General features: G+C 54.8%; 51 protein-coding genes (1 of these 51 running past the window's edge). 34 read left to right on the forward strand and 17 right to left on the reverse strand.

Going from position 1 to position 57,671, the window contains the following annotated elements; translation table 11 throughout:
• From leuO to mutT, 23 genes are all read left to right on the forward strand, one after another.
• Positions 1-649, forward strand: a 649-nt coding sequence (gene leuO / locus ACOTXR_RS13420; protein WP_421767042.1) for a transcriptional regulator LeuO, incomplete at its 5' end; no start/stop codon positions are given.
• Positions 650-1,028: 379 nt separating this feature from the next.
• Entirely contained in the window at positions 1,029-2,753 is a 1,725-nt protein-coding gene (gene ilvI, locus ACOTXR_RS13425; protein ID WP_045269087.1) for an acetolactate synthase 3 large subunit, read from the forward strand.
• Between the two features lies 1 nt (position 2,754).
• Positions 2,755-3,246 (forward strand): acetolactate synthase small subunit, encoded by a 492-nt coding sequence (ilvN, locus tag ACOTXR_RS13430; protein ID WP_014882536.1) that lies wholly within the window; start codon positions 2,755-2,757, stop codon positions 3,244-3,246.
• A 179-nt stretch (positions 3,247-3,425) separates the two neighbouring features.
• Positions 3,426-4,433 carry a catabolite repressor/activator gene (cra, locus tag ACOTXR_RS13435; RefSeq protein ID WP_014168621.1) on the forward strand — a complete coding sequence of 336 codons (1,008 nt, stop codon included), beginning with the start codon at positions 3,426-3,428 and terminating at the stop codon, positions 4,431-4,433.
• A gap of 598 nt (positions 4,434-5,031) precedes the next feature.
• Positions 5,032-5,490 (forward strand): division/cell wall cluster transcriptional repressor MraZ, encoded by a 459-nt coding sequence (gene mraZ / locus ACOTXR_RS13440; RefSeq protein WP_014882537.1) that lies wholly within the window; start codon positions 5,032-5,034, stop codon positions 5,488-5,490.
• A 2-nt stretch (positions 5,491-5,492) separates the two neighbouring features.
• Positions 5,493-6,434, forward strand: a complete 942-nt coding sequence (gene rsmH, locus ACOTXR_RS13445) for a 16S rRNA (cytosine(1402)-N(4))-methyltransferase RsmH (protein ID WP_014882538.1) — start codon at positions 5,493-5,495, stop codon at positions 6,432-6,434.
• Positions 6,431-6,796, forward strand: a complete 366-nt coding sequence (gene ftsL / locus ACOTXR_RS13450) for a cell division protein FtsL (protein ID WP_014068894.1) — start codon at positions 6,431-6,433, stop codon at positions 6,794-6,796. Before rsmH ends, ftsL begins: the two co-directional genes overlap by 4 nt.
• Positions 6,797-6,811: 15 nt before the next feature.
• Positions 6,812-8,578, forward strand: coding sequence for a peptidoglycan glycosyltransferase FtsI (locus ACOTXR_RS13455; RefSeq protein WP_014882539.1), 1,767 nt, complete (start codon positions 6,812-6,814; stop codon positions 8,576-8,578).
• The gene (murE, locus tag ACOTXR_RS13460) at positions 8,565-10,052 is read left to right on the forward strand and encodes a UDP-N-acetylmuramoyl-L-alanyl-D-glutamate--2,6-diaminopimelate ligase (protein ID WP_014882540.1); all 1,488 of its coding nucleotides are present in this window, start codon (positions 8,565-8,567) and stop codon (positions 10,050-10,052) included. Before ACOTXR_RS13455 ends, murE begins: the two co-directional genes overlap by 14 nt.
• Positions 10,049-11,407: a UDP-N-acetylmuramoyl-tripeptide--D-alanyl-D-alanine ligase gene (gene murF, locus ACOTXR_RS13465; protein WP_045134570.1), complete on the forward strand. Its 1,359-nt coding sequence runs from the start codon at positions 10,049-10,051 to the stop codon at positions 11,405-11,407. The genes murE and murF overlap by 4 nt, the downstream gene beginning before the upstream one ends.
• Positions 11,401-12,483 carry a phospho-N-acetylmuramoyl-pentapeptide-transferase gene (gene mraY, locus ACOTXR_RS13470; protein ID WP_008501985.1) on the forward strand — a complete coding sequence of 361 codons (1,083 nt, stop codon included), beginning with the start codon at positions 11,401-11,403 and terminating at the stop codon, positions 12,481-12,483. The genes murF and mraY overlap by 7 nt, the downstream gene beginning before the upstream one ends.
• Positions 12,484-12,485: 2 nt before the next feature.
• Positions 12,486-13,802, forward strand: a complete 1,317-nt coding sequence (murD, locus tag ACOTXR_RS13475) for a UDP-N-acetylmuramoyl-L-alanine--D-glutamate ligase (RefSeq protein WP_047344026.1) — start codon at positions 12,486-12,488, stop codon at positions 13,800-13,802.
• A complete protein-coding gene (ftsW, locus tag ACOTXR_RS13480; protein WP_014882543.1) occupies positions 13,802-15,046 on the forward strand; it encodes a cell division protein FtsW in 1,245 nt (414 codons plus the stop codon). The genes murD and ftsW overlap by 1 nt, the downstream gene beginning before the upstream one ends.
• A complete protein-coding gene (gene murG / locus ACOTXR_RS13485; protein ID WP_047625532.1) occupies positions 15,043-16,107 on the forward strand; it encodes an undecaprenyldiphospho-muramoylpentapeptide beta-N-acetylglucosaminyltransferase in 1,065 nt (354 codons plus the stop codon). The genes ftsW and murG overlap by 4 nt, the downstream gene beginning before the upstream one ends.
• Before the next feature lie 56 nt (positions 16,108-16,163).
• On the forward strand, positions 16,164-17,639 hold the full coding sequence (gene murC / locus ACOTXR_RS13490; RefSeq protein ID WP_014882545.1) for a UDP-N-acetylmuramate--L-alanine ligase: 1,476 nt from the start codon (positions 16,164-16,166) through the stop codon (positions 17,637-17,639).
• Positions 17,632-18,552: a D-alanine--D-alanine ligase gene (locus tag ACOTXR_RS13495; RefSeq protein WP_058690726.1), complete on the forward strand. Its 921-nt coding sequence runs from the start codon at positions 17,632-17,634 to the stop codon at positions 18,550-18,552. Before murC ends, ACOTXR_RS13495 begins: the two co-directional genes overlap by 8 nt.
• Before the next feature lies 1 nt (position 18,553).
• A complete protein-coding gene (ftsQ, locus tag ACOTXR_RS13500) occupies positions 18,554-19,396 on the forward strand; it encodes a cell division protein FtsQ (RefSeq protein WP_014882547.1) in 843 nt (280 codons plus the stop codon).
• Positions 19,393-20,649, forward strand: a complete 1,257-nt coding sequence (gene ftsA / locus ACOTXR_RS13505) for a cell division protein FtsA (protein WP_006173845.1) — start codon at positions 19,393-19,395, stop codon at positions 20,647-20,649. The genes ftsQ and ftsA overlap by 4 nt, the downstream gene beginning before the upstream one ends.
• Before the next feature lie 63 nt (positions 20,650-20,712).
• Positions 20,713-21,864 carry a cell division protein FtsZ gene (ftsZ, locus tag ACOTXR_RS13510; RefSeq protein ID WP_008501978.1) on the forward strand — a complete coding sequence of 384 codons (1,152 nt, stop codon included), beginning with the start codon at positions 20,713-20,715 and terminating at the stop codon, positions 21,862-21,864.
• Between the two features lie 101 nt (positions 21,865-21,965).
• On the forward strand, positions 21,966-22,883 hold the full coding sequence (gene lpxC / locus ACOTXR_RS13515; RefSeq protein WP_014882548.1) for a UDP-3-O-acyl-N-acetylglucosamine deacetylase: 918 nt from the start codon (positions 21,966-21,968) through the stop codon (positions 22,881-22,883).
• Positions 22,884-23,162: 279 nt separating this feature from the next.
• The gene (secM, locus tag ACOTXR_RS13520) at positions 23,163-23,666 is read left to right on the forward strand and encodes a secA translation cis-regulator SecM (protein WP_072205379.1); all 504 of its coding nucleotides are present in this window, start codon (positions 23,163-23,165) and stop codon (positions 23,664-23,666) included.
• 58 nt (positions 23,667-23,724) lie between these two features.
• Positions 23,725-26,430, forward strand: a complete 2,706-nt coding sequence (gene secA, locus ACOTXR_RS13525) for a preprotein translocase subunit SecA (RefSeq protein WP_014882550.1) — start codon at positions 23,725-23,727, stop codon at positions 26,428-26,430.
• 57 nt (positions 26,431-26,487) lie between these two features.
• Positions 26,488-26,880 carry an 8-oxo-dGTP diphosphatase MutT gene (gene mutT, locus ACOTXR_RS13530; RefSeq protein WP_014882551.1) on the forward strand — a complete coding sequence of 131 codons (393 nt, stop codon included), beginning with the start codon at positions 26,488-26,490 and terminating at the stop codon, positions 26,878-26,880.
• Between the two features lie 33 nt (positions 26,881-26,913).
• On the opposite strand, the gene yacG is transcribed toward mutT, so the two are convergent.
• From yacG to coaE, 3 genes are read right to left on the reverse strand one after another with little or no spacing between them, the layout of a single operon-like run.
• The gene (yacG, locus tag ACOTXR_RS13535) at positions 26,914-27,108 is read right to left on the reverse strand and encodes a DNA gyrase inhibitor YacG (protein WP_014882552.1); all 195 of its coding nucleotides are present in this window, start codon (positions 27,106-27,108) and stop codon (positions 26,914-26,916) included.
• 9 nt (positions 27,109-27,117) lie between these two features.
• The gene (gene zapD / locus ACOTXR_RS13540; RefSeq protein ID WP_058690727.1) at positions 27,118-27,861 is read right to left on the reverse strand and encodes a cell division protein ZapD; all 744 of its coding nucleotides are present in this window, start codon (positions 27,859-27,861) and stop codon (positions 27,118-27,120) included.
• Entirely contained in the window at positions 27,861-28,481 is a 621-nt protein-coding gene (coaE, locus tag ACOTXR_RS13545; protein ID WP_058690728.1) for a dephospho-CoA kinase, read from the reverse strand. Before coaE ends, zapD begins: the two co-directional genes overlap by 1 nt.
• A 228-nt stretch (positions 28,482-28,709) precedes the next feature.
• Between coaE and ACOTXR_RS13550 the strand changes: the two genes are divergently transcribed.
• Entirely contained in the window at positions 28,710-29,753 is a 1,044-nt protein-coding gene (locus tag ACOTXR_RS13550) for a GMP reductase (protein WP_014882555.1), read from the forward strand.
• Positions 29,754-29,791: 38 nt separating this feature from the next.
• Here the strand turns inward: ACOTXR_RS13550 and hofC are convergent, their stop codons facing one another.
• From hofC to nadC, 4 genes are all read right to left on the reverse strand, one after another.
• The gene (hofC, locus tag ACOTXR_RS13555; protein WP_058690730.1) at positions 29,792-30,976 is read right to left on the reverse strand and encodes a protein transport protein HofC; all 1,185 of its coding nucleotides are present in this window, start codon (positions 30,974-30,976) and stop codon (positions 29,792-29,794) included.
• Positions 30,966-32,348 (reverse strand): type II secretion system protein GspE, encoded by a 1,383-nt coding sequence (gene gspE / locus ACOTXR_RS13560; RefSeq protein WP_058690731.1) that lies wholly within the window; start codon positions 32,346-32,348, stop codon positions 30,966-30,968. Before gspE ends, hofC begins: the two co-directional genes overlap by 11 nt.
• Before the next feature lie 10 nt (positions 32,349-32,358).
• A complete protein-coding gene (gene ppdD, locus ACOTXR_RS13565) occupies positions 32,359-32,796 on the reverse strand; it encodes a prepilin peptidase-dependent pilin (RefSeq protein WP_058690732.1) in 438 nt (145 codons plus the stop codon).
• Between the two features lie 173 nt (positions 32,797-32,969).
• A complete protein-coding gene (gene nadC, locus ACOTXR_RS13570; protein ID WP_058690733.1) occupies positions 32,970-33,863 on the reverse strand; it encodes a carboxylating nicotinate-nucleotide diphosphorylase in 894 nt (297 codons plus the stop codon).
• A gap of 87 nt (positions 33,864-33,950) precedes the next feature.
• On the opposite strand from nadC, the gene ampD reads away from it, so the two are divergent.
• Positions 33,951-34,502: a 1,6-anhydro-N-acetylmuramyl-L-alanine amidase AmpD gene (gene ampD / locus ACOTXR_RS13575; RefSeq protein WP_023332089.1), complete on the forward strand. Its 552-nt coding sequence runs from the start codon at positions 33,951-33,953 to the stop codon at positions 34,500-34,502.
• A 9-nt stretch (positions 34,503-34,511) separates the two neighbouring features.
• A complete protein-coding gene (gene ampE / locus ACOTXR_RS13580; protein WP_023332090.1) occupies positions 34,512-35,366 on the forward strand; it encodes a beta-lactamase regulator AmpE in 855 nt (284 codons plus the stop codon).
• A gap of 18 nt (positions 35,367-35,384) precedes the next feature.
• On the opposite strand, the gene ACOTXR_RS13585 is transcribed toward ampE, so the two are convergent.
• From ACOTXR_RS13585 to ACOTXR_RS13600, 4 genes are all read right to left on the reverse strand, one after another.
• Positions 35,385-36,335, reverse strand: a complete 951-nt coding sequence (locus ACOTXR_RS13585; RefSeq protein WP_050862975.1) for a family 43 glycosylhydrolase — start codon at positions 36,333-36,335, stop codon at positions 35,385-35,387.
• Between the two features lie 10 nt (positions 36,336-36,345).
• Positions 36,346-37,743 carry a glycoside-pentoside-hexuronide (GPH):cation symporter gene (locus ACOTXR_RS13590; protein ID WP_014882563.1) on the reverse strand — a complete coding sequence of 466 codons (1,398 nt, stop codon included), beginning with the start codon at positions 37,741-37,743 and terminating at the stop codon, positions 36,346-36,348.
• Positions 37,744-37,906: 163 nt separating this feature from the next.
• Positions 37,907-39,277: an aromatic amino acid transporter AroP gene (gene aroP / locus ACOTXR_RS13595; RefSeq protein WP_032637496.1), complete on the reverse strand. Its 1,371-nt coding sequence runs from the start codon at positions 39,275-39,277 to the stop codon at positions 37,907-37,909.
• A 45-nt stretch (positions 39,278-39,322) separates the two neighbouring features.
• Positions 39,323-39,550: a hypothetical protein gene (locus ACOTXR_RS13600; protein WP_078309342.1), complete on the reverse strand. Its 228-nt coding sequence runs from the start codon at positions 39,548-39,550 to the stop codon at positions 39,323-39,325.
• A gap of 263 nt (positions 39,551-39,813) precedes the next feature.
• Here ACOTXR_RS13600 and pdhR point away from each other — a divergent pair, with 263 nt between their 5' ends.
• The 5 genes from pdhR to traT all read left to right on the forward strand — a co-directional run bounded on the left by pdhR (position 39,814) and on the right by traT (position 47,801).
• Entirely contained in the window at positions 39,814-40,578 is a 765-nt protein-coding gene (gene pdhR / locus ACOTXR_RS13605) for a pyruvate dehydrogenase complex transcriptional repressor PdhR (RefSeq protein ID WP_014882565.1), read from the forward strand.
• A 123-nt stretch (positions 40,579-40,701) separates the two neighbouring features.
• The gene (gene aceE, locus ACOTXR_RS13610) at positions 40,702-43,365 is read left to right on the forward strand and encodes a pyruvate dehydrogenase (acetyl-transferring), homodimeric type (protein WP_014882566.1); all 2,664 of its coding nucleotides are present in this window, start codon (positions 40,702-40,704) and stop codon (positions 43,363-43,365) included.
• A 14-nt stretch (positions 43,366-43,379) separates the two neighbouring features.
• A complete protein-coding gene (aceF, locus tag ACOTXR_RS13615; protein WP_058690734.1) occupies positions 43,380-45,275 on the forward strand; it encodes a pyruvate dehydrogenase complex dihydrolipoyllysine-residue acetyltransferase in 1,896 nt (631 codons plus the stop codon).
• Between the two features lie 175 nt (positions 45,276-45,450).
• The gene (gene lpdA / locus ACOTXR_RS13620; protein WP_023332094.1) at positions 45,451-46,875 is read left to right on the forward strand and encodes a dihydrolipoyl dehydrogenase; all 1,425 of its coding nucleotides are present in this window, start codon (positions 45,451-45,453) and stop codon (positions 46,873-46,875) included.
• A gap of 194 nt (positions 46,876-47,069) precedes the next feature.
• A complete protein-coding gene (gene traT / locus ACOTXR_RS13625) occupies positions 47,070-47,801 on the forward strand; it encodes a conjugal transfer complement resistance protein TraT (RefSeq protein ID WP_014882569.1) in 732 nt (243 codons plus the stop codon).
• A gap of 63 nt (positions 47,802-47,864) precedes the next feature.
• Here the strand turns inward: traT and ACOTXR_RS13630 are convergent, their stop codons facing one another.
• Complete coding sequence (locus tag ACOTXR_RS13630; RefSeq protein WP_058690735.1) at positions 47,865-48,656, reverse strand: DUF2950 family protein; 792 nt, start codon at positions 48,654-48,656, stop codon at positions 47,865-47,867.
• A 10-nt stretch (positions 48,657-48,666) separates the two neighbouring features.
• Positions 48,667-50,214 (reverse strand): DUF3300 domain-containing protein, encoded by a 1,548-nt coding sequence (locus ACOTXR_RS13635; protein ID WP_058690736.1) that lies wholly within the window; start codon positions 50,212-50,214, stop codon positions 48,667-48,669.
• Between the two features lie 430 nt (positions 50,215-50,644).
• On the opposite strand from ACOTXR_RS13635, the gene acnB reads away from it, so the two are divergent.
• A complete protein-coding gene (gene acnB, locus ACOTXR_RS13640; RefSeq protein ID WP_023332097.1) occupies positions 50,645-53,242 on the forward strand; it encodes a bifunctional aconitate hydratase 2/2-methylisocitrate dehydratase in 2,598 nt (865 codons plus the stop codon).
• 190 nt (positions 53,243-53,432) lie between these two features.
• Positions 53,433-53,795, forward strand: coding sequence for a protein YacL (gene yacL, locus ACOTXR_RS13645; RefSeq protein WP_014882574.1), 363 nt, complete (start codon positions 53,433-53,435; stop codon positions 53,793-53,795).
• A 47-nt stretch (positions 53,796-53,842) separates the two neighbouring features.
• Here the strand turns inward: yacL and ACOTXR_RS13650 are convergent, their stop codons facing one another.
• The 4 genes from ACOTXR_RS13650 to ACOTXR_RS13665 all read right to left on the reverse strand — a co-directional run bounded on the left by ACOTXR_RS13650 (position 53,843) and on the right by ACOTXR_RS13665 (position 56,745).
• Positions 53,843-54,814, reverse strand: a complete 972-nt coding sequence (locus tag ACOTXR_RS13650) for a hypothetical protein (RefSeq protein WP_058690737.1) — start codon at positions 54,812-54,814, stop codon at positions 53,843-53,845.
• 18 nt (positions 54,815-54,832) lie between these two features.
• Positions 54,833-55,282, reverse strand: coding sequence for a lysozyme (locus ACOTXR_RS13655; protein ID WP_023332099.1), 450 nt, complete (start codon positions 55,280-55,282; stop codon positions 54,833-54,835).
• Complete coding sequence (locus tag ACOTXR_RS13660) at positions 55,275-55,994, reverse strand: DUF2589 domain-containing protein (protein WP_058690738.1); 720 nt, start codon at positions 55,992-55,994, stop codon at positions 55,275-55,277. The genes ACOTXR_RS13655 and ACOTXR_RS13660 overlap by 8 nt, the downstream gene beginning before the upstream one ends.
• Before the next feature lie 79 nt (positions 55,995-56,073).
• Positions 56,074-56,745, reverse strand: a complete 672-nt coding sequence (locus ACOTXR_RS13665) for a DUF2589 domain-containing protein (protein WP_023332101.1) — start codon at positions 56,743-56,745, stop codon at positions 56,074-56,076.
• A 312-nt stretch (positions 56,746-57,057) separates the two neighbouring features.
• Between ACOTXR_RS13665 and ACOTXR_RS13670 the strand changes: the two genes are divergently transcribed.
• Positions 57,058-57,671 carry the 5' portion of a LuxR C-terminal-related transcriptional regulator gene (locus ACOTXR_RS13670; protein WP_014882579.1) on the forward strand. It continues 7 nt past the right edge of the window, so 614 of the gene's 621 nt are visible here — the first part of the coding sequence; it begins with the start codon at positions 57,058-57,060; its stop codon lies beyond the right edge, outside the window.

Below are 57,671 nucleotides of genomic sequence, written 5' to 3' on the forward strand. Positions count from 1 at the left end.
CCAGATCCGCGAAATTTTAATCAGCGAGTCAGCTTGGGAAGAAATGACCTGCTTATTCGCACCTTCCTTAGATAATTATCTGACATCTATTATTTATAATAAGGTTGAAGAGATTGCGCCGAATATTAATCTGGTGTTCAAATCATCCTTAAATCAAAACACAGAACACCAGTTACGTTACCAGGAAACCGAATTTGTTCTGGGATACGAAGAGTTCCGTCGCCCTGAATTTTCGTGCGTGCCGTTGTTTAAAGATGAAATGGTATTGGTTGCCAGTAAAAAACATCCACGATTGAATGCTCCGCTACGTGAAAGTGATGTTTATAGCGAACAACATGCCGTGGTTGCGCTCGACAGATATGCCTCATTTAGTCTGCCGTGGTACGACACAGCAGATAAACAGGCGAGCGTGGCATATCAAGGAATGGCAATGGTCAGCGTATTAAACGTCGTTTCCCAGACGCAGCTGGTGGCTATTGCACCGCGCTGGCTGGCGGAAGAGTTCTCTGACGCGTTAAATCTGCAAATTTTGCCTCTGCCGCTTAAGCTTAATAGCCGTACCTGTTATCTCTCCTGGCATGAAGCTGCAGGGCGGGATAAAGGGCATCAGTGGATGGAAGAATTACTTATCAGCATCTGCCGCCGTTAATCAGATCAGGATAAATTGCATCTTTGCATGTGGTTTATCCTGGTTTTGTTTTGTTAACTGCTATTTTATTCTGTTCTGAATCTTTTCTGGTGGTTGCCAGACCTGTAAAAATAGATGATTTCCTGAATCATCGCGCTTTTCAACGATGATTTATCATCTCCTCCTCTAATTACAGATGAATTAACCATATCCTCTGGCAATGTCTGTTTTTTCTGCTTTAACCGCCTCTTCGCTCTCCGGGTTTGCTAATTGCCTGCCTCATAACGAGCGGTTAAGGTAAGTATCACTCAGCTAATAGAAGACGGGTTCATCCCGATCGCAAGACGGTGCAGAAATGAATTCGGCGGTCCGTCTATAACAAAATGCCTGGAGGCAAAGCATGGAGATGTTGTCTGGCGCGGAAATGGTCGTCCGATCGCTTATCGATCAGGGCGTGAAACAAGTGTTCGGCTATCCTGGCGGCGCGGTCCTTGATATTTATGATGCACTGCATACGGTAGGCGGCATTGACCATATCCTTGTACGTCATGAACAGGCGGCGGTGCATATGGCTGATGGCCTGGCGCGTGCGACGGGGGAAGTGGGCGTGGTGTTAGTCACGTCGGGCCCCGGCGCGACAAACGCTATTACCGGCATTGCGACCGCGTACATGGACTCTATTCCGCTGGTGGTCCTCTCCGGGCAGGTGGCAACCTCACTGATTGGCTACGACGCATTTCAGGAGTGCGACATGGTCGGGATATCGCGTCCCGTTGTGAAGCACAGCTTCCTGGTCAAGCAAACCGAAGACATTCCTGGCGTGCTGAAAAAAGCATTCTGGCTGGCGGCAAGCGGACGTCCAGGACCGGTGGTGGTCGATCTGCCTAAAGATATCCTGAATCCGGCAAACAAGCTGCCTTATGTCTGGCCGGAATCGGTAAGCATGCGTTCTTACAACCCCACCACGCAGGGCCACAAAGGCCAGATCAAACGTGCGCTGCAGACGCTGCTGGCCGCTAAAAAACCGGTGGTCTATGTCGGCGGTGGGGCAATCAATTCTGCGTGTGAGCCACAGCTTCGTGAACTGATCGAAAAGCTCAATCTTCCTGTTGCGTCGTCGCTGATGGGACTCGGGGCGTTTCCCGCCACCCACCATCAGGCGCTGGGCATGCTGGGTATGCACGGTACCTATGAAGCCAACATGACGATGCATCATTCCGATGTGATCTTTGCCGTCGGCGTGCGCTTTGACGATCGTACGACCAACAATCTGGCGAAGTATTGCCCGAACGCCACGGTGCTGCACATTGATATCGACCCCACGTCGATTTCAAAAACGGTGTCGGCTGATGTGCCTATCGTCGGCGATGCCCGGCAGGTTCTGGAGCAAATGCTGGATCTGCTGACCCAGGAGAGCACGACTCAACCGCTGGATGAGATCCGCGACTGGTGGCTGCAAATTGAGCAGTGGCGCGCGCGCCAGTGTCTGAAATATGACACTCAAAGTGAGCATATTAAGCCTCAGGCCGTGATTGAAGCGGTCTGGCGACTGACGAAAGGCGACGCCTATGTCACTTCAGACGTGGGTCAGCATCAAATGTTCGCCGCCCTCTATTATCCCTTTGATAAACCGCGTCACTGGATCAATTCAGGGGGTTTAGGAACGATGGGCTTTGGTTTGCCTGCCGCGCTGGGCGTGAAGCTGGCACTGCCAAATGAAACCGTCGTCTGCGTGACCGGGGACGGCAGTATCCAGATGAACATTCAGGAACTTTCCACCGCGCTGCAATATGAGTTGCCGGTACTGGTGCTTAACCTCAACAACGGCTATCTCGGTATGGTGAAGCAGTGGCAGGATATGATCTACTCTGGCCGTCACTCTCAGTCATACATGCAGTCGCTGCCGGATTTTGTTCGTCTTGCTGAAGCTTATGGCCACGTGGGGATGCGGGTGACCGATCCCGCTTTGCTGGAATCGTCGCTCGCACAAGCGCTTGAGCAGGTTAAAAACAACCGCCTCGTCTTCATGGATGTCATCGTTGATGGGACCGAGCACGTTTATCCGATGCATATTCGCGGCGGTGGTATGGATGAAATGTGGTTAAGCAAAACGGAGAGAACCTGATATGCGCCGGATATTATCTGTATTGCTGGAAAACGAGTCTGGCGCACTGTCGCGCGTCATTGGGCTTTTCGCGCAGCGCGGCTATAACATAGAAAGCCTGACCGTTGCCCCCACGGACGACCCGACGCTGTCGCGTATGACGATTCAGACCGTTGGTGATGCCAAAGTGCTTGAGCAGATTGAGAAGCAACTGCATAAACTGGTTGATGTCCTGCGCGTGAGCGAGCTGGGGCAGGGGGCTTATGTTGAGCGTGAGGTCATGCTGGTAAAAATTCAGGCCAGCGGCTACGGGCGTGAAGAGGTCAAACGCAATGCGGATATTTTCCGCGGGCAGATCATTGACGTCACGCCTTCTCTTTATACGGTTCAACTGGTCGGGACCAGTGACAAGCTGGACGCTTTTCTGGCGTCCGTGCGGGATGTAGCAAAAATTGTTGAAGTGGCCAGATCGGGCGTTGTGGGTCTGTCACGCGGCGAGAAAATCATGCGTTAGTTGTCAAAAAGGTTCGCCTCTTTCTGCCCGGTCACCAAAGCCGGGCTTTTTTTTGCGTAATCAGCCAATAACGCAGATAAAAGCGGTTGCCGCGAAGGCTTTTCTGCGTTTAGATGTTAAAAGATTTAACCATAACCTTGACAGGGCCATGGACTCTTTTCTTTTTTTAAGGGGCAATTGTGAAACTGGATGAAATCGCCCGGCTAGCCGGCGTGTCACGAACAACGGCCAGCTATGTGATTAACGGTAAAGCAAAGCAGTACCGTGTCAGCGATAAAACCGTTGAAAAAGTTATGGCGGTGGTTCGTGAGCATAACTACCATCCGAATGCTGTCGCTGCCGGCCTGCGCGCCGGGCGCACCCGATCGATTGGTCTGGTGATCCCCGATCTGGAAAATACCAGCTATACCCGTATCGCCAACTATCTTGAGCGTCAGGCTCGCCAGCGCGGCTACCAGTTGCTGATTGCCTGTTCTGAAGATCAGCCGGACAACGAGATGCGCTGCATTGAACATCTGCTCCAGCGCCAGGTGGATGCCATCATTGTATCGACCTCCTTACCGCCAGAGCATCCATTCTACCAGCGCTGGGCGAACGATCCTTTCCCTATCGTTGCGCTGGATCGTGCGCTCGATCGCGAGCATTTCACCAGCGTAGTGGGTGCCGACCAGGATGATGCGGAAATGCTTGCCGCGGAGCTGAGAACCTTCCCTGCTGAAACGGTACTCTATCTTGGCGCATTGCCTGAACTTTCAGTGAGCTTCCTGCGTGAACAGGGGTTCCGAACCGCCTGGAAAGACGATCCGCGTGAAGTTCACTATCTCTACGCCAATAGCTATGAACGTGAAGCCGCTGCGCAGCTCTTTGAGAAATGGCTGGAAACGCACCCGATGCCCCAGGCGCTGTTCACGACATCCTTTGCACTCTTGCAGGGGGTGATGGATGTGACCCTGCGCCGTGAAGGTAAGCTTCCCTCCGACCTGGCTATTGCCACTTTCGGGGATAACGAGCTGCTCGACTTCCTGCAGTGTCCGGTGCTGGCCGTGGCACAGCGTCACCGTGATGTGGCTGAACGCGTACTGGAGATTGTTCTGGCGAGCCTGGATGAGCCGAGAAAACCGAAGCCGGGTCTGACACGTATCAAACGTAATCTCTATCATCGCGGAATTCTTAGCCGCCATAAATGAAATGACGGGGCGGTGAAAACGGCCCCTTATTGCGGGAATAATTCGCTGAGTTAATTCCCGCAATGAAATTAGGATAATTCCTGCAGGATCATAATCTCCTCATTTTCTTAATTCATTTTGGCTTTTAAACTGCCCTTTAAGGAGCCTGAAAGCGATTTTAAACCGCTATCTTTGTATTATTTTGTTACAAACCGGCTTCGGTCGATGAATATTCAGACGTTTTTCCTGGACCCTGACCAGCCAGCGTGGCAACGGCCGCCTTAACCACGCGTCTGAATGAATCTGGCGCTGTTATCCCCTGAGAATCTGTCATAAAATGCTGCCCGCGTCGCAAACTGACACTTTATATTTATCTGCGATGATATTGAGTGAGCTTTAACGCTAGTGTGCATATTCGGTTTTTTTCTTACAAATATTCATAACGTTAATTTTGCCTCGCCAGTTGTTCAGTTATTAGTCAGGTCTGTTTATCTCTGTAAATAGAGGGCTTTCGGGTCCTTATAGGGAGAGTCCTGGCTTGACAAGCTTTTCCCTCGCTCCGTAAACTCCTTTAGGTGGGAATTTGTGGGTTAAAGTGGTGAGGAGGGGTGAGACTGGCATGTTCCGTGGAGCTACGTTAGTCAATCTCGACAGCAAAGGGCGTTTATCGGTGCCAACCCGATACCGCGACCAGCTGATTGAGAACGCTTCGGGTCAAATGGTTTGCACCATTGACATCAACTCCCCCTGCCTGCTGCTTTACCCCTTACCCGAATGGGAAATTATTGAGCAAAAGCTGTCGCGACTGTCGAGCATGAACCCGCAAGAGCGCCGCGTACAGCGGCTGTTATTGGGACATGCCAGTGAGTGTCAGATGGATAGCGCCGGGCGATTACTGATTGCGCCTGTGCTGCGGCAACATGCCGGTCTGACTAAAGAAGTGATGCTGGTCGGGCAGTTCAACAAGTTTGAACTGTGGGATGAAACGACCTGGTATCAACAGGTCAAGGAAGATATCGACGCTGAGCAGTCCGATTCCGCAACTTTATCGGAACGGCTGCAGGACTTGTCTCTATAAATATGATGGAAAATTATAAACACAAAACGGTGTTACTGGATGAGGCCGTGAACGGCCTGAATATTCGTCCGGATGGCATCTACATTGATGGTACGTTTGGTCGCGGTGGTCACTCGCGTTTGATTCTCTCCCAGCTTGGAGAGGAAGGACGTCTGCTGGCAATTGATCGCGATCCGCAGGCGATTGCCGTTGCACAGACCATCAATGACCCTCGCTTTTCCATCGTGCATGGACCTTTCTCTGCGCTCGCGGATTATGTTGCCGAGCGCGGCCTGACGGGCAAGATCGACGGGATTCTTCTCGATCTTGGCGTCTCTTCACCACAGCTTGATGATGCTGAACGCGGTTTCTCCTTTATGCGCGATGGTCCGCTGGATATGCGTATGGACCCGACGCGCGGCCAGTCTGCTGCCGAATGGCTGCAGACCGCTGACGAAGCGGATATTGCATGGGTGATCAAAACCTTTGGCGAAGAACGTTTTGGCAAGCGCATTGCGCGCGCCATCGTTGAGCGCAACCGCGTTGAGCCCATGACCCGTACCAAAGAGCTGGCCGAAGTGATCGCGGCGGCGACGCCGGTGAAGGATAAGCACAAACATCCCGCGACCCGTACCTTCCAGGCGGTGCGCATCTGGGTAAACAGTGAACTGGAGGAAATAGAGCTGGCGCTAAAAAGCTCGCTCGACGTACTGGCCCCGGGTGGGCGGTTATCCATCATCAGCTTCCATTCGCTGGAAGACCGCATAGTGAAGCGCTTTATGCGTGAGCAAAGCCGCGGTCCTCAGGTTCCTGCGGGGTTGCCGATGACGGAAGAACAACTCAGGAAGCTGGGTGGTCGTCAGTTGCGAGCATTAGGCAAGTTGATGCCGGGCGAAGAAGAGGTGGCAGAGAATCCACGCGCCCGTAGTTCAGTGCTGCGAGTTGCAGAGAGGACGAACGCATGATCAGCAGAGTGACAGAAACCCTAAGCAAAGTTAAGGGATCGTTAGGAAGCAACGAGCGCCATGCCTTGCCTGGCGTGATCGGCGACGATCTTTTGCGGTTCGGGAAACTGCCACTCTGCCTGTTCATTTGCATCATTGTTACGGCAGTCACGGTGGTCACCACAGCCCACCATACACGTTTATTGACTGCGCAACGCGAGCAGATGGTACTGGAACGCGATGCGCTGGATATTGAATGGCGAAATCTGATCCTTGAAGAAAACGCGCTCGGCGATCACAGCCGGGTTGAACGGATCGCAACGGAAAAGCTGCAACTGCAGCATGTTGATCCTTCCCAGGAAAATATCGTAGTACAAAAATAAGGGAAAACGCGACGCATGAAAGCAGCGGCAAAAACGCTAAAACCAAAACGTCAGGAAGAACAGGCCAACTTTGTCAGTTGGCGTTTTGCGTTGCTTTGCGGCTGCATTTTACTGGCGCTGGGTTTCCTGCTGGGACGTGTGGCGTGGTTGCAAATCATCGCCCCTGACATGCTGGTACGTCAGGGGGATATGCGCTCTCTGCGTGTGCAGGAAGTGTCGACATCACGTGGGATGATCACTGACCGTTCTGGTCGCCCGCTGGCCGTGAGTGTGCCAGTAAAAGCGATTTGGGCCGACCCGAAAGAGCTGCACGACGCTGGTGGCATTACGCTGGACAACCGCTGGAAAGCGCTGTCAGATGCCCTGAAAATGCCGCTGGATCAGCTGGCTTCCCGCGTTAACGCCAACCCGAAAGGGCGTTTTATCTATCTGGCGCGTCAGGTTAACCCTGACATGGCGGACTACATTCGTAAACTGAAGCTGCCGGGCATACATCTGCGTGAGGAATCCCGTCGTTATTATCCGTCCGGCGAAGTAACCGCTCACCTCATCGGCTTCACTAACGTCGACAGCCAGGGGATTGAGGGCGTTGAAAAAAGCTTCGATAAGTGGCTCACCGGCCAGCCGGGCGAGCGCATTGTGCGTAAAGACCGCTATGGGCGCGTCATCGAAGATATTTCCTCTACGGACAGCCAGGCGGCACACAACCTGGCACTGAGTATCGACGAGCGCTTGCAGGCGCTGGTTTATCGCGAGCTGAACAACGCCGTAGCGTTCAACAAAGCGGAGTCTGGCAGTGCCGTGCTGGTTGATGTCAGCACCGGCGAAGTGCTGGCGATGGCTAACAGTCCGTCCTACAACCCGAATAACTTTACCGGTACCGCAAAAGATGCGATGCGTAACCGGGCAATTACCGACGTGTTCGAACCTGGCTCCACGGTGAAACCGATGGTGGTGATGACGGCGCTTCAGCGCGGCATCGTCAATGAAAACACGGTTCTGAACACGATCCCTTACCGTATCAACGGCCACGAGATTAAAGACGTGGCGCGCTACAGCGAATTGACCCTGACCGGGGTGTTACAGAAGTCGAGTAACGTCGGTGTTTCAAAGCTGGCGTTAGCGATGCCGTCCTCAGCGTTAGTAGAGACTTACTCACGTTTTGGACTGGGAAAGGCGACCAATTTGGGGTTGGTCGGAGAACGCAGTGGCTTATATCCTCAAAAACAACGGTGGTCTGACATAGAGAGGGCCACCTTCTCTTTCGGCTATGGGCTAATGGTAACGCCGTTACAGTTAGCGCGAGTCTACGCAACGATTGGCAGCTATGGCGTCTATCGCCCGCTGTCGATTACCAAAGTTGATCCACCGGTTCCGGGCGAGCGTATCTTCCCGGAATCCATCGTTCGTACCGTTGTGCACATGATGGAAAGCGTGGCGCTGCCCGGCGGCGGCGGCGTGAAGGCGGCGATCAAAGGCTATCGCATTGCCATTAAAACCGGTACAGCGAAAAAGGTGGGGCCAGACGGCCGCTACATCAACAAATACATTGCCTATACCGCAGGCGTAGCGCCTGCAAGCAATCCGCGTTTTGCGCTGGTGGTCGTCATAAACGATCCACAGGCGGGTAAATACTACGGCGGCGCCGTCTCCGCGCCTGTGTTCGGAGCTATCATGGGCGGCGTGTTACGTACCATGAATATTGAACCGGATGCGCTGGCGACGGGCGAAAAAAGTGAATTTGTAATTAATCAAGGCGAGGGTACAGGTGGCAGATCGTAATTTGCGCGACCTTCTCGCTCCGTGGGTGCCAAATGCACCGGAGCGAGCACTGCGAGAGATGGTACTGGACAGCCGCGTTGCGGCTTCTGGCGATCTTTTTGTGGCGGTGGTCGGTCATCAGGCGGACGGGCGTCGTTATATCCCGCAGGCGATTGCGCAAGGTGTTGCTGCCATTATTGCTGAGGCCAAAGATGAGGCAACCGACGGTGAGATCCGTGAAATGCACGGTGTGCCGGTTATCTATCTCAGCCAGTTGAATGAACGTCTCTCTGCTCTGGCAGGACGTTTTTATCACGAACCTTCCGACCAGCTGCGTCTGGTTGGCGTGACGGGCACGAACGGAAAAACCACCACCACGCAGCTGATGGCGCAATGGGCCCAGTTGCTGGGTGAAACCGGCGCGGTAATGGGCACCGTGGGTAACGGCCTGCTGGGCAAAGTTAGCCCAACGGAAAACACCACCGGCTCGGCAGTTGACGTACAGCATGTTCTTGCCGGTCTGGCAGGGCAGGGGGCAACCTTTGCTGCGATGGAAGTTTCTTCGCACGGTCTGGTACAGCATCGTGTTGCGGCGCTGAAGTTTGCCGCCTCTGTGTTTACCAACCTGAGTCGCGATCATCTTGATTATCATGGTGATATGGAGCATTACGAAGCCGCGAAATGGCTGCTGTTCTCGACTCACCATTACGGACAAGCCATCATCAACGCCGATGATGAAGTCGGTCGCCGCTGGCTTGCGAAGCTGCCAGACGCGGTTGCGGTGTCGATGGAAGACCATATCAATCCCAACTGCCACGGCCGCTGGCTGAAGGCCGTTGACGTTAACTATCACGACAGCGGGGCGACGATCCGCTTTGCCTCTTCATGGGGCGAAGGTGAAATTGAAAGTCGCCTGATGGGCGCATTTAACGTCAGCAATCTGCTGCTGGCGCTGGCGACGCTGCTGGCGCTGGGCTACCCAATGGCTGAATTGCTGAAGACCTCGGCACGTCTGCAGCCTGTTTGCGGTCGTATGGAAGTGTTTAGCGCGCCGGGCAAACCGACCGTGGTTGTCGATTATGCCCACACGCCGGATGCGCTGGAAAAAGCGCTGGAAGCGGCCCGCCTGCACTGTACCGGTAAACTGTGGTGCGTCTTTGGCTGCGGCGGCGATCGCGATAAAGGCAAACGTCCACTGATGGGCGCCATTGCGGAACAGTTCGCGGATATTCCGGTAGTAACCGATGACAACCCGCGTACGGAAGAGCCGCGCGCCATCATCAACGACATTCTGGCGGGCATGCTGGACGCCGGTCGCGCCCGCGTGGTGGAGGGCCGTGCGGAAGCCGTGACCAACACCATCATGCAGGCCAAAGAAAATGATGTGGTTCTGCTGGCAGGTAAAGGCCACGAAGATTATCAGATTGTTGGCAATCGTCGTCTGGACTACTCCGACCGCGTAACGGCAGCGCGTCTGCTGGGAGTCGTCGCATGATTAGCATCACCTTAAGCCGGGCCGCTGCGGTACTGCACGGCGAACTGTTGGGTCCAGATCTGACCATTGACGCGGTAACCACCGACACCCGCAAAGTGACCGCGGGTTGTCTGTTTGTGGCGCTGAAAGGCGAGCGTTTTGACGCGCATGATTTTGCCGGGCAGGCTAAAGAAAACGGCGCTGGCGCGCTGCTGGTCAGCCGTAAACTCGATATCGAACTGCCGCAAATTGTAGTGAAAGATACGCGTCTCGCCTTCGGTGAACTGGCCGCCTGGGTTCGTCAGCAGGTGCCAGCTCGCGTTGTCGCGCTAACCGGATCATCAGGCAAAACGTCAGTGAAAGAGATGACGGCGGCGATCCTCAGCCAGTGCGGCAATACACTTTATACCGCGGGCAACCTCAATAATGACATCGGCGTGCCGATGACATTACTTCGCCTGACCAACGAACATGAATTTGCGGTGATCGAGTTAGGAGCAAACCACCAGGGGGAAATCGCCTGGACCGTGAGCCTGACGCGCCCGGAAGCGGCGCTGGTGAATAACCTGGCGGCGGCACATCTGGAAGGCTTTGGCTCGCTGGAAGGCGTGGCGAAAGCGAAAGGCGAGATCTACACCGGTCTGCCCGCTGACGGTATTGCCATTCTCAATGCCGACAACAACGACTGGCTGAACTGGCAGAACATCATTGGCTCGCGTAAAACCTGGCGCTTCTCGCCGAATGCGGCCAACAGTGATTTTACCGCGACCAATATTCATGTGACGTCGCACGGTACAGAGTTCACGCTCACGACCCCAACGGGTGACGTAGACGTGCTGTTACCGCTGCCGGGTCGCCATAACATCGCCAATGCGCTTGCGGCTGCGGCGTTGTCGACGGCCGTGGGCGCGTCGCATGAGGCGATTAAAACCGGGCTGGCAACGTTAAAAGCCGTGCCGGGACGCCTGTTCCCGATCCCGCTTGCGGAAAACAAGCTGCTGCTGGATGACTCTTATAACGCGAACGTTGGCTCAATGACGGCGGCGGTGCAGGTGTTATCTGAAATGCCGGGCTACCGCGTCATGGTGGTCGGCGATATGGCCGAGCTGGGCGACGAAAGCGAAGCCTGTCATATCCAGGTCGGGGAAGCGGCGAAAGCGTCAGGGCTGGACTGTGTGCTGAGCGCAGGAAAACTGAGCGAGGCGATTAGCCGTGCCAGCGGCGTTGGCGAACATTTTGCCGATAAAGCTGCGTTGATTGAGCGCCTGAAGGCGTTGATTACAGAAAAACAAATTGTGACTGTGTTAGTGAAAGGTTCACGTAGTGCCGCCATGGAAGAGGTTGTGCACGCATTACAGGAGAACGGGACATGTTAGTTTGGCTGGCCGAACACTTGGTCAAATATTATTCAGGCTTTAACGTCTTTTCCTATCTGACGTTTCGTGCCATCGTCAGCCTGCTGACTGCGCTGTTCATCTCATTGTGGATGGGCCCGCGCATGATTGCCCGTCTGCAAAAACTCTCTTTCGGCCAGGTGGTGCGTAACGACGGTCCTGAGTCGCACTTCAGTAAACGCGGTACGCCGACCATGGGCGGGATTATGATCCTGACTGCAATCGTTGTCTCCGTGCTGCTGTGGGCGTATCCGTCTAACCCATACGTCTGGTGCGTGCTTACCGTGCTGGTGGGCTATGGGATCATTGGTTTTGTGGATGATTACCGCAAAGTCGTTCGCAAAGATACTAAAGGCCTGATTGCCCGCTGGAAGTACTTCTGGATGTCGGTGATCGCGCTTGGTGTGGCCTTCGCGCTCTATCTAGCAGGAAAAGACACGCCCGCGACCGAGCTGGTGGTGCCGTTCTTTAAAGACGTCATGCCGCAGTTGGGGCTGTTCTATATCCTGCTGGCCTACTTTGTGATCGTCGGAACCGGCAACGCCGTCAACCTGACCGATGGCCTGGATGGTCTGGCCATTATGCCAACCGTCTTTGTGGCGGCCGGTTTTGCACTGGTGGCGTGGGCGACCGGTAACATGAACTTTGCTAACTACCTGCACATCCCTTATCTGCGACACGCGGGTGAGCTGGTGATCGTCTGTACGGCGATTGTCGGCGCGGGGCTGGGCTTCCTGTGGTTCAACACCTATCCGGCGCAGGTCTTTATGGGCGACGTCGGTTCTCTGGCGCTGGGCGGCGCGCTGGGCATCATCGCCGTGCTGCTGCGTCAGGAGTTCCTGCTGGTGATCATGGGCGGTGTGTTTGTGGTCGAGACCCTGTCGGTGATTTTGCAGGTCGGCTCCTTTAAGCTGCGCGGTCAGCGCATCTTCCGTATGGCACCGATTCACCACCACTATGAACTGAAAGGCTGGCCGGAGCCGCGCGTGATTGTGCGCTTCTGGATTATTTCGCTGATGCTGGTGCTGATTGGCCTGGCAACGCTGAAGGTACGTTAATCATGGCAGATTACCAGGGCAAAAAAGTCGTTATCATCGGGTTGGGCCTTACCGGCCTTTCCTGCGTGGACTTTTTCCTTGCGCGTGGCGTGACGCCGCGCGTGATGGATACGCGTGTCTCTCCGCCGGGTCTGGACAAGCTGCCGGAACAGGTTGAGCGCCACCTTGGTGGTCTGAATGATGACTGGCTGCTGGCCGCCGATCTGATTGTCGCCAGCCCGGGGATGGCGCTGGCGCACCCTTCACTCAGCGCTGCGGCTGATGCGGGGGTGGAGATTGTCGGTGATATCGAGCTGTTCTGCCGTGAAGTGCAGGCGCCCGTTATTGCGATTACCGGTTCTAATGGTAAAAGCACCGTCACCACTCTGGTGGGCGAAATGGCGAAAGCCGCAGGTATGAACGTCGGCGTGGGCGGTAATATCGGTCTGCCCGCACTGATGCTGCTGGACAAAGGCTGCGAGCTGTATGTCCTTGAGCTTTCCAGCTTCCAGCTGGAAACCACCTCCAGCCTGCGCGCAGCTGCCGCGACGATCCTTAACGTGACCGAAGATCATATGGACAGGTATCCATTTGGTCTTCAGCAGTACCGCGCCGCCAAGCTGCGCGTGTATGAAAATGCCAAAGTCTGCGTGGTTAACGCCGATGATGCGCTGACCATGCCGGTGCGCGGCGCGGACGATCGCTGCATTAGCTTCGGTATCACCATGGGGGATTATCATCTGAACCGTCAGTTGGGTGAAACCTGGCTGCGCGTGAAAGGTGAGAAAGTGCTGAACGTGAAAGAGATGAAGCTCTCCGGCCAGCATAACTACACAAATGCTCTGGCAGCACTGGCGCTGGCGGATGCTGTTGGCCTGCCGCGCTCTTCCAGCCTGAAAGCGTTAACCACGTTTTCCGGTCTGGCGCACCGTTTCCAGCTGGCGCTGGAGCACAACGGCGTGCGCTGGATTAACGACTCCAAAGCCACCAACGTGGGAAGTACGGAGGCCGCGCTGAACGGTCTGCATGTTGACGGTACCCTGCATCTGCTGTTGGGCGGTGACGGCAAATCCGCTGATTTCTCCTCCCTGAAGCCGTACCTTTCAGGCGATAACATCCGCCTGTACTGTTTCGGTCGTGACGGCAGCGAGCTGGCTCAATTACGCCCGGAGATTGCCGAGCAAACTGAAACGATGGAACAGGCGATGCGGCTGATCGCCCCGCGCGTGAAGCCGGGGGATATGGTGCTGCTCTCTCCAGCGTGCGCGAGTCTCGATCAGTTTAAGAATTTCGAACAGCGTGGCGATATCTTTACTCGCCTGGCGAAGGAGTTAGGCTGATGCGTTTATCTCTCCCTCGCCTGAAAATGCCGCGCCTGCCAGGATTTGGAATTCTGGTGTGGCTGTTTGCGGCACTGAAAGGCTGGGTGATGGCTTCGCGGGAAAAAGACTCCGATAGCCTGATTATGTACGACCGCACCCTGTTCTGGCTTACGCTGGGGCTGGCGGCGATCGGCTTTATCATGGTGACCTCGGCCTCGATGCCCGTCGGACAGCGTCTGGCTAACGATCCTTTCCTGTTCGCCAAGCGTGACGGGCTGTACATCATTCTGGCGTTCTGTCTGGCGCTGGTGACGCTTCGTCTGCCGATGGCGTTCTGGCAGCGGCACAGTACGGCGATGCTGATTGCGTCAATTATCATGCTGCTGATCGTACTGGTTGTCGGGAGCTCCGTTAACGGGGCATCGCGCTGGATTGCGTTTGGCCCGCTGCGTATTCAGCCGGCCGAATTCACCAAGCTTTCGCTGTTCTGCTACCTGGCGAACTACCTGGTGCGTAAGGTCGACGAAGTGCGTAATAACCTTCGCGGCTTCTTAAAACCGATGGGCGTAATTCTGGTGCTCGCGATCCTGCTGCTGGCGCAGCCTGACCTCGGTACCGTGGTGGTGCTGTTTGTCACGACGCTGGCGATGCTTTTCCTGGCAGGGGCCAAGCTGTGGCAGTTCATCGCCATCATCGGAATGGGGATTTCAGCGGTAGTGCTGCTGATCCTCGCCGAGCCTTACCGTATCCGCCGTGTGACCTCGTTCTGGAACCCATGGGAAGATCCGTTCGGCAGTGGTTATCAGCTGACGCAGTCGCTGATGGCGTTTGGTCGCGGTGAGGTTTGGGGGCAAGGGCTGGGTAACTCGGTACAGAAACTGGAGTATTTACCGGAAGCGCACACTGACTTCATCTTCTCCATTATTGGGGAAGAACTGGGTTATATCGGTGTGGTATTGGCGCTATTAATGGTATTCTTCGTCGCTTTCCGCGCCATGTCGATTGGCCGAAAAGCGCTGGAGATCGATCACCGCTTCTCAGGTTTCTTAGCCTGTTCAATTGGTATCTGGTTTAGCTTCCAGGCACTGGTTAACGTCGGCGCCGCAGCGGGTATGCTGCCGACCAAAGGTCTGACGTTGCCGTTGATCAGTTATGGTGGTTCGAGCCTGTTGATCATGTCGACGGCCATTATGTTTTTGTTACGCATAGATTATGAGACGCGTCTGGAGAAAGCCCAGGCGTTTACACGAGGTTCACGATGAATCAACCGAAGCGGTTAATGGTGATGGCAGGCGGTACCGGCGGACATGTGTTCCCGGGGCTGGCGGTTGCGCACCATTTAATGGAGCAGGGCTGGCAGGTACGCTGGCTGGGAACCGCAGACCGCATGGAAGCCGATCTGGTACCGAAGCACGGTATTGAGATCGACTTTATTCGTATTTCCGGCCTTCGTGGCAAAGGTCTTAAGGCGCTGCTGCTGGCTCCGGTGCGTATTTTTAACGCCTGGCGTCAGGCACGCACCATCATGAAGCGTTTTAAGCCTGATGTGGTACTGGGCATGGGTGGCTACGTCTCTGGCCCAGGCGGGTTGGCTGCGTGGTCACTAGGTATTCCCGTCGTACTGCATGAGCAGAACGGTATTGCCGGTCTGACCAACAAGTGGCTGGCGAAAATCGCCACCAAAGTTATGCAGGCGTTTCCCGGTGCGTTCCCGAAAGCTGACGTGGTGGGTAACCCGGTGCGTGTGGATGTGCTGGCGCTGCCGCTGCCGGACACCCGCCTGACGGGGCGTGAAGGACCGGTACGCGTTCTGGTTGTGGGCGGCTCTCAAGGGGCGCGCATTTTAAACCAGACGATGCCGCAGGTGGCTGCAAAGCTGGGTGATGCCGTGACCATCTGGCATCAAAGCGGGAAAGGCGCGCAACAGACCGTTGAGCAGGCTTACGCCGCTGAAGGCCAGCCGCAGCACAAAGTGACCGAATTTATTGACGATATGGCTGCAGCCTATGCCTGGGCCGATGTCGTGGTTTGCCGCTCTGGCGCACTGACGGTAAGCGAAATCGCTGCCGCCGGTTTGCCCGCGGTGTTTGTCCCGTTCCAGCATAAAGACCGACAGCAGTACTGGAACGCGCTGCCGCTTGAGAAAGCCGGTGCGGCGAAGATATTTGAACAGCCACAATTTACCGCCGACGCGGTCGCCACTACCCTGGCGGGCTGGAACAGAGATGCATTGCTGGAGATGGCACAACGCGCGCGCGCGGTGGCAATCCCGGATGCGACAGAACGGGTGGCAAAAGAAGTGAGCCTGGCAGCCCAGGCTTAACCCTCGCAGCGCGTGTTGCGCTGCACGAATTTTAAGTAGTCGATGGCGTTTAGAGAATGAATACACAACAACTGGCAAAACTGCGTTCAATCGTGCCCGAGATGCGTCGCGTCCGGCACATTCACTTTGTTGGCATCGGTGGTGCTGGCATGGGCGGTATTGCCGAAGTGTTAGCTAACGAAGGTTATCAGATCAGCGGGTCTGACCTGGCGCCAAACCCTGTTACGCAGCAACTGGCGTCGCTTGGGGCGACTATCTATTTCAACCATCGCCCTGAAAACGTGCGCGATGCAAGCGTGGTGGTGGTATCGAGCGCTATCTCCTCTGACAACCCGGAAATCGTTGCCGCGCATGAAGCGCGCATTCCGGTGATCCGCCGTGCTGAAATGTTGGCGGAACTGATGCGTTTTCGTCACGGCATCGCGATTGCCGGGACCCACGGTAAAACCACGACGACTGCGATGGTTTCCAGTATTTATGCCGAAGCGGGTCTCGACCCGACGTTCGTCAATGGCGGTCTGGTCAAAGCCGCAGGCGTGCACGCGCGTCTGGGTCACAGCCGTTACCTGATTGCGGAAGCAGATGAGAGCGATGCGTCGTTCCTGCATCTGCAGCCGATGGTGGCGATTGTCACCAATATCGAAGCCGACCATATGGATACCTACCAGGGCGACTTTGAGAATTTAAAGCAGACCTTTATCAACTTCCTGCACAACCTGCCGTTTTATGGCCGCGCGGTGATGTGTGTGGATGACCCGGTCATCCGCGAACTGCTGCCGCGTGTGGGGCGTCAAATCACCACTTATGGCTTCAGTGAGGATGCTGACGTTCGCGTGGAAGAGTACAAACAGGTTGGTGCGCAGGGGCATTTCACGCTGGCGCGTCAGGACAAAGAGCTGCTGCACGTTACGCTGAATGCGCCAGGGCGTCATAACGCCCTCAACGCCGCAGCGGCGGTGGCGGTGGCGACAGAAGAAGGCATCGATGATGAAGCGATCCTGCGCGCCCTGGAAAGCTTCCAGGGCACTGGCCGTCGTTTCGATTTCCTCGGTGAATTCCCGCTGGAGGCAGTAAACGGTAAAGCCGGCACCGCTATGCTGGTGGATGACTACGGCCACCATCCAACCGAAGTGGACGCGACCATCAAAGCTGCACGCGCTGGCTGGCCTGAAAAAAATCTGGTCATGATCTTCCAGCCGCACCGCTATACGCGCACCCGCGATCTGTATGACGATTTCGCCAGCGTACTGTCGCAGGTGGATACGCTGCTGATGCTGGATGTTTATGCAGCGGGCGAAACTCCGATTCCGGGGGCTGACAGTCGTTCTTTGTGTCGCACGATTCGCGGACGCGGTAAAGTTGACCCTATTTTGGTTTCTGACCCGGTACAGGTGGCGGAAATTCTGGCACCGGTGCTGACCGGTAACGATCTGATTCTGATTCAGGGTGCGGGAAATATCGGCAAAATCGCCCGTACCTTAGCTGAAATCAAACTGAAGCCGCAAACTCAGGAGGATGAGCATCATGGCTGATAAGATTGCTGTCCTGTCTGGCGGCACGTCCGCCGAGCGCGAGGTTTCTCTGAATTCCGGCGCTGCCGTACTGGCTGGTCTGCGTGAAGGGGGCGTCAATGCGCACCTGGTCGATCCAAAAGAGGTCGACGTCACGCAGTTAAAAACAATGGGCTTCGATAAAGTCTTTATCGCATTACATGGCCGTGGCGGAGAAGACGGAACCCTGCAGGGGCTTCTGGAGTTGATCGGCATGCCGTACACCGGCAGCGGCGTGATGGCGTCTGCCATCTCTATGGATAAACTGCGCAGTAAGTTACTGTGGCAGGGCGCGGGGCTACCGGTTGCACCGTGGGTGGCGCTGACGCGTCGCGAATTTGAATTGGGCCTGTCGGACAGCGTTAATACACGCATTGCGGCACTGGGCTTACCGGTTATTGTAAAGCCGAGCCGGGAAGGGTCGAGCGTAGGAATGTCAAAAGTCGATAAAGCTGAAGATTTAGCGTCGGCTTTAGCATTGGCATTTCAACACGATGAAGAAGTTCTGATTGAAAAATGGCTCAGCGGGCCGGAATTTACCGTCGCGATGCTTGGCGAAGAAATTTTACCGTCAATTCGCATCCAACCCGCCGGAGTCTTCTATGATTATGAGGCGAAGTATCTCTCTGATGAGACGCAATATTTCTGCCCTTGTGGTCTGGAAGCTGAGCGTGAAGCGGATTTACAGTCCCTGGTGCTTAAAGCCTGGAATATTCTTGGGTGTCGCGGCTGGGGACGCATTGATGTGATGCAGGACAGTGACGGGCAATTTTACCTGCTGGAAGCCAATACCTCTCCGGGAATGACCAGCCATAGCCTTGTGCCGATGGCTGCGCGTCAGGCAGGAATGAGCTTCTCTCAGTTAGTCGTACGTATTCTGGACCAGGCGGGCTGATATGTCTCAGGCTGCATTGAACACGCGCAACCGCGATGACGAAGAAGAATATGCTTCTTCACGCCGGAGTAATGGAACGCGTCTTGCAGGGATTATTTTCTTGCTCGGGGTGCTGTGCACCGTGTTTATCAGCGGCTGGATGGTGCTGGGCTGGATGGAAGATGCGCAGCGGTTGCCGCTGTCAAAGCTGGTGGTGACCGGCGAGCGTCACTACACGCGTAACGATGATATTCGCCAGTCAATTCTGGCGCTGGGATCGCCCGGCACCTTTATGACTCAGGACGTCAATATTATTCAGAGTCAGATTGAACGTCTGCCCTGGATAAAACAGGCGAGTGTCAGAAAGCAATGGCCTGATGAATTGAAGATTCATCTGGTTGAATATGTGCCCATTGCGCGTTGGAATGATCAGCACATGGTTGACGTAGACGGAAATTCCTTCAGCGTCCCATCCGATCGTGTCAACAAGCAAAATTTACCGATGTTGTATGGCCCTGAAGGTAGCGAAAACGAAGTCTTGCAGGGTTTTCGTGAAATGGGTCAGGTGCTGGCGAAGGACAGGTTTACGTTAAAAGATGCTGCAATGACGGCGCGCCGCTCCTGGCAGCTTACGTTGACGAACGGCATTAAGCTCAACCTGGGGCGCGGCGACACAATGAAACGTCTGGCGCGTTTTGTAGAACTTTACCCGGTTTTACAGCAGCAGGCGCAGACGGACGGCAAACGGATAAGCTACGTTGATTTGCGCTATGACTCAGGCGCAGCAGTCGGTTGGGAGCCGGCTCCGGTCGAGGAACCTAATCAGCAACAGAATCAGGCACAGGTACAGGCAGAACAACAATGATCAAGGCGACGGACAGAAAACTGGTAGTTGGACTGGAGATTGGCACCGCTAAGGTTGCCGCTTTAGTAGGGGAAGTTCTGCCCGACGGTATGGTCAATATCATTGGCGTGGGCAGTTGCCCGTCCCGTGGTATGGATAAAGGTGGGGTAAATGACCTTGAGTCGGTGGTGAAATGCGTGCAGCGCGCCATCGATCAGGCTGAATTAATGGCGGATTGCCAGATTTCTTCTGTCTATCTGGCCCTTTCTGGCAAGCACATCAGCTGCCAGAACGAAATCGGTATGGTGCCGATTTCCGAAGAAGAAGTGACGCAGGAAGACGTTGAAAACGTGGTGCATACAGCGAAGTCCGTGCGCGTGCGCGATGAACATCGTGTACTGCACGTGATCCCGCAGGAATATGCGATCGACTATCAGGAAGGGATCAAAAACCCGGTCGGTCTGTCTGGCGTGCGTATGCAGGCAAAAGTGCACCTGATCACATGTCACAACGATATGGCGAAGAACATTGTAAAAGCCGTTGAACGTTGTGGCCTGAAAGTTGACCAACTTATTTTCGCCGGTCTGGCGGCAAGTTATTCCGTGCTGACCGAAGACGAACGTGAACTCGGTGTCTGTGTGGTCGATATTGGTGGTGGTACAATGGACATGGCTGTCTATACAGGCGGTGCGCTGCGCCACACCAAAGTGATCCCTTATGCCGGGAACGTTGTGACCAGCGATATCGCATACGCTTTTGGTACGCCACCGAGCGATGCAGAAGCGATTAAAGTGCGCCACGGCTGTGCGCTGGGTTCAATTGTTGGCAAAGATGAGAGCGTTGAAGTGCCGAGCGTGGGCGGTCGTCCGCCGCGCAGCCTGCAACGTCAGACGCTGGCAGAGGTGATTGAGCCGCGTTATACCGAGCTGCTCAACCTGGTCAACGAAGAGATTTTACAGTTACAGGAACAGCTTCGTCAGCAAGGTGTGAAACATCATCTCGCGGCGGGGATTGTATTAACCGGCGGGGCAGCGCAAATTGAAGGTCTTGCGGCCTGCGCTCAGCGCGTGTTCCATACGCAGGTGCGTATTGGTGCGCCGCTGAATATTACCGGTTTAACGGATTATGCTCAGGAGCCGTACTATTCGACGGCTGTGGGCCTGCTCCACTACGGGAAGGAATCTCATCTCAGTGGTGAAGCAGAAGTGGAAAAACGCGTTTCAGTGGGGTCGTGGGTCAAACGACTGAACAACTGGCTGCGAAAAGAGTTTTAATTTTTTTAAGAGACCGGAGAGAATTAGCGGTCTCGGGCGACAGGCACAACGGAGAGAGAAATTATGTTTGAACCTATGGAACTGACCAACGACGCGGTGATTAAAGTCATCGGCGTCGGTGGCGGCGGCGGTAACGCCGTAGAGCATATGGTGCGTGAACGCATTGAAGGTGTTGAATTCTTTGCAGTTAACACCGATGCGCAGGCACTGCGTAAAACAGCAGTTGGCCAGACTATCCAGATCGGCGGTGGCATCACCAAAGGGCTGGGCGCTGGGGCAAACCCGGAAGTCGGTCGCAACGCGGCTGAAGAAGATCGTGAAGCCCTGCGTGCTGCACTGGAAGGTGCGGACATGGTCTTCATCGCAGCAGGTATGGGCGGCGGTACGGGTACCGGTGCAGCACCTGTTGTCGCAGAAGTCGCTAAAGATTTAGGTATCCTGACCGTTGCTGTCGTGACCAAGCCTTTCAACTTTGAAGGCAAGAAGCGTATGGCTTTCGCGGAGCAGGGTATCACCGAACTGTCCAAGCATGTGGACTCACTGATCACCATCCCGAACGACAAACTGTTGAAAGTTCTGGGTCGCGGTATCTCCCTGCTGGACGCCTTCGGCGCGGCAAACGACGTGCTGAAAGGCGCGGTTCAGGGTATCGCCGAACTGATTACCCGTCCTGGCCTGATGAACGTTGACTTTGCAGACGTTCGTACCGTGATGTCCGAAATGGGCTACGCGATGATGGGCTCTGGCGTGGCAAGCGGTGAAGACCGTGCAGAAGAAGCGGCTGAAATGGCTATCTCTTCTCCACTGCTGGAAGATATCGACCTGTCTGGTGCGCGCGGCGTGCTGGTCAACATTACCGCTGGCTTTGACCTGCGTCTGGATGAGTTCGAAACCGTGGGTAACACTATCCGTGCGTTCGCCTCTGACAATGCCACCGTGGTAATTGGTACGTCTCTCGACCCGGAAATGAACGACGAGCTGCGTGTAACTGTTGTTGCCACCGGTATCGGTATGGATAAGCGTCCTGAGATCACCCTGGTGACCAACAAACAGACTCAGCAACCGGTAATGGATCGTTACCAGCAGCACGGTATGTCTCCTCTGACTCAAGAGCAGAAACCGGCCGCGAAAGTGGTGAACGACCCAACGCCGCAAACGGCGAAAGAGCCAGATTATCTGGATATCCCGGCGTTCCTGCGTAAGCAAGCTGACTAAGAATTGGCTGGAATTTGGGGATTTGCGCTCTTTGTGCTAAACTGGCCCACCGTTAGTGATATACACTTTCGGTTGGATAGTTAATTTGGCGAGATTATACGATGATCAAACAAAGGACACTTAAACGTATCGTTCAGGCGACGGGTGTCGGTTTACATACCGGCAAGAAAGTCACACTGACGTTACGCCCTGCGCCGGCCAATACCGGGGTCATCTATCGTCGCACCGACTTGAATCCACCGGTAGATTTTCCGGCCGATGCCAAATCTGTGCGTGATACTATGCTCTGTACTTGTCTGGTGAACGAGCATGACGTGCGGATTTCTACCGTAGAGCACTTGAACGCCGCCCTGGCGGGTCTGGGTATCGACAACATTATGGTTGAAGTCGATGCGCCAGAAATCCCGATTATGGATGGCAGTGCTGCTCCGTTCGTTTATCTGTTGCTGGATGCCGGCATCGAAGAACTGAACTGCGCGAAGAAATTTGTTCGCATCAAAGAGACCGTTCGTGTCGAAGATGGCGACAAGTGGGCTGAATTCAAACCGTACAATGGTTTCTCGTTGGACTTTACCATCGACTTTAACCATCCGGCGATTGATGCCAGCACCCAACGCTATGCGATGAACTTCTCTGCTGATGCGTTTATGCGCCAGATTAGCCGCGCACGTACGTTTGGCTTCATGCGTGATATCGAATATCTGCAGTCCCGCGGCTTGTGCCTGGGCGGCAGCTTCGATTGTGCCATCGTTGTTGACGATTATCGCGTACTGAACGAAGACGGCCTGCGTTTTGAAGACGAATTCGTGCGTCACAAAATGCTGGATGCGATCGGCGACCTGTTTATGTGTGGTCATAACATCATTGGTGCATTCACCGCGTTTAAATCCGGTCATGCACTGAACAACAAACTGTTGCAGGCAGTCCTGGCAAAACAGGAAGCCTGGGAATATGTGACCTTTGAAGACGAAGCGGAACTGCCGCTGGCCTTCAAAGCACCAAGCACGGTTCTGGCTTAACGGTTCACACCGTTTCGTAAAAAATCGACTGGTTAACCTGGTACTCTCTCCGACCAGGAAGACCAGTCGTTTTTATTTTTACCCGTCTTCGTTTGCCTCAGCATTCTCTCTTGTTTGTCTTGCGCAGAAAATGTGTGCGTTAGCTGCATTCTTGACCGTTTTTCCCTGCAACGATGCCTCATTCCTGCTGTTGTGTAGCGGCATTAGTGGTAATATCTGGGCGCTTAAAAAAAATAACTGAATTTAGCCTGTAACTGGCGGGCTTATGTGGTGGAGCAAGTGAGCGTAATACTGACGCGCTGGCGACAATTTGGCAGACGATACTTCTGGCCGCATCTCTTATTGGGGATGGTCGCGGCGAGTCTCGGCTTGCCTGCGCTCAGCAACAGTGCCGAAGCGGCGACGCCAGCGAAAACCTCCACAACCAAACACGATCTCAACACGCGGGTTAACTTTACTAACCTCGCGTGGCTTGAAGCCAGTCGTCGCCCGAATTTCTCCGTTGATTACTGGCACCAGCACGCTATCCGCACGGTCATTCGTCATCTGTCATTTGCGATGGCGCCGCAGACAATGCCTGTTGCCGAAGAGACGTTGCCGGTACAGGCACAGCACCTTGCCCTGCTGGATACGCTCAACGCGTTGCTCACGCAGGACGGCCAGCCGCCGGTCATGGTTCGCCAGACGGCGCAAACTGTGCTCACTCCGCCAGTCTCATTCTCTGTATCAACCTGGATTAGCCAGGCCCACGGCATCCGCGCCGGGCCGCAACGCCTCAGCTAAATTAACTTTTTCAATACCTTAATTTATCTGCCCACGATGGGGCGTTTGAGAATTTATTATGCTAATCAAATTATTAACTAAAGTTTTTGGTAGTCGTAACGATCGTACACTGCGCCGTATGCGCAAAGCTGTCGCTGTCATCAACGGTATGGAACCGGCGATGGAGAAGCTCTCCGATGACGAGCTGAAAGCAAAAACCGTGGAATTCCGCGCGCGTCTGGAAAAAGGGGAAACCTTAGAAAGCCTGATCCCGGAAGCCTTCGCCGTAGTGCGTGAAGCGAGTAAACGTGTGTTTGGCATGCGTCACTTCGACGTTCAGCTGCTGGGTGGTATGGTGCTTAACGAGCGCTGCATCGCGGAAATGCGTACTGGTGAAGGTAAAACCCTGACCGCAACGCTGCCGGCTTACCTGAACGCGCTGACCGGTAAAGGCGTTCACGTGGTTACCGTCAACGACTATCTGGCCCAGCGTGACGCCGAAAACAACCGTCCACTGTTCGAATTCCTCGGCATGACGGTCGGCATCAACATGTCCGGCCTGCCTGCGCCAGCCAAGCGTGAAGCGTATAACGCGGACATCACCTACGGCACCAACAACGAATACGGCTTCGACTACCTGCGTGACAACATGGCCTTCAGCCCTGAAGAGCGCGTCCAGCGTAAACTGCACTACGCGCTGGTGGATGAGGTGGACTCCATCCTGATCGATGAAGCGCGTACCCCGCTGATCATCTCCGGCCCTGCCGAAGACAGCTCTGAGATGTACCGCAAAGTCGACAAAATCATTCCGCACCTGCTGCGTCAGGAGAAAGAAGACTCCGACACCTTCCAGGGTGAAGGTCACTTCTCCGTTGATGAAAAAGCGCGCCAGGTGAACCTGACCGAGCGCGGTCTGGTGAAAATTGAAGAGCTGCTGGTCGCTGAAGGCATTATGGAAGAGGGGGAGTCCCTGTACTCTCCGAGCAACATCATGCTGATGCACCACGTAACGGCTGCACTGCGCGCCCACGCGCTGTTCACCCGTGACGTCGACTACATTGTGAAAGACGGCGAAGTCATCATCGTCGATGAGCACACCGGCCGTACCATGCAGGGACGTCGCTGGTCTGACGGTCTGCACCAGGCTGTGGAAGCCAAAGAAGGTGTGGATATTCAGAATGAAAACCAGACCCTGGCGTCCATCACCTTCCAGAACTACTTCCGTCTGTACGAGAAGCTGGCGGGCATGACCGGTACTGCTGATACCGAAGCGTTTGAATTCAGTTCCATCTACAAGCTGGATACCGTTGTCGTTCCAACCAACCGTCCAATGATCCGTAAGGATATGCCGGACCTGGTGTACATGACCGAAGCGGAAAAAATTCAGGCAATCATCGAAGATATTCGCGACCGTACTGCCAATGGGCAGCCGGTTCTGGTGGGGACCATCTCCATCGAGAAATCTGAAGTGGTTTCCAATGAGCTGACGAAAGCAGGCATTAAACACAACGTTCTGAACGCCAAGTTCCATGCTAAAGAAGCGGATATCGTTGCTCAGGCGGGTTATCCGGCTGCCGTGACCATCGCTACCAACATGGCGGGTCGTGGTACCGATATTATGCTGGGCGGTAGCTGGCAGGCTGAGGTTGCTGAGCTGGAAAACCCAACGCCAGAACAGATTGCACAAATCAAAGCCGACTGGCAGGTACGTCACGACGCGGTTCTGGCTTCCGGTGGTTTGCACATTATTGGTACCGAGCGTCACGAATCTCGTCGTATCGACAACCAGCTGCGTGGCCGTGCGGGCCGTCAGGGGGATGCCGGTTCTTCTCGCTTCTACCTGTCTATGGAAGATGCGCTGATGCGTATTTTCGCCTCCGACCGCGTGTCCGGCATGATGCGTAAACTTGGCATGAAACCAGGCGAAGCCATCGAGCACCCGTGGGTCACCAAAGCGATTGCCAATGCGCAGCGTAAAGTGGAAAGCCGCAACTTTGATATTCGTAAGCAGCTGCTGGAGTATGATGACGTCGCGAACGATCAGCGTCGTGCGATCTACACCCAGCGTAACGAACTGCTGGACGTGTCCGACGTGAGCGAAACCATCAACAGCATTCGCGAAGATGTGTTCAAAGCGACCATTGACGGGCATATTCCACCGCAGTCTCTGGAAGAGATGTGGGATATCGAAGGCCTGCAGGAACGTCTGAAGAACGACTTTGACCTCGATCTGCCTATCAAAGAGTGGCTGGACAAAGAGCCTGAGCTGCACGAAGAGACGCTGCGCGAACGTATCTTTGAAACCGCGCTGGACGTTTATAAGCGTAAGGAAGAAGTGGTTGGCGCTGAGATGATGCGTCACTTCGAAAAAGGTGTGATGCTGCAGACGCTGGACTCCCTGTGGAAAGAGCACCTGGCGGCAATGGACTACCTGCGTCAGGGTATTCACCTGCGTGGCTATGCGCAGAAAGATCCAAAGCAGGAGTACAAGCGTGAATCCTTCTCCATGTTTGCGTCTATGCTGGAGTCGCTGAAGTATGAAGTGATCAGCACCCTGAGCAAAGTTCAGGTACGTATGCCGGAAGAAGTGGAAGCGATGGAACAACAGCGTCGTGAAGAAGCTGAGCGTCTGGCGCAGATGCAACAGCTGAGCCACCAGACTGACGAGAGCGAAGCTGCAGCGGCGATCGCCGCGCAGACTGGCGATCGTAAAGTGGGTCGTAACGATCCGTGCCCGTGTGGTTCCGGTAAAAAATATAAGGCCTGCCACGGCCGTCTGAGCTAAGTTCATAAGACAATGAAAAGGCGCAGATATCTGCGCCTTTTTTATGGAAGTGACAATATGAAAATACTGCAAATTGCCGTCGGGATTATTCGCAACCCGCAAAACCAGATCTTCATTACCCAGCGCGCTGCCGATGCCCATATGGCGAACAAATGGGAGTTTCCCGGTGGAAAAATCGAATCAGGGGAGACGCCGGAAGAGGCGCTGGTGCGTGAGCTTCAGGAAGAAGTAGGGATTACGCCAGTTGGCGCAACGCTGTTCGATAAGCTCGAATACCAGTTTCCGGACAGGCACATCACGCTTTGGTTCTGGCTGGTCGAAAACTGGGAAGGCGATCCCTGGGGAAAAGAGGGGCAACCCGGTAACTGGGTGGAGCTTCAGGCCAGTGATGCCGATAAATTCCCACCGGCAAATGCGCCCGTCATATCCCGACTGACGGACGACCTGTAGGCCTGCTAAGCGAAGCGCCAGCAGACTATAAAGCTATTGCTGCTCTTCACTCCAGTCATCGCTGTCCGAGAGATCGCCTTTGCTCGGAATGCGTTTCTCTTCCGCCGCCCATTCTCCAAGGTCAATTAACTGACAGCGCTTGCAGCAGAATGGACGGAACGGACTCATTTCGCCCCATACAACGGTTTTACCGCAGGTGGGGCAGTTTACGGTGGTCACTTCAGACATCGGCACTCCTTAACAACAGGCCAGTTCAAAATCGAGGCGTTCCGGCACGGTGCCATTCTCGCTGTCCAGAGGCATAAAGCGGATCGCAAAACGACTCTTATGCCCGGAAATCTGTGGGTAAAGCTGCTCGCCGAGCGATAAATTCAGACGCAGAAGATCGGCATCATCGCCGTTATCCTGATAGAAACCGTTCAGGCTGGTTTGCTTGCGGAACGGCGCCGAGTTACGGATGAGGTCGAGAATTAGCGACAGCGTCTGGTGCATGGGGGCGAGACTTTCCAGCCAGCTGTTCACCTGCGCATCACGCTGTGCTTGCGGCATATGCAGCCACATATGCAGCGTTGGCAGGTCGAAACTACAGCAGCCACCAGGAATACTCAGGCGCTGGCGCACCAGGCCGATCAGGCGATCTTCTCGCAAAAATTGCCCGACACGAGGTGCGGCCATCAGCTTACTGCTGCTGTTTTTAAGCTGCTGACGAAGTGAATCAATGCGGCTCTGATCCACGCCCGGCACTTCGGCCCAGGCCTGTAATTTACGCTGCTGGCGCTCCAGTTCTTTCAGAAGCTCTGTGCGGACGTCGCCCCGCTCAATGACATCCAGCAGATCCCCCACGTTGCGGAAGAAGTGCAACGCAGTGGCATGATCGCTGACGGGCAAATGTTGTGAAAGTTGTTGAATCAGAAATTCGATACGCAGCCAGGTACGCATTTTTTCGTTGAGCGGATGCTCAAAAAGGATGTGGGTCGACATTATGGTTTTTCCTGTGCAACGGCCTGCGCGGCGAACGCCAAATACTGCGCATGCAGGCGGGCAACATCCGATGCAATGGCATCTGGTGCGCCGTTATTATCAATAACATCATCCGCAACGGCAAGGCGCTGAGCGCGCGTGGCCTGAGCGGCAAGAATTTGTTCAGCCTGTTCGCGCGAGACACGATCGCGCGTCACGGTGCGCTGGATTTGCGTTTCAGGCGAGACATCAATGACCAGCACCCGATCGGCTTTATTGTGCAGCTGATTCTCTACCAGCAGCGGAACCACCCACAGAACATACGGCGAGCGGGCTGCGGCAATTTGACGCTGAGTTTCCTGGTGGATAATGGGGTGGAGCAGGGCATTAAGCCAGCGTTTTTCCGCAGAATCGGAAAAAATGCATTCGCGTAGCTTGCGGCGATTTAGCGTGCCATCTGCACTGATAATTGCCGGACCAAAATGGTTTTCGATGGCTTTTAGCGCGAGTGTATTGGGCTCTACCACCTGACGGGCAATGATATCGGCATCAATAATCGTGATACCCAGACGAGAAAATGCGTCCGCAACGGTACTTTTGCCACTACCGATGCCGCCGGTTAATGCGACGATATACCCCATTAAATCAAATCCTGGGAATTATTCATTATTAAAATCAGTTGGTTAAATTTCAAACGTGCTTCAGCCACTGTTTAGCCCTGTTTACCGGCTTTTTACCAGGTAAATTTATAGGATTGTAGCGTAAAAAAAGAGAATTTCGCAGTCTTGCGGAGCAGGTATTAGTGCGTATGATAGCGTCACTGGAGTTGTGCTTTTAACATATTTGCCTCTAACCCCAGGAATCCGCACATGCGTATCGAAGAAGATCTGAAGTTAGGTTTCAAAGACGTTCTTATCCGCCCTAAACGCTCTACACTGAAAAGTCGCTCAGACGTTGAACTCGAACGTCAATTCACCTTTAAACATTCCGGTCAGACCTGGTCTGGCGTGCCGATTATCGCCGCCAATATGGATACGGTGGGCACCTTCGGGATGGCAACCGCCCTGGCGCAGTTCGATATTCTCACCGCAGTGCACAAACACTACAGCCCGGAAGAGTGGAATGCGTTTGTTGCATCCGCCTCTGCGGATGTGGTGAAGCATGTGATGGTCTCCACCGGCACCTCTGATGCCGATTTCGAGAAGACCAAACAGATCCTGAATGCGAACCCGGCGCTCAATTTTGTGTGTATTGATGTGGCGAACGGTTACTCCGAGCATTTCGTGCAGTTCGTCAGCAAGGCGCGTGAGGCCTGGCCAACGAAAACCATCATCGCGGGCAACGTGGTGACCGGTGAAATGTGTGAGGAGCTGATCCTCTCCGGTGCCGACATCGTGAAAGTGGGCATTGGCCCGGGCTCCGTATGCACCACGCGCGTCAAAACCGGCGTTGGGTATCCGCAGCTGTCCGCCGTTATCGAATGTGCCGATGCGGCGCATGGCCTGGGCGGCCAGATCATCAGTGACGGCGGTTGCACCATGCCGGGCGATGTGGCGAAGGCGTTTGGCGGCGGCGCAGACTTCGTGATGCTCGGCGGTATGCTGGCCGGTCATGAAGAGAGCGGCGGCACCGTGGTGGAAGAAAACGGTGAGAAATTCATGCTGTTCTACGGTATGAGCTCTGAGTCTGCAATGACCCGTCACGTTGGTGGTGTGGCAAAATACCGTGCGGCAGAAGGCAAAACCGTGAAGCTGCCTCTGCGCGGCCCGGTTGAAAACACCGCGCGCGACATCCTGGGCGGCCTGCGCTCAGCCTGTACCTACGTGGGTGCCTCCCGTCTGAAAGAGCTGACGAAACGTACGACGTTTATTCGCGTTCAGGAGCAGGAAAACCGCGTTTTCAATAGCTTGTAATGGCTTTCGCTGGCGCATGTCTGTGCGCCAGCTATTGGCTATCCCGCGCTCATCGCATCCCCCAAATGGAAAATGGGCAAATACATTGCCACCACTAGCGTGCCGATGATGACCCCCGTGACAACCAGTAGTAACGGCTCCAGGAGTGCTGCCAGATTGTCGGCCAACTGAAAAGTTTGCTCCGTATGATGACGAGCAAGGTTTGCCAGCATAATGTCCAATGAACCTGACATTTCGCCCGTTCGTAAAAGCTGAATACAGAGCGGGGTAAACATTGCCGCTTTCTGAAAGGATGACCAGACGGGAAGCCCTTTTTCAATATCTTCGCGTATTCTGCGAAGGATCCCTTGCCAGTAGCGGCTTTCGACGGTCTCTTCTGCGCTCTCAAGCCCCTGTAAAAAGGCAATGCCTGCCTGCTGCGTGAGCGACAGTACGGTGAAGATCTGCCCCAGCTTTTGCCCTTTCGCCAGCGCCCCCATTACAGGTATATGCAGAAGAAATCGTTGCCAGCGAGGTGTGTGACGCAGAGTCCAGGCGGCGGCTACCGGAACAAGCAGCACCGCGAACAGTGCGAGAGCGTAGGACTGCATAAACGCGGATATACCCATCACCATCCGCGTCAGCGCCGGAAGGGGAGTGTTAAACGTTTTGTAGATTGCGGCGAACTCGGGCAACACCATGGTGACCATGGCGAGTACGACGAGTACCGCCAGCGTCAGGATGATCGCCGGGTAGCGCAGCGCTTTTTTCACTTTCTGACCGAGCTGCTGCTGCGCTTTTTGTTGCTGGGCGAGCTGGCGACAGCACTCTTCCAGCTTCCCTGTCAGCTCACCCGTTTTTACCATTGAGATATGCAATGGGGTAAAGACCGCGGGCCACCGCCTGAGCGCCTCAGAAAAAGGGCACCCTTCACTGAGTTCATCGGCAACGCTTTGCAGCAGTGCCCGCCACGGTTCTGATGGATGCTGGTCTGCCAGCATTTGCAGGCTATGCGCAAGCGTTAGTCCGGCCTGCAGCAGCGTGGCGAGCTGGCGAAACATCTCGTAGCAGTGATGAGGGCGCCAGCGGTGTCTCTGAGGGCATCGGGAGAGGGCCAGAGGATGCAGGTCGTTCCGCATTAGCCTGGTGAAGGCCGCGTTGCGGTCTGTGGCCCAGAGTGTCCCGCTTCGGGGTTCTCCTTCTGTGGAGAGGGCTCGCCAGCGCCAGAGGTGATTAGTGGCCATCGGGCATACCCAAAACACGCAATAATTCTTCGAGCGTGGTTAGCCCTTGCTCAATGGTCATACAGCCGTGTTCAAACAGCGAGATTAACCCTGCCTGCCGGGCACTGGCTTCTATCACCTCGGTGCCTGCCCCGCTGGCAATTGCCTGGCGCAGAGGGTTGTCGATTGCCAGTACTTCAAAAATCGCCACCCGGCCGTAAAAACCGTGATAGCAACGATCGCAGCCTGTGGCTTGCCAGCGGGGAAGTGGTCGCGGCCAAACCGGGCGGGGTAAGCCCGAATGCTCCCCGTTTTGCTGTCGGCAATGTGGACAAAGACGGCGAACCAGCCGTTGGGCAATCACCATAGAGAGTGCGGAAGAGATCATCCAGCGCGCGACGCCCATCTGCTCCAGGCGAATCAGGGTTTCCGTTGTCGAGTTGGTATGCAGCGTCGACAATACCAGGTGCCCGGTCTGCGCGGCATTAATAGCGATCTCTGCCGTTTCGCCATCACGAATTTCGCCGACCATAATGATATCCGGATCCTGACGCAGCAGCGCCCTTAGCACGCTCTGAAATGTCAGGCCCGCTCGCGGGTTAATCTGCGTCTGATTCAATCCCGCAAGCGGGATTTCAATGGGATCCTCTACGCTGCAGATGTTGACGTCAGGGGTGTTAAGCGCCTGTAACGCGCTATAGAGGGTGACGGTTTTGCCGCTGCCTGTGGGGCCGGTAACCAGAATCAGCCCCTGAGGCTGGTGCAGTGACGCAGTAAAACAGGCCAGTTGCTCAGCGCTCATGCCGAGTGCTTTCGGTTCAAGAGCCTGCTGAACCTGATGCAGCAGGCGCAGCACAATTTTCTCACCGCCGTTGCAGGGAAGCGTGGCGATACGAAACGAGACCGGCTCGTTTGTCAGCTCAATGGTAAACTGACCATCCTGCGGTAAGCGGCGTTCAGCAATATCCAGATTACCCAGCACTTTTAACCGGGCGCTGAGCATCGTTGCCAGCGCGGCGGAAAGCGGAGGTTGCGGGCAAAGTACGCCATCGATACGTAAGCGAATCTGGCACGCGTGCTCCATCGGTTCAATATGGATGTCGGAGGCGCGCTGGTTTATCGCCTGTTGCAGCGTGTGGTTGAGGATATCCACCGCGGAATGTGCCTGCGAAACGTTAGGCAGATGCGATTGCGCGCTTAACTGCCGATGCTTTTCCATGCGTTCAGCGCTCCAGCACTCGATATCAATCCGTTTCTGCGTTGCGAAGCGCAGGGCTTCCATCAGTTCAGGTGCGGGGCTTCCCACGACGGCGATGCTGACCATGTCACTGTTGCTGGTGAGCAGCAGAGCATGATGGCGAAGGCAAAGTGCCACGAGTTGATCTGTGTTCATTGTCCGCCCCTCAGTTATTGTCGAAGCGGAAGACGTCTTCACAGGCCTGCTTAAGCTCGCTGTCAGCACTGATGTTGCAGTCACGCGTCCAGCCTGTCATACCGTTGCCGTTATTCCACTGTGGCGTCATGGTCACCGTCAGTCCGTTGAGACTCTCCTGACCCGTCAAGGTCACGATCCCTTTTGCCACTTTCATTGCTGAGACGTAACGTGTCGTCGTCGGGGAAGGGATGCCGTTACTGCCTGCGTCACAGCTCTCCACGCCACCGTGATCGAGCGCGCAAAGCTCAATGGCAGTGCGATAGGGAATGAAGGTTTGCAGCATATCGGTGAGGGCGGCTTTACGCAGGTAGTTCTGATAGGCGGGAACGCCGATGGCGCTCAGAATCGCAATAATGCCAATGACCACCATCAGCTCAATGAGTGTGAATCCTTGTTGTCTGTCCATATCTGCTCCTTATGCAAAGTGGCGCTACTCTGGCAGCGCGAAAGGAGAGAAACGAGGGGCAAAAAAGGGAACGGGAAAGGGGCTTCAGAGAATTCATGCAGTGTTGCAGGGAAGAACAACGGATTTGCGAGCAGGACTGAAATTCCCCTCTCCGGGCGGAGAGGGGAAGCGTGTTATTTGAAGCGCATGGAGAGGTCAAGGGCGCGAACGTGTTTGGTCAGCGCGCCGACGGAGATGTAGTCCACACCGGTTTCGGCGAATTCACGGATCGTGTCGAACGTGACGTTCCCGGAAACTTCAAGCTGGGCGCGGCCGTTAGTCAGTTTTACCGCCTCGCGCATCTGCTCAGTTTCGAAATTGTCGAGCATGATGATATCGGCTCCGGCCTTAACGGCCTGCTCCAGCTCTTCCAGGCTTTCGACTTCCACTTCAACAGGGACGTCCGGGTGCAGCCAGAAGGCTTTCTCAACGGCCTGGCGCACGGAACCCGACGCAATAATGTGGTTCTCTTTGATCAGGAAGGCATCGGATAAGCCCAGTCGATGGTTGGCGCCGCCCCCACAGAGCACCGCGTACTTCAGCGCAGTGCGCAGGCCTGGCAGCGTTTTGCGGGTATCCAGCAGCTGAGTGTGGGTGCCGGCCAGGAGGTCAACATAGCGACGCACTTCGCTGGCGACGCCAGAGAACGTTTGTACAAAATTGAGCGCGGTGCGTTCGCCGGTCAGCAAGACGCGCGAGGGACCGTCCAGCTCGAACAGCGGCTGATTGGCTGTAATCGCATCACCATCTTCAACGTGCCAGGTCACCTGCACATCATCGCCCGCCAGTTGAGTAAATACCTCTTCAACCCAACGCTTGCCGCAAAAAACGCCCTCTTCACGGGTAATAATGACCGCGTGGGAACGTGTCTCTTTTGGCAATAATTGTGCGGTAATGTCTTTATCGGCATTCACGTCACCCCCAAGGTCTTCTTTTAACGCATGGGCAACGCTTGCCGGAATATCCATATTAATACGTTCCAGAAGTGCTTCACGTCGGTGGTCGGGGTTGTAGCGGCGAGGCGGCATGATAAAACTCCAAATTGGTAACGAATCATAATATTGAAACATGCTACTCTGAACCGAGTCATTGCACCATACAGAAGGAGTTCCAGCATGTTGTTAGAAAACGGATGGCTGGTGGATGCGCGGCGTGTACCCTCGCCGCACCACGATTGCCGCCCGGAGGATGAAAAGCCCACACTGCTGGTGGTTCATAATATTAGTCTCCCGCCGGGTGAATTTGGCGGCCCGTGGATCGATGCGTTATTCACGGGAACGATAGATCCCAATGCCCATCCTTTCTTCGCTGAGATTGCGCATTTGCGCGTGTCGGCTCACTGTCTGATTCGTCGTGATGGTGAGGTGGTTCAGTATGTTCCTTTTGATAAGCGCGCCTGGCATGCCGGGGTGTCGATGTATCACGGGCGCGAACGGTGCAACGATTTCTCCATTGGGATCGAGCTGGAAGGCACGGATACTACGCCCTACACCGACTCACAGTATCAACAATTAGCGGCTGTGACCCGTACGCTTATCGGACTCTACCCGGCAATCGCCGACAACATTACCGGACACAGTGATATCGCTCCGGCGAGAAAAACCGATCCTGGCCCGGCATTTGACTGGCCCCGCTTTCGCGCCATGCTCACCGCGTCGTCAGAATAAGGAGATACCATGACGTTGTTTACCATGCTGCTGGTTATCATCGCTGAACGTCTGTTCAAGCTCGGTGAGCACTGGCATCTGGATCACCGGCTGGAGGTGTTATTCCGCCGCATCAGGCACTTTTCCATGCTGCGCACGCTGCTTATGATGGCGGGTGTGATGGTGATTACCTTCCTGCTGCTGCGCGCGCTGTACGGACTCTTTTTCAATGTGCCGCTGCTGGTGGTGTGGATCCTGCTTGGCGTGCTGTGCATTGGTGCGGGCAAGGTGCGTTTGCACTACCACGCTTATCTTAAAGCGGCCTCCCGCGATGATGCCCACGCGCGCGGTGCCATGGCGAGCGAACTGACGATGATCCACGGCGTGCCGCCGGATTGCGACGAGCGCGAGTTCCTGCGCGAGCTGCAAAATGCGCTGCTGTGGATTAACTTCCGTTACTACCTCGCGCCGCTGTTCTGGTTTGTGGTGGGCGGCCCGGTGGGACCCGTCTTGCTGATGGGGTACGCGTTCCTGCGTGCCTGGCAGACCTGGCTTGCCCGTTATCTGACACCGCATGAACGTTTGCTCTCCGGCATTGATGCCATCCTGCATGTGCTCGACTGGCTGCCGGTGCGTCTGGTGGGTGTGGTGTACGCGCTCATTGGCCACGGTGAAAAAGCATTGCCAGCGTGGTTTGCGTCTCTGGGCGACCGGCACACCTCGCAGTATCAGGTGTTAACCCGTCTGGCGCAGTTTTCCCTGGCGCGAGAGCCGCATACCGACAAGATTGAAACGCCAAAAGCGGCGGTTTCAATGGCAAAGAAAACGTCGTTTGTGGTGGTGGTGGTTGTGGCGCTGCTGACCATTTACGGCACGCTGGTGTAAGCCAGCGTGCCGCAAACGCTATAGCGTATCCGCAGGCGGGATGCCGAAATCAGGCATCCCGCTTTCGTCCCAACGAACACGCTTCAGTCGGGTATGGCGATTCGGATCGTACAGCGGGTCGCCCTCAATTTCGGTGTAATTCCGCGCGTGATACACCAGCACATCTTCCCCTTCCGGCGTTTGCGTAAAGCTGTTGTGACCCGGGCCGTACTGACGATTTTCGTAGCTGGTAACGAACACCGGACGCGCAGATTTGTGCCAGTTCGCCGGCTGTTGCGGATCGGCATTCAGGTCTATCCACAATAACCCCATGCAGTAGTTCTCATCGGTGGCGCTAGCGGAGTAGCTGATAAACAGCTTGTCGCCGTGAACCAGCACCGCCGGACCTTCATTAACCAGAAATCCGCGGCATTCCCAGTCATATTCAGGTTTACTGAGCATCACCGGCTCGCCTTTCAGCGTCCACGGATTTTCCATTTCACACAGATAAAGGTTGGAGTTTCCGGCGATATCCGGCGCTTTTTGCGCCCACAGATACCAGCGTTTCCCCTGATGGACAAAGGTGGTGGCATCGAGGGCGAAAGTGTCGAATGGCGTTTTTATTTGCCCCTTCTCGACCCACGTACCGGCGAGCGGATCGCTGTCGGTACACTCCAGCGCAAACATTCGGTGCTGGAACATGCCGAGGCTATCAAGCGCCTGGGTGTGCGTCGCGGCAAAATAGATATACCACTTCCCGTCGATGTGATGCAGTTCTGGGGCCCAAATCAACTGGCTCATTGGACCGGTGTCGGGTTTGCGCCAGACCACTATCTCTTCGGCGCTGTGCAAGCCCTCCAGCGAGTCAGCACGGCGGATAGCCAGCCTGTCGTACTCCGGCACGGAGGCAATAAAATAGTATTGCCCCTCATGATGTAAAATGTATGGGTCGGCGCGTTGTTCAATAAACGGGTTTGGCCAGGTTTGCATGCAACTTTCCTTATTTTGTCTCTGCGGCTTTGAGTTCCTGATAAGCGTTCAGCTCGCGGTAGTTGGCGCGGCGCTTTTCCAGATCGGACTGGATCATCTTCATGGTTTCGCGGTCCACTTTCAGCAGGCGTACAACGCCCGCGGTAATTAAGTATCCAACGCCAGGAATAACGGTAAACAGCAGTACGATACCGTTAATGGCCTCCGCGCTTTGCGCTTTTGCGCCTGCGTCGTAACCGTACCAGGAGAGCAGAAAACCGACCATTGCCCCGGCAATCGCCAGACCCAGCTTCAGGAAGAAAATGTTGCCGGAGAAGCTGATCCCGGTGATGCGTTTCCCGGTTTTCCACTCGCCGTAGTCATCCACGTCAGCCATCAGCGACCAGTGCAGCGGAGACGGGATCTGGTGCAGGATGTTCAGCAGAACGTAGAGCACCACGATGGTGACGGTGGCTTTCGGGTCGAAGAAATAGAAGGCGCAGGAAAATATTGCCAGCACGATATTGGTCCAGAAGAAGACCTTCAGTTTACACCAGCGGTCGGTCAGCACTTTTGCCAGCACGCTGCCAAGCATCATGCCGATAACCCCCAGGCTGATAAACACGGTGGCGAAGTGGGTGCTCTGGCCCATCACCCAGGTGACGTAATACATGGTGGCCGCCATGCGGATAAAGCCCGGACAGACGTTGCAGAGCGTCAGGAGCAGAATGCGCACCCACTGGTCGTTTTTCCACACGTCTTTCAGGTCGTTTTTCAGCTCGTCGTGGGTCTGCACCGCCGGGCGCACGCGCTCGCGCACGGTGGCGAAGCAGAACAGGAACATGCAGGTGCCAATCAGCGCCAGTACGGTCATTGCCATCTGGTAGCCTTTGGCTTTGTTATCCCCGCCAAACCAGTCGGCCATCGGCAGCAGCGTCAATGACAGCAGCAACGTGGCGATGCCGACCAGCACGAAGCGGTAGGACTGGCAGGCCACACGCTCTTTCGGATCGTTGGTGATCACCCCTCCTAACGAGCAGTAAGGGATGTTGATGGCCGTATAGGTTAATGAGAGCAGGAAGTAGGTGACAAACGCATAGATAACTTTGCTGTTATAGCTCCACTCCGGTGTGGTGAACATCAGAATACTGAACAGCGCGTAGGGGAAGGCAATCCACAGTAGCCATGGACGAAAACGGCCATATTTACTGCGGGTGCGGTCGGCAATTGCCCCCATGATAGGGTCGGTGACGGCGTCAATCACACGGACCGACAGCAGTAAGACCCCCACCAGCGCAGGCGCGAGGCCAAATATGTCGGTATAAAAATAGTTAACAAACAGCATGATGGCGCCAAAGATGATGTTGCAACCTGCATCGCCCATCCCATAGCCGATCTTTTCTTTTACTGACAGTTTAGCGTTATCCATAGACTGCTCTCCGGGTTTCGGTATGGAGAGAATTATTTGCTGGCAAACGAATATATGCGTTGCAGTATCAGGGCGGTGATATGGATAAAAACGCTGTAGGGATGAAAGTGTGAGGGAGGTAACAACGCGCGGTACCCGCAAAAGCAGGTACCGCGGAGGAGGCTTAGTGGGCCTTCATGGCCTTGCGGCTTTTCTGGCTGAAGAGATAGCCAACGCCCAGCACGGCAATCCAGACCGGGATCAGGTAGACGGAGATTGCCATACCCGGCGTGATCAGCATGATCACCAGCACGGCCGCCATAAACAGCAGGCAGATCCAGTTACCCAGCGGATAGAGCAGGGCAGGGAAGCGCGTCGTCACGCCCTGCTGCTGTTTCGCGCGGCGGAACTTGATGTGCGCCAGGCTGATCATCGCCCAGTTGATGACCAGTGCAGAGACCACCAGCGCCATTAGCAGGCCAAATGCGGATTCCGGCGCCATGTAGTTAATCAGCACGCACAGCGCCGTCACGACGGCTGAAACAATGATGGTGTTGACCGGCACGCCGCGTTTATCAACGTTGAGCAGCATCTTCGGCGCATTGCCCTGCTGGGCCAGGCCGAACAGCATACGGCTGTTGCAGTATACGCAGCTGTTGTACACGGAAAGCGCCGCGGTCAGCACCACGACATTGAGCGCGTTCGCCACGACGGTATCACCCAGTTCGTGGAAAATCAGCACAAACGGACTGGTGTCGGCAGTCACGCGCGTCCATGGCAGCAGGGAGAGCAGGACCGCCAGCGAGCCCACATAGAAGATCAGAATTCGGTAGATAACCTGATTCGTCGCTTTCGGGATGCTCTGCTCAGGGTTGTCGGCTTCTGCGGCGGTGATACCCACCAGTTCCAGACCGCCGAAAGAGAACATAATGATGGCCATCATCATCACCAGACCGGTCATGCCGTGAGGCAGGAAGCCGCCCTGTTCCCAGAGGTTACGCACGGTTGCCTGTGGGCCACCGTTGCCGCTGAACAGCAGCCAGCCGCCAAAGATAATCATCGCCACGACGGCGATCACTTTGATGATGGCAAACCAGAACTCCATCTCGCCGAACACTTTTACGTTGGTGAGGTTAATGGCGTTGATAATGACGAAGAAAGCTGCAGCAGAAACCCAGGTTGGGATGTCGGGATACCAGAACTGAATATACTTCCCGACGGCAGTCAGCTCGGCCATGGCAACCAGAACGTACAGTACCCAGTAGTTCCAGCCGGAGGCGAAACCGGCAAAGCTGCCCCAGTACTTATAGGCAAAGTGGCTGAAGGAGCCAGCGACCGGCTCCTCGACAACCATTTCACCTAACTGGCGCATGATCAGAAAAGCAATGAAACCCGCAATCGCGTAACCCAAAATAATGCCCGGACCGGCAGACTGGATAACGGATGCGCTGCCCAGAAACAGGCCGGTACCAATAGCACCGCCCAGTGCGATGAGCTGAATATGGCGGTTTTTTAGCCCGCGCTTTAGCTGATCGCCGTGCTGTTGAGCTTCCATTTGAAACCTCGTGTGTGGTTGTTATGTCACGCTGTGCGTGTGTAATTATGAAAATCCATATTCTGTATTTATTTCTTTACGGTTAAACGAACCGAAAAAAGCGGAGATGACTTCCGTAAGCGCCAGAATAGTGGTAAGTGCCTGTGAATGCACCTGCTTTATGAAGGGCTGATGACGAGTTGAATAAAAAGAAAGCATTTGTAAATCACTCCGCTCTCGCTTCTTACCCCAACCTATAGAATAGAAATGCGCCTTAAGTGGGCGAATTTTCATAATTTGCCTTGTTGAATCGCTTCAGATTGCAAAAACCCTCGTTTCATTATGGTTAAAACTCCCACTTTGGGAGTAATCAACTCATTTGTGCAAAGTTACATTTCTGAAACGTTATTTCTGTAAGGTTGTTAAAATGTGCAGGGTTTACTGATTTCAATCAAAACCAATATGGACAGAAGGTGAATACTTTGTTACTTTAGCGATACGAAATATAAATTGGTAAGACCAATTGACTCCGGGCAAAAAGGCGTAAGACAGGGAATATGGCCTACAGCAAAATTCGCCAACCAAAACTATCTGATGTGATTGAGCAGCAGCTGGAGTTTTTAATCCTCGAAGGGACTCTGCGCCCGGGTGAGAAACTTCCGCCAGAACGCGAACTGGCAAAACAGTTCGACGTTTCACGTCCCTCTCTGCGTGAGGCGATTCAACGCCTCGAAGCAAAGGGCTTGCTGCTTCGTCGCCAGGGCGGCGGAACCTTTGTGCAAAACAGCCTGTGGCAGAGCTTCAGCGATCCGCTGGTAGAACTTCTCTCTGACCACCCAGAATCCCAGTTTGACCTGCTTGAGACCCGTCACGCGCTGGAAGGTATTGCGGCCTATTACGCCGCCCTTCGCAGCACTGATGAAGATCGCGTGCGTATCCGCGAGCTGCATCAGGCCATTGAACGGGCACAGCAGTCCGGCGATTTAGACGCCGAGTCCAGCGCCGTCGTCCAGTATCAAATCGCCGTCACCGAAGCGGCACACAATGTGGTGCTCCTCCATCTGCTACGCTGCATGGAGCCGATGCTGGCCCAGAACGTTCGTCAGAATTTTGAATTGTTGTATGCCCGTCGGGAGATGCTCCCACTGGTAAGCAACCATCGCACCCGAATATTCGAGGCGATAATGGCCGGGGAACCGGAGCAGGCGCGCGAAGCGTCGCACCGTCACCTGGCTTTCATTGAGGAAATCTTGCTGGACCGCAGCCGTGAACAATCGCGTCGCGAACGTTCATTACGCCGCATACAGCAACGAAAGGATTAAGCGCCAGGTACTTTTAGAGCGCGGCAACTAAACGCAGAACCTGTCTTATTGTGTTCTTGCCGAAGAGCACAATGGGACAGGTTCCAGACAAATCAACGTATTAGATAGATAAGGAATACCCCCATGTCAGAACGTCTCCAAAATGACGTGGATCCGATCGAAACTCGCGACTGGCTACAGGCGATCGAATCGGTCATCCGTGAAGAAGGTGTTGAGCGCGCTCAGTATCTGATTGATCAGCTGCTTTCTGAAGCCCGCAAAGGCGGCGTGAAGGTTGCTTCAGGTGCAGGGGCTAGCAACTACGTAAACACGATTGCCGTTGAAGACGAACCGGAATACCCGGGCAATCTGGATCTGGAACGTCGTATCCGTTCAGCTATCCGCTGGAACGCCATCATGACTGTTCTGCGCGCGTCCAAGAAAGATCTGGAGCTGGGTGGCCACATGGCGTCCTTCCAGTCTTCTGCGACCGTTTACGAAGTGTGCTTTAACCACTTCTTCCGTGCAGCGAACGAGAAAGACGGCGGCGATCTGGTGTACTTCCAGGGCCACATCTCTCCGGGCATCTATGCACGTGCATTCCTGGAAGGTCGTCTGACTGAAGAGCAGATGAACAACTTCCGTCAGGAAGTTCACGGTAAAGGTCTGTCTTCTTACCCGCACCCTAAACTGATGCCTGAATTCTGGCAGTTCCCGACCGTATCCATGGGTCTGGGTCCAATCGGTGCGATCTATCAGGCTAAATTCCTGAAATATCTGGAACACCGTGGTCTGAAAGACACCTCTGAGCAGACCGTTTACGCCTTCCTGGGCGACGGCGAAATGGATGAGCCAGAATCTAAAGGTGCGATCACCATCGCAACCCGTGAGAAGCTGGACAACCTGTGCTTCATCATCAACTGTAACCTGCAGCGTCTGGATGGTCCCGTAACCGGTAACGGCAAGATCATCAACGAACTGGAAGGCATCTTCGCGGGTGCTGGCTGGAACGTAATCAAAGTCATGTGGGGTTCCCGTTGGGACGAACTGCTGCGTAAAGACACCAGCGGTAAACTGATCCAGCTGATGAACGAAACCGTTGACGGTGACTACCAGACCTTCAAATCCAAAGACGGTGCCTACGTGCGTGAGCACTTCTTCGGTAAATATCCTGAAACCGCCGCACTGGTTGCAGACTGGACTGATGAGCAGATCTGGGCGCTGAACCGTGGTGGTCACGATCCGAAGAAAATCTACGCGGCACTGAAAAAAGCGCGTGAGACCAAAGGTAAAGCGACTGTTATCCTGGCCCATACCATCAAAGGTTACGGCATGGGTGATACCGCAGAAGGTAAAAACATCGCTCACCAGGTTAAGAAAATGAACATGGACGGCGTGCGTTATATCCGCGACCGTTTCAACGTTCCAGTGACCGATGAGCAGGTAGAAAACCTGTCTTACATCACCTTCCCGGAAGGTTCTGAAGAGCACAAGTACCTGCACGAACGTCGTCAGGCGCTGAAAGGCTACCTGCCAGCTCGTCAGCCTAACTTCACCGAGAAACTGGAACTGCCAGCGCTGGAAGACTTCTCTCAGTTGCTCGAAGAGCAGAACAAAGAGATCTCTACCACTATCGCTTTCGTTCGTGCCCTGAACGTGATGCTGAAGAACAAGTCGATCAAAGATCGTCTGGTGCCAATCATCGCCGACGAAGCGCGTACTTTCGGTATGGAAGGTCTGTTCCGTCAGATCGGTATCTACAGCCCGAACGGCCAGCAGTACACCCCGCAGGACCGTGAGCAGGTTGCTTACTATAAAGAAGACGAGAAAGGTCAGATCCTGCAGGAAGGTATCAACGAGCTGGGTGCAGGCGCATCCTGGCTGGCTGCTGCGACCTCTTACAGCACCAACAACCTGCCGATGATCCCGTTCTACATTTACTACTCCATGTTCGGGTTCCAGCGTATCGGTGACCTGTGCTGGCAGGCAGGCGACCAGCAGGCTCGCGGCTTCCTGATCGGTGGTACTTCTGGTCGTACGACCCTGAACGGTGAAGGTCTGCAGCACGAAGATGGTCACAGCCACATTCAGTCTCTGACTATCCCTAACTGTATCTCTTACGACCCGTCTTACGCGTACGAAGTGGCAGTCATCATGCATGACGGTCTGCAGCGCATGTACGGTGAAGCGCAAGAGAACATTTACTACTACATCACCACCCTGAACGAAAACTACCACATGCCGGCAATGCCAGCAGGTGCCGAGGAAGGTATCCGTAAAGGTATCTATAAACTCGAAACTGTTGAAGGTAGCAAAGGTAAAGTTCAGCTGCTGGGCTCCGGCTCTATCCTGCGTCACGTGCGTGAAGCCGCACAGATCCTGGCGAAGGACTACGGTGTCGGTTCCGACGTGTACAGCGTGACCTCCTTCACTGAACTGGCTCGTGATGGCCAGGATTGTGAGCGCTGGAACATGCTGCACCCAATGGAAACTCCACGCGTTCCGTACATCGCTCAGGTGATGAACGACGCGCCAGCGGTGGCGTCTACTGACTATATGAAACTGTTCGCTGAGCAGGTTCGTACTTACGTTCCAGCTGATGATTATCGCGTACTGGGTACTGACGGCTTCGGTCGTTCAGACAGCCGCGAAAACCTGCGTCACCACTTCGAAGTTGATGCTTCTTACGTGGTTGTAGCAGCACTGGGCGAATTGGCTAAACGTGGCGAAATCGATAAGAAAGTGGTTGCGGACGCAATTACCAAATTCAACATCGATGCAGATAAAGTTAACCCGCGTCTGGCGTAAGAGGTAAAAGAATAATGGCTATCGAAATCAATGTACCGGACATCGGGGCTGATGAAGTTGAAATCACCGAGATCCTGGTCAAAGTGGGCGACAAAGTTGAAGCTGAACAGTCGCTGATCACCGTAGAAGGCGATAAAGCCTCTATGGAAGTCCCGTCTCCTCAGGCTGGCATCGTTAAAGAGATTAAAGTCTCTGTTGGCGATAAAACCGAGACCGGCAAACTGATCATGATTTTCGATTCCGCCGACGGTGCAGCAGCTGCTGCACCTGCGCAGGAAGAGAAGAAAGAAGCCGCTCCGGCTGCTGCTCCAGCAGCTGCCGCCGCAGCAAAAGAAGTGAACGTGCCTGACATCGGCGGTGACGAAGTTGAAGTCACCGAAATCCTGGTGAAAGTGGGCGACACCGTTGCGGCTGAGCAGTCACTGATCACCGTAGAAGGTGACAAAGCCTCTATGGAAGTCCCTGCGCCGTTCGCGGGTACCGTTAAAGAGATCAAGATCAACACCGGTGACAAAGTGTCTACAGGCTCCCTGATCATGGTCTTCGAAGTGGCGGGTGCTGCACCTGCTTCCGCGCCTGCTCAGGCTGCTGCTCCGGCTCCGGCCGCTGCACCGGCTGCTGCTGGCGGCGCGAAAGACGTTAACGTACCGGACATCGGCGGTGACGAAGTTGAAGTGACGGAAGTGATGGTGAAAGTGGGCGACAAAGTTGCCGCTGAACAGTCACTGATCACCGTTGAAGGCGATAAAGCTTCCATGGAAGTTCCTGCGCCGTTCGCGGGTACCGTTAAAGAGATCAAAATCAGCACTGGCGACAAAGTGTCTACCGGCTCTCTGATCATGGTCTTCGAAGTGGAAGGCGCTGCGCCTGCCGCCGCTCCGGCAGCCGCTGCTGCTCCAGCACCGGCTCCTGCACCGGCTCAGGCTGCTAAACCTGCTGCTGCCCCTGCTGCGAAAGCAGAAAAATCTGAGTTCGCTGAAAACGACGCGTATGTCCACGCCACCCCGCTGATTCGTCGCCTGGCGCGCGAGTTCGGTGTGAACCTGGCGAAAGTGAAAGGGACTGGCCGTAAGGGTCGTATCCTGCGCGAAGACGTTCAGACCTACGTGAAAGACGCGGTGAAACGTGCCGAAGCTGCACCTGCTGCAGCCGCTGGCGGCGGTATCCCGGGCATGCTGCCATGGCCGAAAGTGGACTTCAGCAAGTTCGGCGAAATCGAAGAAGTGGAACTGGGCCGTATCCAGAAAATCTCTGGTGCTAACCTGAGCCGTAACTGGGTGATGATCCCGCACGTTACGCACTTCGACAAAACCGATATCACCGATCTGGAAGCGTTCCGTAAACAGCAGAACGCCGAAGCTGAGAAGCGTAAACTGGACGTGAAATTCACCCCAGTGGTCTTCATCATGAAAGCCGTTGCCGCTGCACTTGAGCAGATGCCACGCTTCAACAGCTCCCTGTCTGAAGACGGCCAGAAGCTGACGCTGAAGAAATACATCAACATCGGTGTTGCGGTTGATACGCCAAATGGTCTGGTTGTTCCGGTCTTCAAGGACGTGAACAAGAAGAGCATCACTGAGCTGTCCCGTGAACTGACCACCATCTCCAAAAAAGCGCGTGATGGTAAGCTGACTGCCGGCGAAATGCAGGGCGGCTGCTTCACTATCTCCAGCATCGGCGGCCTGGGCACTACCCACTTCGCGCCGATTGTGAACGCGCCGGAAGTGGCTATCCTCGGTGTGTCCAAGTCCGCGATGGAGCCGGTGTGGAATGGTAAAGAGTTTGTGCCGCGTCTGATGATGCCAATCTCTCTGTCCTTCGACCACCGCGTGATCGACGGTGCTGATGGTGCGCGTTTCATCACCATCATCAACAACATGCTGAGCGACATTCGCCGCCTGGTGATGTAATCGAAAAGCCGGCCAGTCGGCCGGCTTTTTTCTGGTAATCTCATGCTGTTTTTGAGGTTACTGGCGTAAGCAAAAATTCATGAGCCGTTTGTTGTTTCAAAATTGTTAACAATTTTGTAAAATGCGGGCGGATAGAACGACCCGGTGGACGACGGGTATAAATTAAGAGGTCATGATGAGCACAGAAATCAAAACTCAGGTCGTAGTACTTGGGGCAGGCCCGGCAGGTTATTCCGCAGCATTCCGCGCCGCGGATTTAGGTCTGGAAACCGTCATCGTAGAACGTTACAGCACCCTCGGTGGTGTTTGTCTGAACGTCGGCTGTATCCCTTCTAAAGCGCTGCTGCACGTCGCGAAAGTGATCGAAGAAGCCAAAGCGCTGGCTGAACACGGTATCGTCTTCGGCGAGCCGAAAACCGATATCGACAAAATTCGTACCTGGAAAGAGAAAGTTATCACTCAGCTGACCGGCGGTCTGGCGGGTATGGCCAAAGGCCGTAAAGTGAAAGTGGTAAACGGTCTGGGTAAATTCACCGGTGCGAACACCCTGGAAGTGGAAGGCGAAAACGGCAAAACCGTGATCAACTTCGACAACGCGATCATCGCGGCAGGTTCTCGCCCAATCGAACTGCCATTCATTCCACATGAAGATCCGCGCGTGTGGGATTCCACCGATGCACTGGAGCTGAAAACTGTTCCTAAGCGCCTTCTGGTTATGGGCGGCGGTATCATCGGTCTGGAAATGGGTACCGTGTACCATGCGCTGGGTTCAGACATTGACGTGGTTGAAATGTTCGACCAGGTTATCCCGGCTGCAGACAAAGACATCGTTAAAGTCTTCACCAAACGTATCAGCAAGAAATTCAACCTGATGCTGGAAACCAAAGTAACTGCCGTTGAAGCCAAAGAAGACGGTATTTACGTTTCCATGGAAGGCAAAAAAGCCCCATCCGAACCACAGCGTTACGACGCCGTGCTGGTGGCTATCGGCCGTGTGCCGAACGGTAAAAACCTCGACGCGGGCAAAGCTGGCGTGGAAGTGGACGACCGTGGTTTTATCCGCGTTGACAAACAGCTGCGCACTAACGTGCCGCACATCTTTGCTATCGGCGATATCGTCGGTCAGCCAATGCTGGCGCACAAAGGTGTTCACGAAGGTCACGTTGCCGCTGAAGTTATCGCCGGCATGAAACACTACTTCGATCCGAAAGTGATCCCATCTATCGCGTACACCGAGCCAGAAGTGGCATGGGTGGGTCTGACTGAGAAAGAAGCGAAAGAGAAAGGCATCAGCTACGAAACCGCCACCTTCCCGTGGGCTGCTTCTGGCCGTGCTATCGCTTCCGACTGCGCAGACGGTATGACCAAACTGATCTTCGACAAAGAGACTCACCGCGTGATCGGTGGTGCGATTGTCGGGACCAACGGCGGCGAGCTGCTGGGTGAAATCGGTCTGGCGATCGAAATGGGTTGCGACGCGGAAGACATCGCGCTGACCATCCACGCTCACCCGACTCTGCACGAGTCCGTGGGCCTGGCGGCAGAAGTGTTTGAAGGTAGCATCACCGACCTGCCAAACGCGAAAGCGAAGAAGAAATAAGTTTCTTTTGATTGCTAAACGCCTCTCCGGAGGCGTTTTTTTTGCCCTGAAACTACCCAAATTGGTAGTCATCTCGTTGATATTTCCGCTAAAAATTCCTCTTCATCTGCCGATACTTTTTTCACCGTTGTGTGGCTACTGGCTGCGCTGTTCAGGGGTTCTGGACTTTTAATTACACGAAAAAAGGAAAACGCATGTCTTTAAAGAAAGTTGTGGGAATTGGCTTACTGGCGTCAGTCATGACGCTGACCGGATGTGGCGCGATGACGACAGCCGTGAAAAAACGCAACCTGGAAGTGAAAACCCAGATGAGTGAGACCATCTGGCTTGAGCCTTCCAGTGAAAAAACGGTCTACATCCAGGTTAAAAACACCTCCGATAAAGACATGAGCAACCTCCAGACGCTGCTGGCAAACGATCTGAGCGCTAAAGGGTATAAGGTAACGTCCTCACCTGACAGCGCATACTACTGGGTGCAGGCTAACGTCCTTAAAGCAGACAAAATGGACCTGCGCGAGTCTCAGGGCTACCTGAAAACCGGCTATGAAGGCGCCGCCGTGGGGGCCGCTCTGGGTGCCGGTATTACCGCCTACAACAGCAACTCCTCTGGCGCCGCGCTGGGCGTGGGTCTGGCGGCTGGGCTAATTGGCATGGCGGCAGATGCGATGGTAGAAGATGTGAACTACACCATGGTTACCGACCTGCAGATCTCTGAGCGTAGCAAAGCGAAAGTCACCACCGATAACATTGCGGCGCTGCGTCAGGGTACGTCCGGCGTGAAGCTGCAAACCAGCAGCGAGCAGGGCGATCGCGCGAAGTATCAGACCCGCGTGGTATCGAATGCTAACAAGGTCAATTTGAAATTCGAAGAAGCGAAACCAGTTCTGGAAGCGCAGTTGGCGAAATCGGTGGCAAATATTCTGTAAGTAAAACAGCCGGGTGGCGGCTTCGCCTTACCCGGCCTACAAAACGTGGTCCGTTGACGTTACTCAGGGTTCGACAGGCTGCCAGGTTTTATCCGGGCTATACGCGGTCATCGCCCGGACTTTCTGCTCAGAATCGCGGCCGAGATCGGACTGGTAAACCTTGTCGCTCTGGTTTATCACGAAGCTCATCACGCCGGTTTGACCATAGCTGACCGGCCAGGCCGCCATCGCGAAACCGTTATTATCCGGCAGGATGCGGAAGCGATAGCCGTGGTATCCCGCCCCAGGCTCTTTCGGACTGAACGCCGGACCAAGTGGGCTTGGCGTTTCGCCTGGCGAGACGGGCCAGTACAAACCATCCTTTTTCCCGTCCGCGCTGACAATTTTCTGCGCGTATTTCTGGTTCAGCGCAAAATAGCTCTGCTGGGCATCCACATAGGCATGTAAGGCTTCAATGGCGGCAAGCTCGTTACGCCCAATCTCGCGGGTCAGGATCTCCTCGGCCCCTTCTTTCATGTCAAATTGCCAGCCGGAAGCGGTTTTAACCACCGGGATGGGAAGCTGCCAGCCGCTGTCTCCGACAGCAAGATGTGCTGTGTTACCCTCGACGACCGTGTTGTGCCGGACTTTCCAGTCACGCAGGAAGCGAGCAACGGCATCAGGATCTACCCCTTCAGGCGGCAGAAAGTCGCGCCAGTTTTCGCCGAGCAGATTGCTCATCGCACTTTCGTTTTGCTCGCTGATGGCGCTGGCCAGCGCATCTGTTGCCTGTTCTGGCGTGCTGAAAGATTGCTGCGCCATCGCGGACGCCGACATCATGAACACCACCATTCCACAGAGAAGTTTATTTTTCATGTTTGCTCCCTTAACGATGACGGAATTCACGGTGTTCAACACGTCCGGCGGATGCCTGACGCGGCGGCTGATGACGGGCAGCCAGTTGTCTGCTTTGCGAACCACGCTGCTGCTGGGCTTGCCAGTTGGCGGAGCGACTGTCGTTACCGCTCAGCGCATTCGCCCGGGGCTGACTGGTTCGCTGCTGTAGCGCGTGTTGCTGCGCAGGTTGTGAGATTCGTTTCTCCTGTCGCTGCGTTGCGGTCTGGCGGTTTTCGCGCTGCTGTGTGGTTGTCCGCTTCGCCGTCTGAGGTTTGGTGTCATAGCCACGGTAGTTACTGCGCTGAGAAATCTGCTTCAGCTGTTCGCTTGAGGCCTGCCGCTGTGCATCTTTAATCCCCGGGTGCGCTGTCTGTGGGAAGGTTTTGCCTGTCGATTTCTCCATCTGGCTGAGGGCGGCCTGACGCTGGCTATCGCGGTTAACCGGTTTTTGCTGTGTTGCGCTGAGCCCCGTAGCCGTGTTGGTGGAGTGGAAGCGCGTGTTGAGCTGGTTTGTCGGGTAGGGCACACCTTCCCGATAGGCCGGGTTGTGCTGCCAGGTGCGGCTGGCGTCCGTCAGACGCTGACCACTGATTTTATTAAAGTTCTGAACGTTAATATTGATGTTGTTATCACCGTTGCGATTATAGCCGCCGTGATCCCAGTCATCGTCATGATGGTGATGATCCCAGTCATCATCGTCATCCCAGTCGATATTGCTGAAAATGGCGTAGGTTGTCGCCACGCCCAGGCTAAAGCCTAAGCCTTTCACCAGGCTGTCGGTAAATTGCTCGCCAGGCGAGGGCGGGAGATAGGTTGGCGGATACGCGGTGTTTGGCCAGGTACCGTAAACCGTATTGGGGTTATAGGTGGGGACGTAAACGACCTGCGGGTCAGCGGATTCAATTTTAATGACCGTGGGGGCGGGCGCGGTAGATGTGGTTGACTCGCTGGAGGTAGTTTTCGCTGGCGCCGGTTTTGTCACGGTGGTGACCGTCTGCTGAGGCGTGGATTGTAAAGCGCCGGTCTTCTGCGCCAGCGCGCGCAGGCGCTGAACGGAATCCATCACGTCCTTCGGCTGCGCGAGAAACGCATCGCCGAGGTTTTGTACCCACGGTGGATTTCCGCCCATCAGCGACATTAACTGAGGAAACGCCACCAGCGATTTCACGCTGGGATCCCACGGCTGGCTCGCCACCGCCTGAATCGCGGCATCGCCCTGCATGTTGGGGTTATCTTTTGACCACTGCGCGGCCTGGATAACGTTGGCCGGATAGGTCGATGCCATTAAAATTTGAGACAGCAGCGCGTCCGGGTAGAGCGCAATCGGGGCGACCCACTGATCGATTTGCGCGGCCGTGTAAGCTGGTGCGACAACGGGAGCGGGTTGGGCCGCAGGTGTTGCCACCTGTTGTTGGGCGACAGGCGCGGGAGCGACAGGCTCTGATGCACGGCTTTTGACAAACATCACGCCAGAGGCGGCAAACAGCCCGGTACTGCACAGAAGGACGAGCAGATGTGGCTTAAAGGGCAACTTCATATAGTGACTCCAACGAGACAAGCGCTGTGCCGTGAGGCGTTACGGTTGGCGTGAGTATTATTCACCCGTCTTTTACGGTTTTGACTTTTCTTGGGAAGCGTCGATTTTGTCCGGACAAAGAGTGTGAATATTTATTACGCAATTATATGTGATGCGGAAAAAACCGCCGGGGATTTAGAAACCCTTTCCTGTGATCGACCGGGAGTAACAGGAGGGGGGGCGCTTTATTTCGTCTCGTTTCCCCGCTACACCATGCTTAACGATTCAGCAAATATTTTAATGTTGCTTTTTTGTAAACAGATTAACACTGTGCAGAAATCCTGCTATGCTGCCCGACGCGGTATCGGGCATTTACCCTACAAACTGCTGTCTCACAGGAGCGTGAAGAGAACGCCCGCCGCATATGACAATGAGAGCGAGGAGAACCGTCGTGCTAGAAGAATACCGTAAGCACGTAGCAGAACGTGCCGCCGAGGGAATTGTACCCAAACCGTTAGATGCAACCCAAATGGCCGCGCTCGTCGAGCTGCTGAAGAACCCGCCTAAGGGCGAAGAAGAATTCCTGTTAGATCTGCTGATCAACCGCGTACCGCCTGGCGTAGATGAAGCTGCCTACGTAAAAGCCGGATTCCTTGCTGCTATCGCCAAAGGCGAAGCCACCTCCCCACTGGTTACTCCTGAAAAAGCCATTGAACTGCTCGGCACTATGCAGGGTGGTTACAACATTCATCCGCTGATTGACGCGCTGGATAACGACACGCTGGCACCGATTGCCGCGAAAGCGCTCTCTTCAACGCTGCTGATGTTCGATAACTTCTACGATGTCGAAGAAAAAGCCAAAGCGGGCAATGTCTATGCGAAGCAGGTGATGCAGTCCTGGGCGGATGCCGAATGGTTCCTCAACCGTCCGGCCCTGGCTGAAAAAATTACCGTGACCGTCTTCAAAGTGACCGGTGAAACCAACACCGATGACCTCTCTCCGGCGCCGGATGCGTGGTCTCGTCCTGATATCCCTCTGCACGCCCTGGCGATGCTGAAGAATGCCCGTGAAGGCATTGAGCCGGATCAGCCGGGTAGCGTCGGCCCGATCAAACAGATCGAAGCGCTTCAGGAGAAAGGTTTCCCGCTGGCCTATGTGGGTGATGTTGTGGGTACCGGTTCTTCCCGTAAGTCCGCGACCAACTCCGTGCTGTGGTTCATGGGTGACGACATTCCGCACGTGCCTAACAAGCGCGGCGGCGGCCTGTGCCTCGGCGGCAAAATTGCCCCTATCTTCTTTAACACCATGGAAGATGCAGGTGCGCTGCCGATTGAAGTGGATGTCAGTAACCTGAACATGGGCGACGTGATTGACGTTTACCCGTATAAAGGCGAAGTGCGTAACCACGACACTAACGAACTACTGGCAAGCTTCGAGCTGAAAACCGACGTGCTGATCGACGAAGTGCGTGCCGGTGGCCGTATCCCGCTGATCATTGGTCGTGGCCTGACCACCAAAGCGCGTGAAGCGCTGGGCCTGCCGCACTCAGACGTGTTCCGTCACGCGAAAGATGTTGCGGAAAGCAACCGTGGTTATTCGCTGGCGCAGAAAATGGTGGGTCGCGCATGCGGCGTTGCGGGTATTCGCCCTGGCGCATACTGCGAGCCGAAAATGACTTCCGTGGGGTCTCAGGACACCACCGGCCCAATGACCCGTGACGAACTGAAAGACCTGGCGTGCCTGGGCTTCTCTTCTGATCTGGTGATGCAGTCCTTCTGTCACACAGCGGCGTATCCGAAGCCGGTTGACGTGACCACGCACCACACGCTGCCAGACTTCATCATGAACCGTGGCGGTGTCTCCCTGCGTCCGGGTGACGGTGTTATCCACTCCTGGCTGAACCGCATGCTGCTGCCGGATACCGTGGGTACCGGTGGTGACTCCCACACCCGTTTCCCTATCGGTATCTCCTTCCCGGCGGGCTCCGGTCTGGTGGCATTTGCGGCTGCGACCGGCGTGATGCCGCTGGATATGCCGGAATCAGTGCTGGTGCGCTTCAAAGGTAAAATGCAGCCGGGTATCACTCTGCGCGACCTGGTTCACGCGATCCCGCTGTATGCGATTAAACAGGGCCTGCTGACCGTTGAGAAGAAAGGGAAGAAAAACATCTTCTCTGGCCGCATTCTGGAAATCGAAGGTCTGCCGGATCTGAAAGTGGAGCAGGCGTTCGAGCTGACCGATGCCTCCGCTGAGCGTTCTGCGGCGGGCTGTACCATCAAGCTGAACAAAGAGCCGATTATTGAGTATCTGACCTCCAACATCGTGCTGCTGAAGTGGATGATTGCAGAAGGCTACGGCGACCGTCGTACGCTGGAGCGTCGTATCCAGGGCATGGAGAAATGGCTGGCGGATCCGCAGCTGCTGGAAGCGGACGCTGACGCAGAGTATGCGGCAGTGATCGACATCGATCTGGCGGATATCAAAGAGCCAATCCTATGTGCGCCGAACGATCCTGACGATGCGCGTCTGCTCTCTGATGTGCAGGGCGATAAGATCGACGAAGTGTTCATCGGCTCCTGCATGACCAACATCGGTCACTTCCGTGCTGCCGGTAAGCTGCTGGATACCCATAAAGGCCAGCTGCCGACCCGCCTGTGGGTGGCACCGCCAACCCGTATGGATGCCGCACAGCTGACGGAAGAAGGTTACTACAGCGTGTTTGGTAAGAGTGGTGCGCGTATCGAAATCCCTGGTTGTTCCCTGTGTATGGGTAACCAGGCGCGCGTGGCGGACGGTGCGACGGTGGTCTCCACCTCTACCCGTAACTTCCCGAACCGTTTAGGTACCGGTGCGAACGTTTACCTGGCTTCTGCGGAGCTGGCTGCGGTTGCGGCGCTGATTGGCAAGCTGCCAACGCCGGAAGAGTACCAGACCTTTGTGGCTCAGGTAGATAAGACGGCGGTGGACACCTATCGCTATCTGAACTTCGACCAGCTCTCTCAGTACACCGAGAAGGCTGACGGGGTTATCTTCCAGACCGCGGTATAAACGGCAAAACCGTCTCTGTTGAGACGGTTTTTAGTGTTTGCACCCTCTCCCGTGGGAGAGGGGCAGGGTGAGGGCATCAGGCCGCAGGGTCTTGCTCTCACTTTTTATTTTCATTCCTCCCGCCTCCCCCGCTTTTTTTCTTCCTCTCTGCTGCGATAATTACCCTAATGGCTTTGCAGAGGAAAATACTATGGATTACGAATTTCTGCGCGACATCACCGGAGTGGTGAAAGTGCGTATGTCGATGGGGCACGAAGCCGTTGGCCACTGGTTTAACGAAGAGGTGAAAGAGGATCTCGCGCTGCTGGATGAAGTTGAACAGGCGGCGAAGACGGTAAAAGGCAGTGAACGCTCCTGGCAACGTGCCGGACATGAATACACGCTGTGGATGGATGGCGAAGAGGTGATGGTGCGCGCCAACCAGCTGGAGTTTTCGGGTGATGAGATGGAAGAGGGGATGAGCTACTACGATGAAGAGAGCCTGTCGCTGTGCGGCGTCGAGGACTTTCTGCAGGTGGTAGCTGCGTACCGGGCGTTTATGAAACAGAAGTAACGGAAATTCCCTCCGGAGAGTACCGGAGGGAATCTGCGGGTTTCACGCTACATTAAAAATCTCACAAAATTAGCGGTAGGGTTGGTCGCTGCAACCGGCGTTGCCCTCCCGGCGCTGAATGACCACGCCTGGCATTGGGAGGCGACTGGCATACCGTCGTTACGTACAAGGAATTTCACCCCACCCGGGTTTTGCGGCGGATCGCTGACCGGCATTCCGCAGGCGATCAGAAAATCAATGTCGCTGTTTTTGCTCTGCAGCTCCGCTATCCGTTGCTCCCAGCCCGCCGGGCGAACATTCCCCTGCGTGAAGTAATCCAGACAGATATCAATGCTGAACGGCTTATCGCCCGCATAAGTATTGGTGAAGTAATCGGTGACAACGATCCCATGCAATGATTCTGCCGACACTTCGCTGCTGTCGCCGATATGAATGATCTGACCATCCGGCAATTGGGCAGAAATATGCCCCGGGATCGCGTGGCTGTCCGTCTGAGGAAAGAAATCAATCGTGGAAACGTAGCGTTTCGGCCACATCGTCAGGGATTTATCGCTACGGGTATTTTGCCCGCACAGCAGCCAGTTCACGGCGTGAAAAACGGCGTCGTGGCAGGGCGTCTTCTCACTCTCGTCATCGTCTCGATACAGGATGGCACAGGTTCCCGCCAGAAAGGTGATGGCAGAGGAGGGATCCCCGGAACGGGCAGGGAAGGCATCAATCAGTCTGTTAACGTAGTCGCTGACATTGCTCATGTAGAAATCACCGAGCTTCATGATGTCATCTTCACTGTGCACATTACTCCAGCGGGTATTCCAGAAGAATTCTGGAAGCGTGACAAAGGTATGATCCCAGCTGCCGGTGTCGGTTTCCAGTACCGTTTTGAGCTGAGCACTGACCTGACTCAGGCGGAATTCCATCCGCTCTTTGGCGTGTGCCAGCAGATCTTCATCCGCCCCTCGCAGGTCGTCTGCCTCGTGCGTAAAGGAGTCAGCACACCAGGAAAGAATTCGAATTATCATGTTACACCTCGTGATTGATCAGGATAAAAACAGGTTTTTTTCAGCGTTCCGACGTGCAGTCAGGCCCGCCAGAACCTGGCCACCGGCATGGTTCCATTTCGGAAATTCTTCAGCTGCGCCGTTGAAGTCTCCGCTGTTCACTTTGCGCAACAGGGTTGAACTCTTTAGATTGGCTGGCCCCAGGTTAAAGGCGAAGCTCACCAGGGCATCGAACTGGTTCTGGGTGACTTCCACCGTCAGCATGTTGTTGACGTCATGCTCAAAACGCTGCAAGTCCTCACGTAGGATCTGCTCCGCGTCTTCAGCGGTGATGGTTCGCGTGCCGCCTGGTGGGATCGGGTTTTCGACATGGCCATAACCGATGGTTGGAATGCCGACGGCATCTTTGTAGGTGGTTAAACGCAGGCCTTCATACTGTTTGATAAGGGCAATGCCGCCATTGCCCGTTGTTTTCAAAGCATCACTCATGGTTTTTCTCCTTTACGGGGACGGGAGTCATACGGTGGATGAATTCATCAAGCAGGCGCAGCACCGCTTCTGGCGGCTCCTGAGCGACAAAATCAATTTCAATATCAATGTTTTGGGTGTCCGTTTTACCTTCATGGGGCTGGGGCGCCATGGTGACGAGGAAGTGGCCACGCTCTCCCTGTCCCGTTAGCGTGCTTATGGATTCGGTCGCATCACCGCGAACGGTCAGGCGCATCTTCATTCTCTCCATCGAGAGATTGCGCGGTGGTGCAAGCGTTACCAGCGGCACGTTCAAACGATGCTCATCATCCAGCTGAAGCTCGGCGTAGTCGGGTTTGTAGCTACCGTCCGGAGCCTGCTCAAACAACTGGGAGAGCACGGCGATGTACTGATGGGTCATATACTGGTTGGCACTGAAAGCCGCGTGCTGGAGCCCTTGTACCAGGGTATCTAAGCCCATAGCGTGGTTGCCCTTGTTGCCGGCAGGAGGCGGCGGCGTACCGTTATCGCCTCCACCGGCACCGCCGTTATTTCCCCCGTCATTGCCTCCGGTGTTGCCGTTTTCGCCGGAGGGAGCATGGGACGGCGTTATGTCCGGTGGATCTTCTGATGACAGCGTTGTCGGTTTATCCGTCGGGATTTCGGGACTGGTTTCAGGCGTTACAGCGTCGGGCGATTTACGGCTGAACCAGAATCGACGTGAATCAGGCATGCTTTTTCTCCTTCAGGCAGGTGTCCGTAAGCCGGGCACCTGCCAGGGGTATTAAATGCGTTTGAATGTGTGGTGTGGGTTAACCATTACCCCCTTGAGGCGGCGCGACCGGGGCAGGGGCCGGTGCTGGGGTAATCAGACCTGAACTGTTGGTGGCAGGCAGTGTGGCAGGCTGATCTTCTGCGCGTTGTGCCGGTTTGGTGGCAGCATTTGTCAGATAATCGACCACGCGGCTGAGCGCCTCCGGCATCGGCTGACGTTTTACAGAGGTGTGGATGGAGTATTTGGCTCGGGTATCGGTCGAGCGGGTCTGTTCTGACTTATGGCTAACACTCCCCTTCACGCTGACGGAGAATGGACCCCAGCCGATTTTGCCCTCCAGGGAGCCTTCCTGGCTGCTGCTTTCGTTGCTGGCTGCGCTCTGGTGGATCTCAAGCTCGAAGTCGATAGTCCCTTCTTCGATACAGATGATGGGATGCACGACTGCCGCGAGCAGAGGAATACGCATGACTTTGGTCTGCGTACCGGTCGTCACGCCTTTCTCATCGACGAGCGTTTCCTCATAATCAAACTGTACCGAAACGGCCTTGCCGTCCTTAATACAGACACTTAATAAGAAATCGGTATAACTTTTTGCTGCCTGGGTTTGGGCTTTAATCATTGCCTGTAGTGGCGCAGAAATCATACTGTCTAGCGGCAATGAACTAATAACTGAACCTATAAATCCGGCATCAACATTTGCATCTGGCATAATTCATTCCTCGATATTTTGGTGGTTGCAGAATATGTCTGCCCCTTAATCATGGATATCGATGAATAAAGCATCTATGAGCGTAAAGTTATGTTCTCAGAAATCATTCCGTCTGTATGGGGTGGTCTGTATCGAAAGTTACATGGCGAAATGTGACGGGCTGTGCTTAATAAATTAAACCGGCATTACTCCTGCAATTGAAAATTTCATCTGGTGTTATTGCTTTTCATCGCACAGCAGCTCTCGCGTTGAGGTCTGTATGAGGTTTTTAAGTGCCGCTAACAAGATAACGATTATTTAAGTGGGACGACAATGAATATACTTATTTATGATGAATTGCCGCTGTTCATTCATGGCATCCGATGCCGTTGGGCTGAACTTGCGCCCGCACTACATATCACAGCAGCACATAGCGAAGATGAGGTCTGGAAAGGTTTAATAAAAAACCGGGCTGATATTATTATTCTGGATGCTGATTACGAGATTGAGAAAAAAATAGCATTATTAACGCAGTTAACATCACAGGCGGATCATGTTTTCGTGTTGATGAACTTTTCACGGCTGGATAATGTAAACCCGATTTATTTTTTGGAGAATGGCGCTGCCGGGATTTTGACAAAGAAAATGGAGTCGGAAGAGTTATTGCAGGCGATCGAATGGGTGCGGCAAGGGAGAATATATTTACCGGATAGTTGCCTGCGTGAGCATAAATTAATACGAATGCATAATTCCCCGCCCCCTTTGCGCACACTCTCACCCCGGCAGCGCGAGATCCTGCATCTTGTTGTGCAGGGACACAGTAATAAACAAATTTGTCGTGTGCTGGGGATTGCGGAAGGAACGGTTAAGAATCATCTCCATGCCTTGTTTCGTCAACTGGGTGTCAGAAATCGTACGGAAGCGGCGATGATACTGGCACAAACGCC

Source organism: Enterobacter cloacae complex sp. IR53030, from assembly GCF_049238365.1.
Classification (GTDB): Bacteria; Pseudomonadota; Gammaproteobacteria; order Enterobacterales; family Enterobacteriaceae; genus Enterobacter; species Enterobacter kobei.

Excerpts from the sequence above, each read along its gene's own strand:
- murC (WP_014882545.1), top strand. The coding sequence starts at position 16,164 with ATGAATACACAACAACTGGCAAAACTGCGTTCAATCGTGCCCGAGATG.
- gspE (WP_058690731.1), bottom strand. The coding sequence starts at position 32,348 with ATGAACACAGATCAACTCGTGGCACTTTGCCTTCGCCATCATGCTCTG.
- ampE (WP_023332090.1), top strand. The coding sequence starts at position 34,512 with ATGACGTTGTTTACCATGCTGCTGGTTATCATCGCTGAACGTCTGTTC.
- ftsL (WP_014068894.1), top strand. The coding sequence starts at position 6,431 with ATGATCAGCAGAGTGACAGAAACCCTAAGCAAAGTTAAGGGATCGTTA.
- ilvN (WP_014882536.1), top strand. The coding sequence starts at position 2,755 with ATGCGCCGGATATTATCTGTATTGCTGGAAAACGAGTCTGGCGCACTG.
- secA (WP_014882550.1), top strand. The coding sequence starts at position 23,725 with ATGCTAATCAAATTATTAACTAAAGTTTTTGGTAGTCGTAACGATCGT.
- aceE (WP_014882566.1), top strand. The coding sequence starts at position 40,702 with ATGTCAGAACGTCTCCAAAATGACGTGGATCCGATCGAAACTCGCGAC.
- yacG (WP_014882552.1), bottom strand. The coding sequence starts at position 27,108 with ATGTCTGAAGTGACCACCGTAAACTGCCCCACCTGCGGTAAAACCGTT.
- zapD (WP_058690727.1), bottom strand. The coding sequence starts at position 27,861 with ATGTCGACCCACATCCTTTTTGAGCATCCGCTCAACGAAAAAATGCGT.
- murF (WP_045134570.1), top strand. The coding sequence starts at position 10,049 with ATGATTAGCATCACCTTAAGCCGGGCCGCTGCGGTACTGCACGGCGAA.
- ACOTXR_RS13585 (WP_050862975.1), bottom strand. The coding sequence starts at position 36,335 with ATGCAAACCTGGCCAAACCCGTTTATTGAACAACGCGCCGACCCATAC.
- lpxC (WP_014882548.1), top strand. The coding sequence starts at position 21,966 with ATGATCAAACAAAGGACACTTAAACGTATCGTTCAGGCGACGGGTGTC.
- hofC (WP_058690730.1), bottom strand. The coding sequence starts at position 30,976 with ATGGCCACTAATCACCTCTGGCGCTGGCGAGCCCTCTCCACAGAAGGA.
- aroP (WP_032637496.1), bottom strand. The coding sequence starts at position 39,277 with ATGGAAGCTCAACAGCACGGCGATCAGCTAAAGCGCGGGCTAAAAAAC.
- ACOTXR_RS13590 (WP_014882563.1), bottom strand. The coding sequence starts at position 37,743 with ATGGATAACGCTAAACTGTCAGTAAAAGAAAAGATCGGCTATGGGATG.
- ACOTXR_RS13650 (WP_058690737.1), bottom strand. The coding sequence starts at position 54,814 with ATGATAATTCGAATTCTTTCCTGGTGTGCTGACTCCTTTACGCACGAG.
- aceF (WP_058690734.1), top strand. The coding sequence starts at position 43,380 with ATGGCTATCGAAATCAATGTACCGGACATCGGGGCTGATGAAGTTGAA.
- ilvI (WP_045269087.1), top strand. The coding sequence starts at position 1,029 with ATGGAGATGTTGTCTGGCGCGGAAATGGTCGTCCGATCGCTTATCGAT.
- coaE (WP_058690728.1), bottom strand. The coding sequence starts at position 28,481 with ATGGGGTATATCGTCGCATTAACCGGCGGCATCGGTAGTGGCAAAAGT.
- ppdD (WP_058690732.1), bottom strand. The coding sequence starts at position 32,796 with ATGGACAGACAACAAGGATTCACACTCATTGAGCTGATGGTGGTCATT.
- ACOTXR_RS13495 (WP_058690726.1), top strand. The coding sequence starts at position 17,632 with ATGGCTGATAAGATTGCTGTCCTGTCTGGCGGCACGTCCGCCGAGCGC.
- ftsA (WP_006173845.1), top strand. The coding sequence starts at position 19,393 with ATGATCAAGGCGACGGACAGAAAACTGGTAGTTGGACTGGAGATTGGC.
- nadC (WP_058690733.1), bottom strand. The coding sequence starts at position 33,863 with ATGCCGCCTCGCCGCTACAACCCCGACCACCGACGTGAAGCACTTCTG.
- ftsQ (WP_014882547.1), top strand. The coding sequence starts at position 18,554 with ATGTCTCAGGCTGCATTGAACACGCGCAACCGCGATGACGAAGAAGAA.
- ampD (WP_023332089.1), top strand. The coding sequence starts at position 33,951 with ATGTTGTTAGAAAACGGATGGCTGGTGGATGCGCGGCGTGTACCCTCG.
- mutT (WP_014882551.1), top strand. The coding sequence starts at position 26,488 with ATGAAAATACTGCAAATTGCCGTCGGGATTATTCGCAACCCGCAAAAC.
- ACOTXR_RS13660 (WP_058690738.1), bottom strand. The coding sequence starts at position 55,994 with ATGCCTGATTCACGTCGATTCTGGTTCAGCCGTAAATCGCCCGACGCT.
- ftsZ (WP_008501978.1), top strand. The coding sequence starts at position 20,713 with ATGTTTGAACCTATGGAACTGACCAACGACGCGGTGATTAAAGTCATC.
- ACOTXR_RS13635 (WP_058690736.1), bottom strand. The coding sequence starts at position 50,214 with ATGAAGTTGCCCTTTAAGCCACATCTGCTCGTCCTTCTGTGCAGTACC.
- ACOTXR_RS13655 (WP_023332099.1), bottom strand. The coding sequence starts at position 55,282 with ATGAGTGATGCTTTGAAAACAACGGGCAATGGCGGCATTGCCCTTATC.
- ACOTXR_RS13630 (WP_058690735.1), bottom strand. The coding sequence starts at position 48,656 with ATGAAAAATAAACTTCTCTGTGGAATGGTGGTGTTCATGATGTCGGCG.
- mraY (WP_008501985.1), top strand. The coding sequence starts at position 11,401 with ATGTTAGTTTGGCTGGCCGAACACTTGGTCAAATATTATTCAGGCTTT.
- murG (WP_047625532.1), top strand. The coding sequence starts at position 15,043 with ATGAATCAACCGAAGCGGTTAATGGTGATGGCAGGCGGTACCGGCGGA.
- ftsW (WP_014882543.1), top strand. The coding sequence starts at position 13,802 with ATGCGTTTATCTCTCCCTCGCCTGAAAATGCCGCGCCTGCCAGGATTT.
- traT (WP_014882569.1), top strand. The coding sequence starts at position 47,070 with ATGTCTTTAAAGAAAGTTGTGGGAATTGGCTTACTGGCGTCAGTCATG.
- mraZ (WP_014882537.1), top strand. The coding sequence starts at position 5,032 with ATGTTCCGTGGAGCTACGTTAGTCAATCTCGACAGCAAAGGGCGTTTA.
- pdhR (WP_014882565.1), top strand. The coding sequence starts at position 39,814 with ATGGCCTACAGCAAAATTCGCCAACCAAAACTATCTGATGTGATTGAG.
- lpdA (WP_023332094.1), top strand. The coding sequence starts at position 45,451 with ATGAGCACAGAAATCAAAACTCAGGTCGTAGTACTTGGGGCAGGCCCG.
- rsmH (WP_014882538.1), top strand. The coding sequence starts at position 5,493 with ATGATGGAAAATTATAAACACAAAACGGTGTTACTGGATGAGGCCGTG.
- murD (WP_047344026.1), top strand. The coding sequence starts at position 12,486 with ATGGCAGATTACCAGGGCAAAAAAGTCGTTATCATCGGGTTGGGCCTT.
- ACOTXR_RS13600 (WP_078309342.1), bottom strand. The coding sequence starts at position 39,550 with ATGAAAATTCGCCCACTTAAGGCGCATTTCTATTCTATAGGTTGGGGT.
- ACOTXR_RS13550 (WP_014882555.1), top strand. The coding sequence starts at position 28,710 with ATGCGTATCGAAGAAGATCTGAAGTTAGGTTTCAAAGACGTTCTTATC.
- yacL (WP_014882574.1), top strand. The coding sequence starts at position 53,433 with ATGGATTACGAATTTCTGCGCGACATCACCGGAGTGGTGAAAGTGCGT.
- ACOTXR_RS13665 (WP_023332101.1), bottom strand. The coding sequence starts at position 56,745 with ATGCCAGATGCAAATGTTGATGCCGGATTTATAGGTTCAGTTATTAGT.
- ACOTXR_RS13455 (WP_014882539.1), top strand. The coding sequence starts at position 6,812 with ATGAAAGCAGCGGCAAAAACGCTAAAACCAAAACGTCAGGAAGAACAG.